General features: G+C 70.6%; 62 protein-coding genes (2 of these 62 running past the window's edge). 9 read left to right on the forward strand and 53 right to left on the reverse strand.

Annotated features, from left to right (window positions below):
- Positions 1–2182 carry the 5' portion of a type VII secretion protein EccC gene (locus tag EKG83_RS43875; RefSeq protein ID WP_033428603.1) on the reverse strand. The gene continues 1823 nt to the left of window position 1, outside the view, so 2182 of the gene's 4005 nt are visible here — the first part of the coding sequence; its start codon is at positions 2180–2182; its stop codon lies off the left edge, out of view.
- A gap of 269 nt (positions 2183–2451) precedes the next feature.
- Between EKG83_RS43875 and eccD the strand changes: the two genes are divergently transcribed.
- A complete protein-coding gene (eccD, locus tag EKG83_RS43880) occupies positions 2452–3846 on the forward strand; it encodes a type VII secretion integral membrane protein EccD (protein WP_033428602.1) in 1395 nt (464 codons plus the stop codon).
- Between the two features lie 13 nt (positions 3847–3859).
- On the forward strand, positions 3860–5290 hold the full coding sequence (gene mycP, locus EKG83_RS43885) for a type VII secretion-associated serine protease mycosin (RefSeq protein ID WP_033428601.1): 1431 nt from the start codon (positions 3860–3862) through the stop codon (positions 5288–5290).
- A gap of 59 nt (positions 5291–5349) precedes the next feature.
- On the opposite strand, the gene EKG83_RS43890 is transcribed toward mycP, so the two are convergent.
- Genes EKG83_RS43890 through eccB form a run of 3 tightly spaced genes read right to left on the reverse strand, consistent with a single transcriptional unit; the run spans position 5350 to position 8517 of the window.
- Positions 5350–6456, reverse strand: coding sequence for a WXG100 family type VII secretion target (locus tag EKG83_RS43890; RefSeq protein WP_033428600.1), 1107 nt, complete (start codon positions 6454–6456; stop codon positions 5350–5352).
- The gene (locus EKG83_RS43895; protein WP_033428599.1) at positions 6456–6821 is read right to left on the reverse strand and encodes a hypothetical protein; all 366 of its coding nucleotides are present in this window, start codon (positions 6819–6821) and stop codon (positions 6456–6458) included. Before EKG83_RS43895 ends, EKG83_RS43890 begins: the two co-directional genes overlap by 1 nt.
- A 58-nt stretch (positions 6822–6879) precedes the next feature.
- Positions 6880–8517 carry a type VII secretion protein EccB gene (gene eccB / locus EKG83_RS43900; protein ID WP_051764676.1) on the reverse strand — a complete coding sequence of 546 codons (1638 nt, stop codon included), beginning with the start codon at positions 8515–8517 and terminating at the stop codon, positions 6880–6882.
- 129 nt (positions 8518–8646) lie between these two features.
- On the opposite strand from eccB, the gene eccE reads away from it, so the two are divergent.
- The 3 genes from eccE to EKG83_RS43915 all read left to right on the forward strand — a co-directional run bounded on the left by eccE (position 8647) and on the right by EKG83_RS43915 (position 12526).
- Complete coding sequence (gene eccE, locus EKG83_RS43905) at positions 8647–10002, forward strand: type VII secretion protein EccE (RefSeq protein ID WP_084716052.1); 1356 nt, start codon at positions 8647–8649, stop codon at positions 10000–10002.
- A 14-nt stretch (positions 10003–10016) separates the two neighbouring features.
- Entirely contained in the window at positions 10017–10721 is a 705-nt protein-coding gene (locus EKG83_RS43910; protein ID WP_033428797.1) for a hypothetical protein, read from the forward strand.
- 245 nt (positions 10722–10966) lie between these two features.
- On the forward strand, positions 10967–12526 hold the full coding sequence (locus EKG83_RS43915; RefSeq protein ID WP_033428597.1) for a S8 family peptidase: 1560 nt from the start codon (positions 10967–10969) through the stop codon (positions 12524–12526).
- A gap of 276 nt (positions 12527–12802) precedes the next feature.
- On the opposite strand, the gene truA is transcribed toward EKG83_RS43915, so the two are convergent.
- The 38 genes from truA to rpsL form a co-directional block, all read right to left on the reverse strand.
- Complete coding sequence (gene truA, locus EKG83_RS43920) at positions 12803–13591, reverse strand: tRNA pseudouridine(38-40) synthase TruA (RefSeq protein WP_033428596.1); 789 nt, start codon at positions 13589–13591, stop codon at positions 12803–12805.
- 59 nt (positions 13592–13650) lie between these two features.
- Entirely contained in the window at positions 13651–14226 is a 576-nt protein-coding gene (gene rplQ, locus EKG83_RS43925) for a 50S ribosomal protein L17 (protein WP_033428595.1), read from the reverse strand.
- 59 nt (positions 14227–14285) lie between these two features.
- Positions 14286–15341 carry a DNA-directed RNA polymerase subunit alpha gene (locus EKG83_RS43930; RefSeq protein WP_033428594.1) on the reverse strand — a complete coding sequence of 352 codons (1056 nt, stop codon included), beginning with the start codon at positions 15339–15341 and terminating at the stop codon, positions 14286–14288.
- Positions 15342–15489: 148 nt separating this feature from the next.
- On the reverse strand, positions 15490–16095 hold the full coding sequence (rpsD, locus tag EKG83_RS43935; protein WP_033428593.1) for a 30S ribosomal protein S4: 606 nt from the start codon (positions 16093–16095) through the stop codon (positions 15490–15492).
- 23 nt (positions 16096–16118) lie between these two features.
- Complete coding sequence (gene rpsK / locus EKG83_RS43940; protein ID WP_033428592.1) at positions 16119–16526, reverse strand: 30S ribosomal protein S11; 408 nt, start codon at positions 16524–16526, stop codon at positions 16119–16121.
- Positions 16527–16559: 33 nt separating this feature from the next.
- Positions 16560–16940 (reverse strand): 30S ribosomal protein S13, encoded by a 381-nt coding sequence (rpsM, locus tag EKG83_RS43945; RefSeq protein WP_033428591.1) that lies wholly within the window; start codon positions 16938–16940, stop codon positions 16560–16562.
- Positions 16941–17153: 213 nt separating this feature from the next.
- On the reverse strand, positions 17154–17267 hold the full coding sequence (rpmJ, locus tag EKG83_RS43950; protein ID WP_010148647.1) for a 50S ribosomal protein L36: 114 nt from the start codon (positions 17265–17267) through the stop codon (positions 17154–17156).
- Between the two features lie 49 nt (positions 17268–17316).
- The gene (gene infA, locus EKG83_RS43955; protein ID WP_009948665.1) at positions 17317–17538 is read right to left on the reverse strand and encodes a translation initiation factor IF-1; all 222 of its coding nucleotides are present in this window, start codon (positions 17536–17538) and stop codon (positions 17317–17319) included.
- Between the two features lie 161 nt (positions 17539–17699).
- The gene (locus tag EKG83_RS48835; RefSeq protein ID WP_051764674.1) at positions 17700–18386 is read right to left on the reverse strand and encodes a DUF1707 domain-containing protein; all 687 of its coding nucleotides are present in this window, start codon (positions 18384–18386) and stop codon (positions 17700–17702) included.
- A 174-nt stretch (positions 18387–18560) separates the two neighbouring features.
- On the reverse strand, positions 18561–19334 hold the full coding sequence (gene map / locus EKG83_RS43965) for a type I methionyl aminopeptidase (protein ID WP_033428795.1): 774 nt from the start codon (positions 19332–19334) through the stop codon (positions 18561–18563).
- A 47-nt stretch (positions 19335–19381) separates the two neighbouring features.
- Positions 19382–19933 (reverse strand): adenylate kinase, encoded by a 552-nt coding sequence (locus tag EKG83_RS43970; protein WP_033428590.1) that lies wholly within the window; start codon positions 19931–19933, stop codon positions 19382–19384.
- Entirely contained in the window at positions 19933–21243 is a 1311-nt protein-coding gene (gene secY / locus EKG83_RS43975) for a preprotein translocase subunit SecY (protein ID WP_033428794.1), read from the reverse strand. Before secY ends, EKG83_RS43970 begins: the two co-directional genes overlap by 1 nt.
- Positions 21244–21596: 353 nt before the next feature.
- A complete protein-coding gene (locus tag EKG83_RS43980) occupies positions 21597–22202 on the reverse strand; it encodes a LysE family translocator (RefSeq protein WP_153278802.1) in 606 nt (201 codons plus the stop codon).
- Between the two features lie 741 nt (positions 22203–22943).
- Positions 22944–23387: a 50S ribosomal protein L15 gene (gene rplO, locus EKG83_RS43985; RefSeq protein ID WP_037330380.1), complete on the reverse strand. Its 444-nt coding sequence runs from the start codon at positions 23385–23387 to the stop codon at positions 22944–22946.
- Positions 23384–23569 (reverse strand): 50S ribosomal protein L30, encoded by a 186-nt coding sequence (gene rpmD / locus EKG83_RS43990; RefSeq protein WP_033428588.1) that lies wholly within the window; start codon positions 23567–23569, stop codon positions 23384–23386. The genes rplO and rpmD overlap by 4 nt, the downstream gene beginning before the upstream one ends.
- Position 23570: 1 nt before the next feature.
- Positions 23571–24179 (reverse strand): 30S ribosomal protein S5, encoded by a 609-nt coding sequence (gene rpsE, locus EKG83_RS43995; RefSeq protein ID WP_037330379.1) that lies wholly within the window; start codon positions 24177–24179, stop codon positions 23571–23573.
- Between the two features lie 34 nt (positions 24180–24213).
- The gene (rplR, locus tag EKG83_RS44000) at positions 24214–24612 is read right to left on the reverse strand and encodes a 50S ribosomal protein L18 (protein ID WP_037330378.1); all 399 of its coding nucleotides are present in this window, start codon (positions 24610–24612) and stop codon (positions 24214–24216) included.
- A 1-nt stretch (position 24613) separates the two neighbouring features.
- On the reverse strand, positions 24614–25153 hold the full coding sequence (rplF, locus tag EKG83_RS44005) for a 50S ribosomal protein L6 (RefSeq protein ID WP_033428587.1): 540 nt from the start codon (positions 25151–25153) through the stop codon (positions 24614–24616).
- 16 nt (positions 25154–25169) lie between these two features.
- Positions 25170–25568: a 30S ribosomal protein S8 gene (gene rpsH / locus EKG83_RS44010; protein ID WP_033428586.1), complete on the reverse strand. Its 399-nt coding sequence runs from the start codon at positions 25566–25568 to the stop codon at positions 25170–25172.
- A 124-nt stretch (positions 25569–25692) separates the two neighbouring features.
- Positions 25693–25878, reverse strand: coding sequence for a type Z 30S ribosomal protein S14 (locus EKG83_RS44015; protein WP_033428585.1), 186 nt, complete (start codon positions 25876–25878; stop codon positions 25693–25695).
- Positions 25878–26441: a 50S ribosomal protein L5 gene (gene rplE, locus EKG83_RS44020; protein WP_033428584.1), complete on the reverse strand. Its 564-nt coding sequence runs from the start codon at positions 26439–26441 to the stop codon at positions 25878–25880. The genes EKG83_RS44015 and rplE overlap by 1 nt, the downstream gene beginning before the upstream one ends.
- A 1-nt stretch (position 26442) precedes the next feature.
- The gene (rplX, locus tag EKG83_RS44025; protein ID WP_033428583.1) at positions 26443–26757 is read right to left on the reverse strand and encodes a 50S ribosomal protein L24; all 315 of its coding nucleotides are present in this window, start codon (positions 26755–26757) and stop codon (positions 26443–26445) included.
- 2 nt (positions 26758–26759) lie between these two features.
- Positions 26760–27128: a 50S ribosomal protein L14 gene (gene rplN, locus EKG83_RS44030; RefSeq protein ID WP_015805282.1), complete on the reverse strand. Its 369-nt coding sequence runs from the start codon at positions 27126–27128 to the stop codon at positions 26760–26762.
- A gap of 64 nt (positions 27129–27192) precedes the next feature.
- Complete coding sequence (gene rpsQ / locus EKG83_RS44035) at positions 27193–27477, reverse strand: 30S ribosomal protein S17 (RefSeq protein ID WP_033428582.1); 285 nt, start codon at positions 27475–27477, stop codon at positions 27193–27195.
- A complete protein-coding gene (gene rpmC / locus EKG83_RS44040) occupies positions 27474–27722 on the reverse strand; it encodes a 50S ribosomal protein L29 (RefSeq protein ID WP_033428581.1) in 249 nt (82 codons plus the stop codon). Before rpmC ends, rpsQ begins: the two co-directional genes overlap by 4 nt.
- A complete protein-coding gene (gene rplP / locus EKG83_RS44045; RefSeq protein WP_033428580.1) occupies positions 27722–28141 on the reverse strand; it encodes a 50S ribosomal protein L16 in 420 nt (139 codons plus the stop codon). Before rplP ends, rpmC begins: the two co-directional genes overlap by 1 nt.
- 3 nt (positions 28142–28144) lie before the next feature.
- Complete coding sequence (gene rpsC, locus EKG83_RS44050; RefSeq protein WP_033428579.1) at positions 28145–28987, reverse strand: 30S ribosomal protein S3; 843 nt, start codon at positions 28985–28987, stop codon at positions 28145–28147.
- Entirely contained in the window at positions 28987–29385 is a 399-nt protein-coding gene (gene rplV / locus EKG83_RS44055) for a 50S ribosomal protein L22 (protein ID WP_037330377.1), read from the reverse strand. Before rplV ends, rpsC begins: the two co-directional genes overlap by 1 nt.
- 37 nt (positions 29386–29422) lie before the next feature.
- Positions 29423–29704: a 30S ribosomal protein S19 gene (gene rpsS, locus EKG83_RS44060; RefSeq protein ID WP_015105260.1), complete on the reverse strand. Its 282-nt coding sequence runs from the start codon at positions 29702–29704 to the stop codon at positions 29423–29425.
- An 18-nt stretch (positions 29705–29722) separates the two neighbouring features.
- On the reverse strand, positions 29723–30556 hold the full coding sequence (rplB, locus tag EKG83_RS44065) for a 50S ribosomal protein L2 (protein ID WP_033428578.1): 834 nt from the start codon (positions 30554–30556) through the stop codon (positions 29723–29725).
- A gap of 22 nt (positions 30557–30578) precedes the next feature.
- Positions 30579–30878 carry a 50S ribosomal protein L23 gene (rplW, locus tag EKG83_RS44070; RefSeq protein WP_033428577.1) on the reverse strand — a complete coding sequence of 100 codons (300 nt, stop codon included), beginning with the start codon at positions 30876–30878 and terminating at the stop codon, positions 30579–30581.
- Positions 30875–31561 (reverse strand): 50S ribosomal protein L4, encoded by a 687-nt coding sequence (gene rplD / locus EKG83_RS44075; protein ID WP_033428576.1) that lies wholly within the window; start codon positions 31559–31561, stop codon positions 30875–30877. Before rplD ends, rplW begins: the two co-directional genes overlap by 4 nt.
- Positions 31562–31563: 2 nt before the next feature.
- On the reverse strand, positions 31564–32214 hold the full coding sequence (rplC, locus tag EKG83_RS44080) for a 50S ribosomal protein L3 (protein ID WP_033428575.1): 651 nt from the start codon (positions 32212–32214) through the stop codon (positions 31564–31566).
- A 52-nt stretch (positions 32215–32266) separates the two neighbouring features.
- A complete protein-coding gene (rpsJ, locus tag EKG83_RS44085; RefSeq protein ID WP_003938093.1) occupies positions 32267–32572 on the reverse strand; it encodes a 30S ribosomal protein S10 in 306 nt (101 codons plus the stop codon).
- 329 nt (positions 32573–32901) lie between these two features.
- Positions 32902–34095 (reverse strand): elongation factor Tu, encoded by a 1194-nt coding sequence (tuf, locus tag EKG83_RS44090; protein WP_033428574.1) that lies wholly within the window; start codon positions 34093–34095, stop codon positions 32902–32904.
- A 143-nt stretch (positions 34096–34238) separates the two neighbouring features.
- Positions 34239–36341 (reverse strand): elongation factor G, encoded by a 2103-nt coding sequence (gene fusA, locus EKG83_RS44095; protein WP_033428573.1) that lies wholly within the window; start codon positions 36339–36341, stop codon positions 34239–34241.
- Positions 36342–36437: 96 nt separating this feature from the next.
- A complete protein-coding gene (gene rpsG / locus EKG83_RS44100; RefSeq protein ID WP_033428572.1) occupies positions 36438–36908 on the reverse strand; it encodes a 30S ribosomal protein S7 in 471 nt (156 codons plus the stop codon).
- Complete coding sequence (gene rpsL, locus EKG83_RS44105; RefSeq protein WP_030473471.1) at positions 36908–37282, reverse strand: 30S ribosomal protein S12; 375 nt, start codon at positions 37280–37282, stop codon at positions 36908–36910. The genes rpsG and rpsL overlap by 1 nt, the downstream gene beginning before the upstream one ends.
- Before the next feature lie 437 nt (positions 37283–37719).
- Between rpsL and EKG83_RS44110 the strand changes: the two genes are divergently transcribed.
- The 4 genes from EKG83_RS44110 to EKG83_RS44125 all read left to right on the forward strand — a co-directional run bounded on the left by EKG83_RS44110 (position 37720) and on the right by EKG83_RS44125 (position 39908).
- Positions 37720–38589 (forward strand): phosphotransferase, encoded by an 870-nt coding sequence (locus tag EKG83_RS44110; RefSeq protein ID WP_033428571.1) that lies wholly within the window; start codon positions 37720–37722, stop codon positions 38587–38589.
- Positions 38590–38628: 39 nt separating this feature from the next.
- On the forward strand, positions 38629–38913 hold the full coding sequence (locus EKG83_RS44115) for a TFIIB-type zinc ribbon-containing protein (RefSeq protein WP_084716049.1): 285 nt from the start codon (positions 38629–38631) through the stop codon (positions 38911–38913).
- A 105-nt stretch (positions 38914–39018) separates the two neighbouring features.
- The gene (locus tag EKG83_RS44120; RefSeq protein ID WP_033428569.1) at positions 39019–39459 is read left to right on the forward strand and encodes a hypothetical protein; all 441 of its coding nucleotides are present in this window, start codon (positions 39019–39021) and stop codon (positions 39457–39459) included.
- Between the two features lie 20 nt (positions 39460–39479).
- The gene (locus tag EKG83_RS44125) at positions 39480–39908 is read left to right on the forward strand and encodes a hypothetical protein (protein ID WP_033428568.1); all 429 of its coding nucleotides are present in this window, start codon (positions 39480–39482) and stop codon (positions 39906–39908) included.
- A gap of 200 nt (positions 39909–40108) precedes the next feature.
- Here EKG83_RS44125 and EKG83_RS44130 read toward each other — a convergent pair whose 3' ends face one another.
- The 11 genes from EKG83_RS44130 to EKG83_RS44180 form a co-directional block, all read right to left on the reverse strand.
- Positions 40109–40840: a choice-of-anchor P family protein gene (locus tag EKG83_RS44130; RefSeq protein ID WP_153278803.1), complete on the reverse strand. Its 732-nt coding sequence runs from the start codon at positions 40838–40840 to the stop codon at positions 40109–40111.
- A 20-nt stretch (positions 40841–40860) separates the two neighbouring features.
- The gene (locus EKG83_RS44135) at positions 40861–41631 is read right to left on the reverse strand and encodes a L,D-transpeptidase (RefSeq protein ID WP_228122429.1); all 771 of its coding nucleotides are present in this window, start codon (positions 41629–41631) and stop codon (positions 40861–40863) included.
- Between the two features lie 257 nt (positions 41632–41888).
- The gene (locus EKG83_RS44140; protein ID WP_033428567.1) at positions 41889–45785 is read right to left on the reverse strand and encodes a DNA-directed RNA polymerase subunit beta'; all 3897 of its coding nucleotides are present in this window, start codon (positions 45783–45785) and stop codon (positions 41889–41891) included.
- A gap of 99 nt (positions 45786–45884) precedes the next feature.
- A complete protein-coding gene (gene rpoB / locus EKG83_RS44145) occupies positions 45885–49367 on the reverse strand; it encodes a DNA-directed RNA polymerase subunit beta (RefSeq protein WP_033428566.1) in 3483 nt (1160 codons plus the stop codon).
- A 663-nt stretch (positions 49368–50030) separates the two neighbouring features.
- Complete coding sequence (locus tag EKG83_RS44150) at positions 50031–50957, reverse strand: hypothetical protein (RefSeq protein WP_153278804.1); 927 nt, start codon at positions 50955–50957, stop codon at positions 50031–50033.
- A gap of 16 nt (positions 50958–50973) precedes the next feature.
- A complete protein-coding gene (locus EKG83_RS44155) occupies positions 50974–51486 on the reverse strand; it encodes a nuclear transport factor 2 family protein (RefSeq protein ID WP_033428565.1) in 513 nt (170 codons plus the stop codon).
- Between the two features lie 11 nt (positions 51487–51497).
- Positions 51498–52727: an MCE family protein gene (locus tag EKG83_RS44160; protein ID WP_033428564.1), complete on the reverse strand. Its 1230-nt coding sequence runs from the start codon at positions 52725–52727 to the stop codon at positions 51498–51500.
- The gene (locus tag EKG83_RS44165) at positions 52724–53875 is read right to left on the reverse strand and encodes an MCE family protein (protein ID WP_033428563.1); all 1152 of its coding nucleotides are present in this window, start codon (positions 53873–53875) and stop codon (positions 52724–52726) included. Before EKG83_RS44165 ends, EKG83_RS44160 begins: the two co-directional genes overlap by 4 nt.
- The gene (locus tag EKG83_RS44170; protein ID WP_051764668.1) at positions 53872–55041 is read right to left on the reverse strand and encodes an MCE family protein; all 1170 of its coding nucleotides are present in this window, start codon (positions 55039–55041) and stop codon (positions 53872–53874) included. The genes EKG83_RS44165 and EKG83_RS44170 overlap by 4 nt, the downstream gene beginning before the upstream one ends.
- A 1-nt stretch (position 55042) precedes the next feature.
- Positions 55043–56071 (reverse strand): MCE family protein, encoded by a 1029-nt coding sequence (locus EKG83_RS44175; protein ID WP_033428562.1) that lies wholly within the window; start codon positions 56069–56071, stop codon positions 55043–55045.
- A protein-coding gene (locus EKG83_RS44180; protein WP_033428561.1) for an MCE family protein crosses the window boundary here: on the reverse strand, positions 56068–56371 show its final stretch. Its footprint extends 725 nt past the window's final position; 304 of the gene's 1029 nt are visible here — the last part of the coding sequence; its start codon lies off the right edge, out of view — the gene reads right to left on this strand; it ends in the stop codon at positions 56068–56070. Before EKG83_RS44180 ends, EKG83_RS44175 begins: the two co-directional genes overlap by 4 nt.

A 56371-nucleotide genomic window follows, 5' to 3' on the forward strand; every position in this document is an offset into this window, starting at 1 on the left:
CGATGTAGTCCGGCACGAAGAAGCGGGGCCGCTTGTCGCTGGTCACCGGGGCGGACGGGCCGCCGACCTGGAGGCCGGCCGGGCGGTACGGGCCGGACACGTACAGCGCCTTGAACCGGGTCAGCGGCGAGCCCTGGACGGCCAGGTAGCCCGAGCCCGGGATGGGCGGCAGCTCGTAGGCGTCCGGCACGCCGATCGCGGCGCGCGACTCGGCGGCGGAGAACGTCTTCAGGCCGATCCGGTAGGACAGGAACGTGTCCAGGCCGCGCAGCTTGCCCTCCTCCAGGCGCTGCGAGGCCAGCAGCATGTGCATCTGGAGCGACCGGCCGACGCGGCCGATCTGGAGGAAGATGTCGATGAAGTCCGGCTTCGCGGTCAGCATCTCGGAGAACTCGTCGATGCAGATGAACAGCGCCGGCAGCGGGTCGAGGTCGGCGCCGTTCTCGCGCGCCTTCTCGTAGTCCCACACGTTCTTGTAGTTGCCCTTGGCCAGGACCTCCTGGCGGCGGGCCACCTCGCCGGCGATGGCGTCCTTCATGCGGTCGACCAGGGTGAGGTCGCCGGACAGGTTGGTGATGACCGCGGCGACGTGCGGCGCCTTGTCCAGGCCGAGGAACGTCGCACCGCCCTTGAAGTCGACCAGGATCATGTTGAGCGAGGTCGACGAGTGCGTGGCCAGCATGCCCAGCACGAGCGTGCGCAGGAACTCGGACTTGCCGGAACCGGTGGCGCCGATGCACAGGCCGTGCGGGCCCATGCCCTCCATCGCCGCTTCCTTGATGTCCAGCTCCACCTGCTGGCCGAACTCGCCGATGCCGAACGGCACGCGGTAGCGGTCGCGCACCGGGCGGGGCCGCCAGGCGCCCTGCACGTCGAAGGTCATCGGGTCGCCGGGGATGCCCAGGAACTCCAGCAGCGGCGGGTTGTTGCTCATCGACAGCGGGTCCTCGTCGCTGCCGCCCGCGTCCACGCCGCCGATCCGGTACGGCGACAGCCGCCGCGCCAGCGCCTCGGCCTCGACCACGCTGAGCCAGTCCGGCGAGCCGAACCACTCCACGCCGCTGGCGCTGCGCGCGCCCAGCTTGCCGTCCTCGATGACCAGCCGCAGGCCGCGGCGCGCGGTCAGGTTGCCCAGCGACTCGGACAGGTCGAGCAGGGTGACGCCGACCAGGCCCTCCTCCAGGATGATCTGCTCTTCCCGGGTCACGTCGCCGTCGTCGATGAGGATCACGACGTGCGGCTGGTCGGCGGGCGGCGGCGCGTTGCGGGTGAACCGCTGCCGGTCGCGCAGCTGCTCGTCCAGCATCTGCTCGACCTCGGTCAGCGAGCCGGCCATCATCCGCATCTGGCCGATGCCGTCGACGATCGCGGGGTGCTGCACGTGCGGCAGCCACTTCATCCACTCCCACTCGGCCTTGGTGCGGCCGGTGGTGACCACGGCGATGAGCAGGTCGTCCGGCGAGTGGAAGGTCGCCATCTGCGCGATCAGCGCGCGGGCCAGGCCGCGCTTCTCCTCGGTGCCGCCGAGCAGGCCGACCGCGGCGAACCCGCGCAGCGCGATCGAGATCGGCAGGTCGGGCACGAGCGAGTGGGCGCGCACGAAGCGGCGCAGCGCCAGCGTCGCGATGGGCTCCAGCTCCTCGACCGGGCCGGTCTGCGGCGGCACCAGCCGGGTGGCCAGGCGCTGCGAGCCGCGGCCCGCGCGCAGGTGGCAGAAGTCGGGGTCGTTCTGCCGGCGCTCCCACATGCGCCGGGTGGTGGCCAGGGACCACAGCGCCTGCGGGTCCGGGTGGACCCACTCGCGCTCGGCGCGCTGCTCGTTCGCCGCCTCGCGGGCGCGGTCGCGCATCTGGCCCAGGTACCGCAGGTAGTCCTTGCGGTCCTCGTTCATCTCGGCCTTCTTCTGGCCCTTGCCACCGCCCATGCCGCCCGCCATCATGCCGATGGTCGAGACCAGCATCATGCCCGGCATGATCATCGCGGCCGGGCTGCGGCCGCTGTAGGTGAACATCAGGACCATCATCCCGACGGAAGACACGATCATGACGACGGGCATCGCCTTCATCATGATGTTGCCGGGAATGACGCGGGGCACCTCGGGCGGCGGTTCGAGGTGGACCTCACCGCCTGGCGGGCGGGGGGCAGCGAGGCGCGCCGTGCGCTTGAACTGCAGCGTGCTCACCTGACAGGCACCTCTTCAAACTCGTTCGTAGACCCTCGACCACGTGCGGGCGCGGCCGGTCGCAACCGACACTATGGCGCATCGGGACAACCCGCGAGAGTGGGTCCGGGAAATAGGCCGTCAAGATGTGTTGCACACGTGTTGTGCGGAACGGCCCTGTCCAGACGCCCGGTGCGGCCATACTTGGGTCCGCCGGAGGGACCGCCGACCGGACCAATAAAGTCGGCTCGACCCGCAGCACACACTGATCAGGACTTGAGGGGGCGCTGGTGGCGACCGGGACCACGGTGTTCAGCCGAGTGACGGTGGTTGCGCCGCGGACGCGCATCGACGTCGCGCTGCCCGCCGACGTGGCGGTGGCCGACCTGCTGCCGATGCTGCTGGACATGGCCAAGGAGGCCACGCCGGACGGCGGCGTGCGGCACGGCGGGTGGGCGCTGGCCAAGCTCGGCGACGGCCCGCTGGACCCCAGCCGCACGCTGGCCTCGCTCGGCGTGGTCGACGGCGAGCTGCTCCAGCTGCGCAAGCGGAACGAGAACCCGCCCCCGCCGCTGTACGACGACGTGGTCGACGCGATCGCGGAGTCCGAGCCGGACAGCTTCCGGCCGTGGACCAAGGACACCGCGCGCAAGTACGGGCACCTGGCGGGCGCGCTGGCGCTGGTCGCCGCCGCGTTCGCGGTGCTGCTGGCCGGCCCGCTGGCGGGTGGCGGCAGCCTGGCGCCCGCCATCAGCGCGGGCGTGGTGGCCATCGCGGCGCTGGCCGCGGGCGCGGTCATCGCCCGCTCCTACAACGCCACCGGCACCGGCGTGCTGATCGCCGCGGCGGGCGGCCTGCCCATGGCGTACGTGGCCGGCCTCTACACCGTGCCCGGCGCGATCGGCCGGCCGAACCTGCTGCTGGCCAGCGTGCTGGTGCTGATCTTCGCCTCGGCGGCGATCCTGCTCATCGGGCGCGGCATCACGGTGTTCATCGCCGCCGCCACCGCGGGCGCGCTCAGCGGCCTGGCCTTCCTCATCGGCATCTTCGTCGACCACCCCGTCGAGGGCATCGCGGCGGCCACCGCGGCGGTCTCCCTGGCGGCGCTGTCGGTGCTGCCGCGGCTGACCATCCAGCTGGCCAAGCTGCCGCTGCCGACCGTGCCGGGCAGCGCCGAGGACCTGAAGGAGGACACCGGCTTCCCGGAGTACTCCGTCATCGAGCGGCGCACGGCCAACGCGCACGAGTACCTGACCGGCATGATCATCGGCTGCGGCGGCATCGCCGCGGTGTTCGGCGTGATCGCCGCCTCCGACGGCACCATCTGGGGCCCGCTGCTGGCGATCGCGGTGACGCTGGTGCTGCTGCTGCGCGGCCGCTCCTACGCCAACGGCGCGCAGGCCGTGGCGCTGCTGGCGAGCGGCATGGTGGCGGGCGCGGGCGTGCTCGTCGGCTGGCTGGTGCAGTCCTCGCCCGGCGACCGGCTGCTGTACGTGTTCGGCGCGCTGGTCCTGGTCGGCGCGGTGGCGCTGGTCCTCGGCGTGATCTTCCCCAACCAGAAGTTCTCGCCGGTGCTGCGCCGCACCGTGGACGTGCTGGAGGCGATCCTGATCGCCGCGGTGCTGCCGCTGGCGCTGGCCGTGATGGACCTGTACGTCACCATGCGCCAGCTCATCCCCGCGTGAGGCGTTGAAGAAGATGCGGATCCGGAAGCTCGCCGCGCTGACCGCGGTGGCCGTCACCCTGGTCACCGCGCCCGGCGCGCACGCCCAGCCGACCACGACCGCCAAGCCGAGCCGGCCGAACTCGCAGCCACCCGCGGTGGACCGGAAGTTCCTGCCCGCGTTCGCCGAGCCCAAGGAGGACGTCGACTACAAGAAGAAGGTCGAGTGCGTCACCTCGGGCACCGGTGACCGCACCATCGAGAACAAGCCGTGGGGCCAGATGCAGCTGCGCCTGGAGGAGGCGCACCGCTTCGCCACCGGCAAGGACGTGAAGCTGGCGATCATCGACACGGGCGTCAACGCCGAGCACCCGCGGCTCAAGGGCCGGGTCATCGCGGGCGGCGACTACGTCGAGACCGCCGAGAAGGGCGCCAAGGACTGCGACGGCCACGGCACCGGGGTGGCGGGCGTCGCCGCGGCCAGCCGGGACGACCGGACCGGCTTCGTCGGCGCCGCGCCCGACGCGCAGGTCATCTCGATCCGGCAGACCAGCAACCGCTACGCGTTCGAGGACAAGGCCAACCCGGCCAACAGCCGGCCCAGCGCGGGCCGGGTCGGCACCCTGGCGCAGGCCATCGTGGCCGCGGTGCGCCAGGGCGCGCAGGTCATCAACATCTCGCTGACCTCGTGCGCGCGACCGCAGGAGCCGAGCACCCAGGAGCGCGAGCTGCAGGCCGCGATCGACTGGGCGGTCAACGACGAGGACGTGGTCGTGGTCACCGCGGCCGGCAACATCGACGCGAACAGCGGCTGCGAGGCGCAGAACGACAACGAGGACACCAACAACGTCAACGTGGTCGCGTCGCCGCCGTGGTACGCCGACAACGTGCTGTCGGTGGCGTCGATCAGCCAGGTCGGCGAGGTGTCGGCGTTCTCGGTGTGGGGCCCGTGGGTCAGCGTGGCCGCGCCCGGCGAGGAGATCACCACCCTCGACCCGGCGGGCCAGGGCCTGACCAACGCCAACGTCGACACGAACGGCCGGACCACCGCGATCCAGGGCACCAGCTTCGCGTCCCCCTACGTGGCGGGCGTGGCGGCGATGGTGCGCGAGCGGTTCCCGGACCTGACCGCGCGCCAGGTGATGGACCGGATCAAGGCCACCGCCCAGCACCCGGGCAACCCGACCGGGCGGGACCGCAAGGTCGGCTTCGGCATGGTCAACCCGGTGGCCGCGCTGACCGCCGAGCTGCCGATGGAGCGGCCGGGCGCCAAGCCCGCGGCCCCCGAGCAGGTCATGACCAGCCTCGACCCGCTGAACCCGCCGGACCGGACGCCGATGGTGGTGGCGCTGTCCGGCACGGGCGCGGGCGTCGGCCTGCTGCTGCTGACGCTGTTCATCGTGCACACCGTCAACCGCAACCGGGCCCGGCGCGCGGCGGTACCGGTAAAAAGATCGGTGCTCTGACCCGCTGACGTGACAAGGGCCGCCCGGATTCCGGGCGGCCCTTCTTCCTGATCCGGTGGCTAGTCCTCGCCGAGGACCGGCGGTGCGCTCTTCTTGGGCTTGCCGAAGACCTGCTCGGTGCTGCCGGCGAGCTGGAACCTCGACTTGTGCTCCTTGTCCCCGCCCTGCTGGCCGCCCGCGCCTGCGCCGGCGCCCATGGGCATCATGCCGCCGCCCACCATGCCGGTGCCCGACGACGTGCCCGAGGGGCCCGCGGGAGCCGCCGCCGCAGCCGCCGGGCGTGCCGCGGGCTCGGTGTAGCCGGGTTCGGAGATGGTCGTCGAACCGCCCTGGCCCAACCGCTCGGGCGCGCCGGCCGGCGAGCCGCCGCCGAGCGGGCCACCACCGACACCGCCACCACCGCCGGGCAGACCACCGCCGCCACCGCCGACACCACCACCGACACCACCACCGACGCCACCACCACCGACTGCCGCCGCGGGCTTGACCTCACCCGGCCTGGGCTCCACCGGCTCGGGCTCCGCGGTCGGGCCGGACTTGACCGGCTCGCTGTAGGTCCAGTTCCGCTCGGGGTAGCGGTGCTCCACCTCGACGCCGCCGAACTCGTCCGAGCCCCCCACGCCCTCGCAGAGCCGGACGAACGCCTCCAGCACGTCACGCACCGCCTCGTACAGCTCCCTGGCCGGGTCGTGCAGCTCGTCCAGGACCTCCACCACGCGCCGGTCGCCGTCCAGCGGCAGGGCCGCCGCGCCGGACACCGCGTCGGCGGCGTCGGCGAACACCCGCGACATGTCCTCCACGATGCCGCGCACGCCCTCGGCGGTCTGGTCCAGCGCCTCGCCCATGGCGTGCATGGCGTCGGACACGTCCTGCCCGGCCAGGCCCACCTGTCGCATGTGGTCGACGAACGAGTCGGCGTCCCTGCCCTGCCACGCCGAGTCGAGCCTGCCCAGCGGCCCGGTCAGGTCGCGCGTCACGTGTTCGAGCACCACGCCGGCCCGGCGCCACCGCCGCGCCTCGTCCTGCAACGCGCTCCACTCGCCCAGCACCGGGGTGAAGTACTCCGCGACCAGGTCGCGCACGCCGAGCCTGCGGCTGATCCCGGACAGGTAGTCCAGCTCCGGCCCCACCTGCGCGGCGAGGTGCCTGCCGTCCCGCTCGCGCATCAGCCCACCCCGTCCAGCCGCCGGTCGGCGGCGCGGAGCAGCGCGATCGCCTCGTCGTCCCGGCTGCCGTAGTGCCCGGCCACCTCGTGCAGCCCGTGCGCGGCGGCGGTCAGCACCTCGCACGCCCGGTCCAGCTGCCCGTTGAGCACGCCCGCGGCCCGCCGGTACGCCTCGGAGCTGCGCAGCGCCCGCCCCACCTCGCCGAAGCCGTGCGGCGGCACGGGCGCCCGGCGCAGCTCGTCGCGCGCCCGGGACAGCTCCTCGGCCGCCTCCTCGACGCGCCGGGCGTACAGCTCGATCCACCGCGGGTCGACCTCGACCCGCCCGGCGCCCGTACCCGCGGACCCGGCCCTGAGTTCGTCCACCAGGCCACCTCCCGCACCCTGTGACGGGGACCGGCGCGCGCCGGTTCCGCCGTCCGGCTCAGCCGCCCTGCTTCTGCTGCTGCTCGGGCAGCAGGCCGATGTCCTTGGGCACCGGGATCGAGTCCCAGCTGCGGGAGGCGTCGGTCCGGTTGAGCTGCGGCCCGTTGGGCAGCAGCCGCAGGATCGACTCGGGACCGGGGGTGAACCCGTTCTGGCCCAGGCCCAGCGCGCCCGCGGTGACCGTGTCGGGGATGCCGTACTTCACCCCGCGGCCGGTGATCAGGTGGATCGGGCCGGTGGCGAAGTCCTGGGTGGACGTGGCGCTGCGCACCACGGCCGCCTTGCCCGGCGCCATCGCGAACTGGCTGACCACCTCGCCGGTCGCGCCGACCTGGTTGATGCTCACCGGCGCGACGTCGCCCGGGATGGGCAGCGACGGCGAGATGGTCACCCTGGTGTGCTGCGACTTGTTGCCCGAGTTGACGTCCTTCGCCTGCCAGCCCAGGCACACGACCCGGTTGTTCTGGTTGGCCTCCAGCACGTCCGGCACCTCGGACGGGTAGTCGGCGAAGTCCAGCACCTCGACCTTCTGCGCGTTGTTGATCCGGGCGATGTCCACCTGCCGCGGCTTCGCGCCCTGCGCGTACTTGGCGCGGATCAGGTCGCCGACCGCCCGGCTGATCTCCTGGAGCCCGTTGCCCAGCGCCACGTAGAACACCGGGTCGTCACCGGTGCGCGCCACCTCGATGACGTCGCCGACCCGCAGGTTCTCGCCGGAGACGTAGGTCACCGGCTGGTCGCGGCCCGTGATCTCGGGCGCCACCAGCGGCTTCGCCTCGGGGATCGCGTTGAGCAGGCCGGAGCTGATCGCCCGCGGCCGCCTGCCGTTGAGGTTCAGCGCGGTGACGACCTCGGCCCGGCTCAGGTCGACCTTGGCCCGCACCGTGGAGGTCGAGGTGATCTTGGAGTTCACCGGCGCCTTGTAGATCAGGTACGCCTGCTTGTCGTCGGTGCCCGCGCGCACCAGCAGGGCCTGGTTGCCGTCCAGCACCTGGTCGCCGCCGCTGTAGCCGGCGAGCACCGTGGTGGTGAACCGGCCCGGCGACGACGGGTCGTTGAGCGATTCGTCGAGGGAGAGCTCGTCGCACACCGACCAGTCCGCGCCGATCCGGTCCGCGGGCGCGGGCAGCACGTCCGGGCCGTCCGGGATGCCGGTGAGCCTGCCCTTGGGCAGCTTGGCCAGCGCCTTCTCGCTCACCAGCTTCGGCTCGCCGCCCGCGACCTGCGGCGCGCCCTGGGTGGCCGAGCCCGCCGGCGCGTCCGAGCCGCTGGCCCCGGCCTGGCTCTTGTCGGGCTGCTGCTGCGCCAGCAGGAGCAGCCGCGCGGAGGCCAGGTTCGTCATCGGGATCAGCGTGCGCGGCTCGCCCTCGCGCACCACGTAGACCTGGCCCGTCTCCTTGGAGATGGCGATCCTCGTCTCACCGTCGACCTGGGGGTCCGGGGAGAAGAACCCGAAGATCAGGAAGCCGATCATGCCGATGATGCCCAGCAGGACACCCACCGCGGTGGCGCGCGAGTGCGTGCGCATGGGGTCGTGCAGCATCACCGCGTCCCGGCGCACCAGGGCGGACTGCATCCGGCGCAGCACGAATCGGTACGCCTGGACCTGTGACTTGGTGGTGGGTGTTGATGCCATTCTCGGCTCGCTGCTCTCCCAGTCGCGGTACGGTCTGCACGATAGCCGGACGGCGGGTGGTTCGGGTGCGGGTTGGTCAGACCCGCCTGGTCCACCCGGCGCACGCCGACGGAAAGAGAACCAGACCGGATGTCCGTCACCACGCCACGACCGGGTACCGCACCACAACCGGGCCCGCCCAACCCTGCCACAGCCCGTGCCCAGGCCGCCGGAAACGCCGTGCGCGCCGCGCTGCTGCGCGCGCGCAGGCGCACCGCGGGCGCCAGCCTCGGCGCGCTGCCGGTCGCCAACCTGGTGGTGCTGGAGGTCGGCGTCGCCGTCGCGCTGGTCCTGTTCGCGATCGGCGCGACCGGGGACGGCGTCGCACCCGTGCCCCTGTACGTCGGCGGCGGTGTGGTGCTGATCGCGCTCATCCTCGCGTTCACCCGCTCCAGGGGCCGCTGGCTGACCCAGTGGCTCGTCCTGGTGGTGCGCTACAGCTTCCGCTCGCACAGCCGCACCGCCAAGCGCACCGGCCCGGTGGAGGCCAAGCCTCCGTCGGAGGAGGAGACCTCGGTCATCGGCCCGGACGACCCGCGGGTGGCGCTGCTGCGGCTGGCCGTGCCGGACCTGGTGATCGCCCGGGGCGCCGACCACGAGCGCCGCCCGCTGGGCCTGGCCTGGCACCAGGGCGCGTGGACCGCGGTGCTGCTGGTCGACCCGGCGCCGGGCCTGATCACGGCCGTGGGCAGCGCGCCGTCGCTGCCGCTGGGCGCGCTGGCGCCCACGCTGGAGGACCGCGGCGTGGTCCTGGACGCCATCTCGGTGATCTGGCACTGCTACCCCGGCAGCGCGGCGCTGCCGGCGAACTCCCCGGCGCTCAACTCCTACCTGGAGGTGCTGGGCCCGCTGCCCGCCGCGGCGCGGCGCACCACGTGGATCGCGGTGCGGCTGGACCCGCGGCGGTGCCAGGCGGCGATCCGGGAGCGCGGCGGCGGCGTCGTGGGCGCCCACCGCGCCCTGATCGGCGCGCTGTCCCGGGTGCGCAACGCGCTGGAGTCCACCGGCGTGGCGATCCGGCCGCTGGACCCCGACGAGCTGATCCGGGCGGGCATCTCCGCCGCCGAGCTGACCTCGGTGGCCGGGTCGAACACCTCGGTGTCGCTGCGGGAGAAGTGGTCCGGGGTGACCGCGGGCGGCGTCGGCCACGCCAGCTACGCGATCACCGGCTGGCCCGCCAAGGGCGTGCGCAACGACCTCAACGCGCTGACCGGCGTGCGGGCGCTGTCGTCCACGCTGTCGCTGACCATCTCGCCGAGCACCGAGCAGGGCCAGGTCGGCCTGCGCGGCATGGTGCGGGTCAGCGCGCGGACGCCGGGCGAGCTGGACCGCGCCGACGACCGGCTCAAGGCGTTGGCGGACAAGCTCGACATCACCCTGACCCCGCTCAACGGCCTCCAGGTCTCCGGCCTGTCGGCCACCCTGCCGCTGGGGGGTGTGGCGTGACCAACCCGAGGCTGATGAACTCGCGCGGCGCCGGCGTGGCACCGGAGTTCCTGGTGTCGCCGCAGATGCTGGACGTGGTGAGCCCGTCGGGCGACCGCGGCGGCATGGTGCTCGGCTCCGGCCTCCAGGGCGAGCCGCTGACCATCTCGGTGCTGCGGTCCGCGCCCACCCGCATGGTGGTCGTGGGCGGGCTGTACCTGGCGCGGCAGATCGCGCTGCGGGCCATGGCGACGGGCGCGTGGATCACCATCGCCACCGGCCGCCCGGCGGCCTGGCAGCCGGTGGTGCGCGCGGCGGGCATGGGCCCCGACGGCCGCCCCTCGCCGCTGGTGCAGCTGCGCCGGCTGAGCCCGGTGGAGCTGCCGCGCCCGTCGGAGGACAGCCCGCTGCTGGTCGTGCACGACGGCGGCCACGTGCCGCAGGAGCTGTTCCCGCCGCGGTCGCCGTGGCAGACCACCATGTACGTGTTGCCGTATTTGCACCCCCAGGCGGCCACCACCGCGAATTCCGCCGACCTGGTGCTGCTCCAGCGGCTGCCGATCGGGCAGGCGCAGCTGGCGTCCCAGATCTGGCGGTTGCCGCCGCAGATGGCGCACCAGCTGACCACCCTGAAGGACGACCAGGTGATCGCCCTCGGTACGAACCTGTGGCGGCCGTTGCGCCTGGTCACCACCCCCGGCGAGCAGCAGATCCTGGGCGCCGTCCGCCGCGGCGACTGAGCGTTGCCGGCTTGGCCGTGCCCCCGGACCCGCGGTCCGGGGGCACATTTGTCGGAACCGGTCCAGGCACTCTTGGAACCAATTCCTTCACACCTCGAAAAATCTGTTGAGGAGTCATTGGTCTCCTGTTTCGGGGAATTTCTTGCGCGGGCACGCGGGGCGAACTAGGAACGAATCACCGTGTTCGGTCGGTAGCGAGGGCAACACCGTCCGAACACATCCCCTGCGAAGAGGAGACCCTGCACATGGGAGAGGTTCGCTCGTCCTGGACCAGGAGGCTGTCCACGGCCGGCCTGGCGACCGGCACCGCGTTCGCGGTCACGGCGGCGCTGAGCACCTTCACCGCGGTGGCGGAGGGCGACATCCGCGGGCTCGGTGCGCCGAACTCGGTCAAAGACAGCTACATCGTCGTGCTCAAGGACGTGGGCACGAGCAGCGTGAGCGCGTTGAGCGACAAGTACCAGGCCAAGGTCAAGCACACCTACACGCACGCGCTGCACGGCTTCTCGGCCACCATGACCGAGGCGCAGGCCCGCAAGCTGGCCGCCGACCCGTCGGTGTCGTACGTGCAGCAGGACGGCGAGGTCACCATCTCCGGCACGCAGGCGCCGACCCCGTCGTGGGGCCTGGACCGCATCGACCAGGCCGCGCTGCCGCTGGACAACTCCTACACCTACCCGAACGAGGGTGAGGGCGTCACCGCCTACATCATCGACACGGGCATCCGGTTCACCCACTCCGACTTCGGCGGGCGCGCCACGTCCGGGCGCGACACCGTGGACAACGACAACGACGCCACCGACTGCAACGGCCACGGCACGCACGTGTCGGGCACGGTCGCGGGCACCTCGTACGGCGTGGCGAAGAAGGCCAAGCTCGTCGGCGTGCGCGTGCTGAACTGCTCGGGCTCCGGCACGTACGCGGGCGTCATCGCCGGCATCGACTGGGTGACCGCCAACGCGATCAAGCCGGCCGTGGCGAACATGTCGCTGGGCGGCGGCGCGGACGCCACGGTCGACCAGGCCGTCCGCAACTCCATCGCCGCGGGCGTCACCTACGCCATCGCCGCGGGCAACAGCAACGGCGCGGACGCCTGCAACTACTCCCCGGCGCGCACCGCGGAGGCGATCACGGTCGGCTCCACCACCAACACCGACGCCCGGTCGTCGTTCTCCAACATCGGCACCTGCGTGGACATCTTCGCGCCGGGCTCGTCGATCACCTCGGCCTGGTACACCAACGACACGGCCACCAACACCATCAGCGGCACCTCGATGGCCACCCCGCACGTGGCCGGCGCGGCGGCGGTCTACCTGGCCGCCAACCCCACCTCCACCCCGCAGCAGGTGCGCGACGCCCTGGTCAACGGCGCGACCAACGGCGTGGTCGGCAGCCCGGGCACCGGTTCGCCGAACAAGCTGCTGAAGGTGGTCGGCGGCACGAGCCAGCCGCCCACGGGCTGCGCGCCGCAGACCAACGCCACCGACGTGGCCGTGCCGGACCTGGGCACCGCGTCCAGCCCGATCACGATCTCCGGCTGCGCCGGCAAGGCGGGTGCCTCGGCCACGGTCGAGGTGCACATCAAGCACACCTACCGCGGTGACCTGGTGATCGACCTGATCACGCCGAGCAACGCGGTCAAGCAGCTGAAGGTGCAGTCCGGTTCGGACAGCGCGGACAACGTCGACGCGACCTACACGGTGAACCTGTCGGCGGAGGACGCCAACGGGACCTGGCAGCTGCGCGTGCGCGACGCGTACAGCCAGGACACCGGCTACATCGACTCCTGGACCCTCGACCTCTGAAGGTCCCGGTAACCCGCGGCCCCCTCACCACCTTCCGCCGGTGAGGGGGCCGCTTCGCGTTTCACCTGGTCAAGTTATGCGGTTGACCGCCGGGACAGCGGCAGGGTGCTGCGGCGACGACCGGCACGCACACCCCCGACGCCTGGCCGGCGGCTCCCGCCCCCGAAGGCGCCCCGCACACCGAACCGGTCTTCGGCCACCTCCGCCAGAGCCCCGCCCACCGGCTCGCCAAGGCCCCGGTCACCGCGGACCTGAACGCCCCGCGGCCGGTAACCCTCAGGCCGGCGCACCGCGCACGTTGCGCGTCACCGCGGCCCGGGCCGCCAGCTCGCCGTCGGCCGGGTAGTCCACCCGCACCAGCGACAGCCCGTGCGCCGGCGCCACCGCGACCTCGCTCGACCGCCCGCTCAGCGACAGCAGCGACGCGGGCCACCCGGCGGGCTTGCGCCCCTCCCCCACCGCCAGCAGCGCGCCCACCAGGCTGCGCACCATCGAGTGGCAGAACGCGTCCGCCGACACGAACGCCGTCAGCAGCTCCCCCTCGCGCACCCACTCCAACCGCTGGAGCTCGCGGATCGTCGTCGCGCCCTCCCGGCGCCGGCAGAACGCGCAGAAGTCGTGCTCGCCCAGCAGCAGCGCCGAGGCGTCGTTCAGCGCCGCCACGTCCAGCGGCCGGGGCCAGGCCAGGGTGTCGAGCCGCCGCAGGGGGTGGGCGCCGTGCGGCGCGTCGGTGACCCGGTACTCGTAGTGGCGCCGCAGGGCGGCGAAGCGGGCGTCGAACTCCGGCGGCACCACCCGCGCGGAGAACACGCGCACGTCCGGCGGCAGGGCCCGCGCCAGCCGCCGGGGCAGGCCGTCGACGTCCACCGACGCCGGCAGGTCGGCGTGCGCGACCTGACCCGAGGCGTGCACGCCCGCGTCGGTGCGACCGGCCACGGTCAGGGCCACGTCGGACCTGAGCACCGTGGACATGGTGTCCTCCAGGACACCGCACACCGTGCGCCTGCCGGGCTGCCGCGCCCAGCCGGAGAAGTCCGTGCCGTCGTAGGCCAGGTCCAGGCGCACGCGAACGAGCCCGTCGCCCCCGGCGGGGGTGACGGGCTCGTCGGCGAAGTGGGAGTCCGTCAGGACTCGTCCTTCTTGGCCTGCGGCTCGGCGGACTCGTCGTCGGCGCCCTCGGCGGGCTCCTCGGTCGCGTCCTTCGTGGCGGACTCGGGCGCCTCGGCGTCCTGGTCCTCCACCTCCTCCGCCTTGACCTCGTCGGTCTCGGTGGCGGCGGCCTTGGGGGCCTCGTCCTTGGCGAACCGGGTCTTGCGGGCCCGCTCCGCCTCGGAGGTGACGGTCTGCTCCGCGACCAGCTCGATCACGGCCATGGGGGCGTTGTCGCCCTTGCGCGGCAGCGTCTTGGTGATGCGGGTGTAACCGCCGGAGCGCGCGGAGAACTGCGGGCCGATCTCGGCGAGCAGCTTGTGCACGACGTCCTTGTCGCGGATCACCTTCATGATCTCGCGGCGGTTGTGCAGGTCGCCGACCTTCGCCTTGGTGATCAGCTTCTCGGCGTACGGGCGCAGCCGCTTCGCCTTCGCCTCCGTGGTCGTGATCCGACCGTGGGTGAACAGGGACGTGGCCAGGTTGGCCAGCATCAGCCGCTCGTGGGCCGGCGAGCCCCCGAGACGGGGTCCCTTAGTCGGGGTGGGCATCGAATTGCTCCTCGGATTTCTTCCTGATCCTCTGCTCCGGCCCGGCCGCTAGGCGGCCCTCAGAGCTGCTCGGTCTCCGCGTAGTCCTGGCCGTCGTCGTGGGTGTCCACGGACGTGTCCGCACCCCAGCCACCGTCGGTGGGGTAGTCGGACGCGGCAGCCGAGGGGTCGAACCCGGGGGGGCTGTCCTTCAGCGCGAGGCCGAGGCCGACGAGCTTCATCTTGACCTCGTCGATCGACTTGGCGCCGAAGTTGCGGATGTCCAGCAGGTCCGCCTCGCTGCGCGAGACCAGCTCGCCCACGGTGTGGATGCCCTCGCGCTTGAGGCAGTTGTAGGACCGCACGGTGAGGTCCAGGTCCTCGATCGGCATCGCGAACGCCGCGATGGTGTCCGCCTCGGCGGGCGAGGGGCCGATCTCGATGCCCTCGGCGTCGACGTTCAGCTCGCGCGCGAGGCCGAACAGCTCCACCAGCGTCTTGCCCGCCGAGGCGACGGCGTCGCGCGGCGTGATGGACGGCTTGGTCTCGACGTCGAGGATCAGCTTGTCGAAGTCGGTCCGCTGCTCGACACGGGTGGCCTCGACCTTGTAGGTCACCTTCATGACGGGCGAGTAGATCGAGTCGACGGGGATGCGGCCGATCTCGGCACCGGCCTGCTTGTTCTGCACGGCGGGGACATAGCCGCGACCGCGCTCGACCACGAGCTCGATCTCCAGCTTGCCCTTGCCGTTCAGGGTGGCGATGTGCAGGTCGGGGTTGTGCACGGTGACACCGGCCGGGGGCACGATGTCGCCGGCGGTCACCGCACCCGGCCCCTGCTTGCGCAGGTACATGGTCACCGGCTCGTCCTCCTCGGAGCTGACGACCAGCTCCTTGAGGTTGAGGATGATGTCGGTGACGTCCTCCTTCACACCGGGGACGGTCGTGAACTCGTGCAGCACGCCGTCGATGCGGATGCTGGTCACGGCCGCGCCGGGGATGGACGACAGCAGGGTGCGGCGGATCGAGTTGCCGAGGGTGTAGCCGAAGCCCGGCTCCAGCGGCTCGATGACGAACCGGGACCGGGTCTCGTTGACCGCTTCCTCGCTGAGCGAGGGGCGCTGGGAAATCAGCACGGGTTCTTTCCTCTTCTCCTACCCCGGCGCCCGCCATATGACGCCGTGGGATGCCAGTCGCGGAGACCGGCGAACGCGCGCGGCACACCATTCCGTGCCGCCGCGGGACCCGACCGGGGGAACGGCGGGCGCCGCTCCCCCGGGAGGATCACTTCGAGTAGAGCTCGACGATGAGCTGCTCGGTGACGGGCGTGTCGATCTGCGCCCGCTCCGGGAGCTGGTGCACCAGGACCCGCAGGTTCGACTGCACGACCTGGAGCCAGGCCGGGATCGGCCGGTCGCCGAAGGAAGCGCGCGCGGCCTCGAAGGGCAGCGTGGGCAGCGACTTCGGCTTCACGTCGATGATGTCGAACTTCGACACCCGGTAGCTCGGGATGTTGACCTTCTGGCCGTTCACGATGAAGTGCCCGTGGCTGACCAGCTGGCGCGCCTGGCGGCGGGTGCGCGCGAGGCCCGCGCGGTACACCACGTTGTCCAGGCGGGACTCCAGGATCTGCAGCAGGTTCTCGCCCGTCTTGCCGGGGCGGCGGACCGCTTCCTCGTAGTAGCGGCGGAACTGCTTCTCCAGCACGCCGTACGTGTAGCGGGCCTTCTGCTTCTCCTGGAGCTGGAGCAGGTACTCCGACTCCTTGATGCGACCGCGGCCGTGCTGGCCGGGCGGGTAGGGGCGGCGCTCGAACGCCTGGTCCCCACCGACGAGGTCGACCTTCAGGCGACGCGAGATGCGCGTGGCCGGTCCGGTGTAGCGAGCCATGTGTGCTTACTCCTCCCCGTGCCTCAGACCCGGCGCCGCTTGGGCGGGCGGCAGCCGTTGTGGGGCTGCGGGGTCACGTCCTGGATCGTGCCGACCTCCAGGCCGGCGGCCTGCAGCGAACGGATCGCGGTCTCCCGGCCGGAACCGGGGCCCTTCACGAACACGTCCACCTTGCGCATGCCGTGCTCGGCGGCCTTGCGGGCGGCGTTCTCGGCGGCCATCTGCGCGGCGAACGGCGTGGACTTGCGGGAGCCCTTGAAGCCGACGTGGCCGGCGGAGGCCCAGCTGATCACGTTGCCCATCGGGTCCGTGATGGACACGATGGTGTTGTTGAACGTGCTCTTGATGTGGGCCTGGCCGTGCGAGACGTTCTTCTTCTCCTTGCGCCGGACCTTCTTGACCCCGGCGCCCTGGCGGGACTTGGGTGGCATGTCTGGGTGATCTCCTGGATTAGACGCGCGAGGTTACTTCTTGCCGGCCTTCTTCTTGCCCGCCACGGTCTTCTTCGGACCCTTGCGGGTGCGCGCGTTCGTCTTGGTGCGCTGCCCGCGGACGGGCAGGTTGCGACGGTGGCGCAGGCCCTGGTAGGTGCCGATCTCCATCTTGCGGCGGATGTCGGCCTGAACCTCGCGGCGGAGGTCACCCTCGACCTTGAAGTTGTTCTCGATGTAGTCCCGCAGCTTCGCGAGGTCATCGTCGCCGAGCTCCCGCACCCGGAGGTCCGGGGAGAGCTCGGTCGCCTTCAGCACTTCCTTCGAGCGCGTGCGCCCGATGCCGAAGATGTAGGTGAGCGCGATCTCCAACCGCTTCTCGCGGGGGAGGTCGACGCCAGCGAGTCGTGCCATGCGGCGCTTGCTCCTGTCGGTTCGTCTCCAGGTCTGCTCCCCGCCCGGTCCCGGGACTGACTCGCTGCGTCATCCGGTCGCTCTCACGACCGGTGTCCCGGCCCCGGCCTGGAGTCCGGGGGTGTGCCGCACCGGGTTGGTGGTGCGGCAGGTGCGAAGAGGCTTGCTTACATGTCGCGTCCGTCGAAGACTCGACCCGTGCGGTGGTGCTGGTCAGCCCTGGCGCTGCTTGTGGCGCAGGTTCTCGCAGATCACCATGACCCGGCCGTGGCGGCGGATCACCTTGCACTTGTCGCAGATCTTCTTGACGCTCGGCTGGACCTTCACGCCTGAGCTCTCCTGCGTCAGCCGGCGCCCCGCTTGAGCGCGCCGGAGGTCACTTGTAGCGGTAGACGATGCGCCCGCGGGACAGGTCGTAGGGCGAGAGCTCCACGACAACCCGGTCCTCGGGGAGGATGCGGATGTAGTGCTGACGCATCTTGCCGCTGATGTGTGCCAAGACCTTGTGGCCGTTCTCCAACTCGACGCGGAACATCGCGTTGGGGAGCGGCTCGATCACGCGGCCCTCGACCTCAATGGCCCCGTCCTTCTTGCCCATGTCCTCCGCGTTTCGTGACGGTGGGTACTTCTTCGGAGTGCGGGCACGCGGCACCCCGACTCCGGACAAGGCCCTTGCGAACCCCTGTCACCCACCGGCTGAGGACCCGGGGCATGACGGAACCGGCGCGACGTGTGCGCCACCCGTCCATAGTACGCGTGTTAACGCTTGAGCCCAAATCGGACGAGGTGGGCGGTGACGACCACGACGCCGAGGGGCCCCGCCACCCACAGCCACCAGGGGTAGACCGAGGTCTCGGAGGTGCCGTTGACGATCGCCCAGATGAGCAGGTTGATGGCGCTGGCGAACAGCCAGAGCACGGTCAGGACGACCAGGAAGACGGTGGTCTTGCTCCGCTTGGCCGGCACCGGGGGCGGTTCGCGCCTCGGCGGCAGCGGCGGGAGGTCGGCGCCGATGTGGGCGGACGGGCGCTGGTGGCCGGCGCCGGGCCGGGGCGCGTCCTGCCAGACCGGCTCGGGCCGGGCGGCGGCCCGCGGCGGGGCGTCCTGCCGGACGGGCTCCGGGCGCGCGGTGCCCGGCGGTGGCGCGTCCTGCCGGGTCGGCCCCTGGTGGGCGTCCTGCCAGGTTGGGCGCTGGTCGTCAGCCGGCGGGGTGGGCTTGGCGGCCATGCTCGACGCGTCCTGCCACACCGGGGCGGGCCGGGTGGGGTCGTCGGGCAGGTCCGCGGTGAGCCGGTGCAGCTCCGAGTAGGTGCGGGCCTCACCGATGGCCCGGTGCCGCGCGTCGTACTCGGCCCGGGTCAGCCTGCCCTCGGCGAGGGCCCTGGCCAGGCGCTCCGCCACGACCGACCGGTCGTCGTCCGCGGCCTTGAAGTGGGGCTCGGTCATGGCTGCGCACTTCCTCCGGGACGACGAGACCGGCCCTGTGGTGGGTTCCTGCCGGTACGCGGTCAGGTTACGCGGGTACCCAACCGGAGTAGGGCTCGTCCTCCACCCGGGACGACGGGTTCACGAAGCTGTTCTCGGCGCGTCGCCCCGACGAGCGGTCGTGACCCCGCCGGTTCACTCCTCCGGAGCAGTGAGCACCCACGGACCGTCGTCGGTGATGGCCACCGAGTGCTCCCAGTGGGCGGCGCGCGAGCCGTCGGCGGTGACCACGGTCCAGCCGTCGTCCAGCTCGACCGTGCGCTCGCTGCCCAGCGTCAGCATCGGCTCGATGGCGATCGCCATGCCGACCTTCAGCCGCGGCCCCTTGCCGGGCTTGCCGTAGTTCGGCAGGAACGGGTCCATGTGCATCCTGGTGCCGATGCCGTGGCCGCCGTAGCCGTCGACGATGCCGTACTCCACGCCGTGCTCGTCGCCCGCCTGGATGGTGGCGGACTCGATGGCGAAGGAGATGTCGCTGAGCTTGTTGCCCGGCACGGCCGCCTCGATGCCCGCGAGCATCGAGCGGCGCGTGGCCTCGGACAGCTTCAGCTCCGCCTCGGTCACCGCGCCCACCGGCAGGGTGATGGCCGAGTCGCCGTGCCAGCCGTCCAGGATGGCGCCGCAGTCGATCGAGATCAGGTCGCCCTCGGCCAGGACCTGGGTGCGGCTCGGGATGCCGTGGACGACCTGCTCGTTCACCGACGCGCAGATCGAGGCCGGGAAGCCGTGGTAGCCCTTGAACGACGGGATCGCCCCGGCGTCGCGGATCGACTGCTCGGCCAGCTCGTCCAGCTCGGCCGTGCTGACCCCGGCCTTGGTGTGCGCGGCCAGCAGCGACAGGGTGCGCGCCACGACCAGCCCGGCGGCCCTCATGGCCTGGAGCTGGTCGCGGCTCTTGATCTCGATCATGCGGTGCCGGCCGGGGACCACGCGCCGTAGTGCATCGACGACACCGTTCACTTCACGTCGCGCAGCGCGCGCAGCGCGCGCTCGCTGACTTCCTCGACCTCGCCGACGGCGTCGATGGACACGACGATGTCGGCGTAGTGGTCGAGCAGCGGCGCGGTCTCCGTGCGGTACACCTGCTGGCGGTGCCGGATGACGTCTTCCTTGTCGTCGGTGCGCCCGCGGGCGAGCAGCCGCTCGACCACGACGTCCTCGTCGACCCGGAACTCCAGCACGGCGTCCAGCGAGTGGCCCGCCGCGGACAGCATCGCGGTGAGCACCTCGGCCTGGGCGACGTTGCGCGGGAAGCCGTCGAGCAGGAACCCGCCCTCGGCGTCGGCCTGCGCGAGCCGGCCCCGGACCATCTCGTTGGTCACCTCGTCCGGCACGAGCTCGCCGGAGTCCAGGTACTCCTGGACCTCCTTGCCGAGGTCGGTCTGCTGGCTGATGTGAGCGCGGAAGAGATCTCCGGTGGAGATGTGCGGCACGCCGAGCTTGCTGCTGAGGACCTGGGCCTGGGTGCCCTTGCCCGCTCCGGGCGGGCCGACGAGAACGAGTCGCACTAGCGGAGGAACCCTTCGTAGTTGCGCTGCATGAGCTGGCTCTCGATCTGCTTCACGGTGTCGAGGCCGACACCGACCATGATCAGCACCGCCGTGCCGCCGAACGGGAAGTTCTGGTTCTGGCCCTGACCGGTGAGGTCGAGGAACAGGTTCGGCAGGATGGCGACGATGCCCAGGTAGAGGGAGCCGGGCAGCGTGATCCGCCCCAGGACGAAGCGGAGGTACTCGGCGGTGGGTCGACCCGGTCGGATACCCGGGATGAACCCACCGAACTTCTTCATCTCGTCGGCGCGCTCGTCCGGGTTGAACGTGATGCCGACGTAGAAGTAGGTGAAGAAGACGATCAGCAGGAAGTAGATCGAGATGTGCACCGGGCTCGACTGGCTCACCAGGTGCGTCTGCACGAAGGTCTCCCACCAGCTCGGCGCGGACCCGTCGTTGGAGGCCAGCAGGCGCGAGATGAGGTCGGGGAGGTACAGCAGCGACGAGGCGAAGATGACCGGGATGACGCCGGCCTGGTTCACCTTCAGCGGCAGGTAGGTCGAGGTGCCGCCGTACATCCGGCGGCCGATCATGCGCTTGGCGTACTGGACCGGGATGCGGCGCTGCGCCTGCTCGACGTAGATGACGCTGGCGATGATCACCAGGGCCGCCACGCAGACCAGGAAGAAGGTCAGGCCGCCGCGGTCCCAGATGACCTTGCCCTCGATCGGGATGCGGGCCGCGATGCCGCAGAAGATCAGCAGCGACATGCCGTTGCCGATCCCCTTCTCGGTGATGATCTCACCGAGCCACATGATGACGCTGGTGCCCGCGGTCATCACGGTGACCAGGACGACGAGGTTGAAGATGCTCTCGTCCGGGATGACCGGGACCGCGCAGTTCTGGAAGAGCTGGTCGCGCACCGCCAGGGCGATGATGCCCGTCGACTGCAGGACCGCGAGCGCGATGGTCAGGTAGCGGGTGTACTGGGTCAGCTTGCCCTGACCCGCCTGCCCTTCCTTCTTGAGCTGCTCGAACCGCGGGATGACCACGGTGAGCAGCTGGATGATGATGCTCGCGGTGATGTAGGGCATGATGCCCAGCGCGAAGATCGACAGGTTGAGCAGCGCGCCGCCGCTGAAGAGGTTGATCAGCGAGTAGACGCCCTGCTGGTCGACCTCTTCGATGCACTGTTTGACGTTCTTGAAGGAGACGCCCGGCGCGGGCATGGTCGCACCCAACCGGAACACCACGACGATCCCCAGGGTGAAGAGGATCTTCTTGCGTAGGTCCGGCGTCGCGAGAGCCGAGCGGAATGCGCCGAGCACGCGAACCTCCATCAGCGTTGCCGGCCCGCCTGGGTCGGCATCCTGCGGTACCGGCTGTGTTGCCGGCACAGTCTTGCGGTCGTGCCGCCGGCACACGCGCGCCGGCGGTGGCGGAAGCGACGGGTAGCCGCGACCGACCCGGAGGACATCCGGGTTCAGCCCGCGACTTTAACAGCCGCCGGGCGGATCGCCGTAGCCAGTCGTCCTGCACACTTGGTACCCGATCGACTACTCACGTTCGCAAGCCCCCGAACGGATCAAGTTCTCGGGGTTGCGCAACCGGTTCCGCGGGGCGTTTTGAGGGGTTGGTCGGGTATTGGGCGGGTGTGGGCCGGGGGCCGGTGGGGGTTGGGTCACGGCTTGGACACGGCGAGGGCGCCGGCCATGCCGAGGAGGACGGCGCCGGTGGCCTTGTCGAGGCGGGCCCTCGCCCGCCGGGTCAGGCCGGCCTTGCGGATGCCCGCTCCCACGGCCACGTAGGCGGTGCCGGCCAGCAGTTCGGCGGCCAGGTAGACGGCGCCCAGGACGGCCAGTTGGAGGGGGACGGGGGCCCTGGCGGGGTCCACGAACTGGGGGACGAAGGCGGTGAAGATCAGGATCGCCTTGGGGTTGGAGATCGCCACCAGGAACTCCTTGCGGCGCGGGTTGGCGCTGTGAGCTGGGGTTTTGGTGGTGGCTTCGGTCGTTCTGGCGGTGAGGACGCGGAGGGCCAGGTAGGCGAGGTAGGCGACGCCCGCCCACTTGATGATCGTCAGGGCGAGGTGGCTGGCGGCCAGGACCGGGCCGAGTCCGGCGACTACCGCGACGACCATGATGGCGAAGGCGGCCAGGCGGCCCAGGAGGGCCGTGGCGGCTTTGAGCGGGCCGTGGTGGACGGCGTGGTGCATGCCCAGGAGGTTGTTCGCCCCCGGGGTCAGGGCCACCAGGACCGAGGCCCCGAAGAAGACGGCTAGCCACATGCCTGGGACGCTAGTTGGGGCCGGTTGGGGGGTGAAGCGGATTTACGCCCTCCGCGAACGGGTCTCGTTTCGGGCCGGCCGGTAATAGTTAACGCTCTCGGGGGTTCACGGGATCTCTCGGTTGACGCTCTCGGGGGGTTCACGGGCTTCCGGTTGGCCGCATCGGGGTTCACGGGCGGGCGCTCGCCGCTGGGCAGGCCGCCGGGGGGAAAAGCGGGCTCGTGCCCTCCCGCATGGCCTGCCGGAGGCAACCACCCTTGTCAAGGGCCCCGCGAAAAGCGTGCGGGACCCTTGACAAGCGCGGTAGGGCTGCGCCCAGGCCATACGGGAGACCACGAGCAACCCCCCAGTGAACGAACACGCCACTTCCTCGCGTGGTCACGCTCCCACCGGCGAGTCATGCATCGAGGTCGCGCGAGTCATGCGTTGGGTCCGGGCGAGTCATGCGTTGGGGCCGGGCGAGTCATGCGTTGGGCACCGGCGTGTCATGCGTTGAAGCCGGGCGTGTCATGCGCTCAGAGCGCGCGAGTCGAACGTTCGGACCCGTCGTGTCGAACGTTCCGGGCCCCCGAGTTCTACGTTCAGCACCGGCGTGTCCTCCACTCAGGCACCGCGTGTCCTCCACTCAGGCACCGCGTGTCCTCCGGTCCGGCACCGCGAGTCCTCCGCTCCGGCACGTCCCGAACGCGAAACGGCCCCCGGAGCGGGCTCCGGGGGCCGTTCGGTGGTGCTACCGCCGTGTCAGAGCTCGGCGGTGGTGCCGCCGGCGGCGGCGATCTTCTCGACCGCGCTGCCGGAGAACTTGTTGGCCACGACGTCGAGCTTGACGCCGTTCAGGTCGCCGTTGCCGAGGACCTTGACCGGCTGGTTCTTGCGCACCAGGCCGGCGTTCACCAGGGCGTCCACGTCCACCCGGCCACCTTCGGGGAAGAGGCGGGCGAGGTCGCCCACGTTCACCACCTGGTACTCGGTGCGGAACGGGTTGCGGAAGCCCTTCAGCTTCGGCAGGCGCATGTGCAGCGGCATCTGGCCGCCCTCGAAGCGCGGGGAGACGTTCTTCCGCGCGCCCGTGCCCTTCGTGCCTCGGCCGGCCGTCTTGCCCTTGGAGCCCTCACCGCGACCCACGCGGGTCTTCGCGGTCTTGGCGCCCGGGGCCGGACGAAGGTCGTGGATCTTGATGGTCACGACTGGACCTCCTCGACGACCACCAGGTGGCGCACGGCGTGGATCAGGCCGCGCACCTGCGGCGTGTCCTCACGGACCACCGACTGGCGGATCTTGCGCAACCCCAGGGTCCGGAGGGACTCGCGGTGGTTGTGCTTGGTACCGATGCTGCTCTTGACCTGGGTCACCTTGAGCTGAGCCACGTCACACCCCCGCACCCGCGCGAGCGCGGAGCATGCCGGCGGGCGCCACGTCCTCCAGGGGCAGACCGCGGCGGGCGGCCACCTCCTCCGGACGCTGGAGGCCCTTCAGGGCCGCCACGGTGGCGTGCACGATGTTGATGGCGTTGTCCGAGCCCAGCGACTTGCTCAGCACGTCGTGGACACCGGCGCACTCCAGCACCGCGCGGACCGCGCCACCGGCGATGACACCGGTACCGGCCGAGGCCGGGCGCAGCAGCACGACGCCGGCCGCCTTCTCGCCCTGCACCGGGTGAGGGATCGTGCCCGCGATGCGGGGGACGCGGAAGAAGTTCTTCTTCGCCTCCTCCACACCCTTGGCGATCGCCGCCGGCACTTCCTTGGCCTTGCCGTAGCCGACACCGACCATGCCGTCGCCGTCGCCGACCACGACCAGGGCGGTGAAGCTGAACCGACGACCACCCTTCACGACCTTGGAGACGCGGTTGATCGCAACCACGCGCTCCAGGTGCGGGGTCTTCTCCTGGGCCGCGCCGCCGCGGCCGCCGTCACGGCGGTCGCGACGCTCACCGCGCTCGCCCCCGCCGCCTTCGCGACGCGTGCGTCCTGGCATCAGGCGTCCCTCTCAATTCCGAAGATGTGCATTGTCAGAACTCCAGCCCCGCCTCGCGAGCGGCGTCGGCCAGAGCGGCGATCCGGCCGTGGTAGCGGTTGCCACCGCGGTCGAACACGACCTTCGTGACGCCGGCCTCCTTGGCGCGGGCCGCGAGCAGCTCGCCCACCTTGGTGGCCTTGGCCTTCTTGTCGCCCTCCACCGCGCGGACGTCCGCCTCCACCGAGGAGGCGGCGGCCAGGGTGTGGCCCGCCAGGTCGTCGATCAGCTGGACGCTGATGTGCTTCGACGACCGGTGCACGGCCAGGCGCGGGCGCTCCGCCGTGCCGCTGACCTTCTTGCGGAGGCGGAAGTGACGGCGGGTCTTGGCGATGCGGCGAGTGGTCGAGATGTCCTTGCCCACCGGCTTGCGCTTCGTTGCAGTCTCGCTCATGTCACTTACCCGTCTTTCCGACCTTGCGGCGGATCTTCTCGCCCGCGTAGCGCACGCCCTTGCCCTTGTACGGGTCGGGCTTGCGCAGCTTGCGGATGTTGGCGGCGACCTCGCCCACGAGCTGCTTGTCGATGCCGGCCACGGAGAACCGGGTCGGGGTCTCCACCGCGAAGGTGATGCCCGCGGGGGCCTCCACCTTCACCGGGTGGCTGTAACCCAGCGCGAACTCCAGGTCGGAGCCCTTGAGCGCCACGCGGTAACCGACCCCGTGGATCTCCATCTTCTTCTCGTAGCCCTGGGTCACGCCGATGACCATGTTCTGCACCAGCGTGCGCGAGAGGCCGTGCAGCGAACGGCTGCGGCGCTCGTCGTTCGGGCGCTTGACCTCGAGGGTGCCGTCCTCGGCCTTCTCGATGATGATCGGCTCGGCGATGGTCAGCGACAGGGTGCCCTTGGGCCCCTTCACGCTGACCTCCCGGCCCGCGATGTTCACGTCGACCCCGGAGGGGACGGTGATCGGCAGCTTTCCGATGCGCGACATGCCTGGTCCCCCTCTCCTACCAGACGTAGGCGAGGACTTCGCCGCCCACGCCGGACTTGTTGGCCTGGCGGTCGGTCATGAGACCGCCAGAGGTCGAGATGATCGCGACGCCAAGACCGCCCAGGACCTTCGGCAGGTTCGTCGACTTCGCGTAGACGCGCAGACCGGGCTTGCTCACGCGGCGGAGGCCGGCGATGCTGCGCTCCCGGTTCGGGCCGTACTTCAGCTCGATGACCAGGTTCTTGGCCACGTCGCCCTGCTCGTCGCGGTAGCTCGCGATGTAACCCTCGCGCTTGAGGATCTCGGCGATGTTGGCCTTCAACTTGGAGTGCGGCATCACGACCTTGTCGTGGTAAGCCGAGTTCGCGTTCCGCAGACGCGTCAGCATGTCTGCGATGGGGTCGGTCATCGTCATGGTGACCTGGTCAACCTTTCTCGCTGCGGTTCCCCAGTCAGGGTCCGCGACTCGCGTGCGAGCCGGGTCGTGAGCGGGCCTACAGCGAAGTGGAGTGGAAAAAACCTGCCGCCGTGCCGGCTGGCTACCAGCTGGACTTGCTCACACCGGGCAGCTCGCCCCGGTGCGCCATCTCGCGGAGGCAGATCCGGCACAGGCCGAACTTGCGGAACACCGAGTGCGGGCGCCCGCAGCGCTGGCACCGGGTGTAGGCCCGCACCTTGAACTTCGGCTTGGCCGCGGCCTTGTTGACTAGCGCCTTCTTGGCCATCAGTTCTCCCGGAAGGGGAAGCCCAGGAGCTTGAGCAGCGCCCGACCTTCCTCGTCGTTGGTGGCGGTGGTGACGACCGTGATGTCCATGCCGCGGGGGCGGTCGATGGCGTCGGGGTCGATCTCGTGGAACATCGACTGCTCGTTGAGGCCGAACGTGTAGTTCCCGTTGCCGTCGAACTGCTTGCCCGAGAGACCGCGGAAGTCCCTGATGCGCGGGAGCGCGATGGTCAGCAGCCGGTCCAGGAACTCCCACATGCGGTCGCCGCGCAGGGTCACGCGGGCACCGATGGGCATGCCCTCGCGCAGCTTGAACTGCGCGATGGACTTGCGGGCCCGGCGGACCTCGGGGCGCTGGCCGGTGATGATCGCCAGGTCGCGCACGGCGCCCTCGATCAGCTTGCCGTCGCGGGCGGCGTCGCCGACGCCCATGTTCACGACGACCTTCACCACGCCGGGGATCTGCATGACGTTGGCGTACTCGAACTGCTTGCGCAGCTCGGCCACGATCTCCTCGCGGTAGCGGGTCTTCAGCCGCGGCACGATCTTCTCTGCGGTGGTCATGTCAGACGTCCTTCCCGTTGCGACGGGAAATGCGCACCCGCTTGCCCTCGTCGTTCGTCCGGTAACCAACGCGGGTCGGCTTGCCGTCCGAGTCGACCACCATCACGTTGGACACGTGGATGGGGGCCTCCTGGGTCACGATGCCGCCCGACTGCGCGCCGCGCTGGGTCTGCGTGATCCGGGTGTGCTTCTTGATCCGGTTGACGCCCTCGACCAGGACGCGGTTCTGCGCCGGGTAAGCCTGGATGACCTTGCCCCGGGCACCCTTGTCCTTGCCGGCGATGACCACGACGGTGTCGCCCTTCTTCACCTTCATGGCTAGAGCACCTCCGGCGCCAACGAGATGATCTTCATGAACTTCTTGTCGCGCAGCTCGCGGCCGACCGGGCCGAAGATGCGGGTGCCGCGCGGCTCGTTGTCGTTCTTGATCAGCACCGCGGCGTTCTCGTCGAACCGGATGTAAGAGCCGTCGGGACGGCGCTTCTCCTTGACGGTGCGGACGACGACGGCCTTGACCACGTCACCCTTCTTCACGCCGGCGCCGGGGATGGCCTGCTTCACCGTGGCGACGATGATGTCCCCGATGCCCGCGTAGCGGCGGCCGGAACCGCCGAGAACACGGATGCAGAGGATCTCCTTCGCACCGGTGTTGTCGGCGACGCGCAGCCGCGACTCCTGCTGGATCACTTACCTTCTCCTGACCATTCCTGGCCCGCCAGATTTCCGACCTGACGGGCTCGGTCTGATTGGCTTACTTGGCCTTCTCGAGGATCTCGACCAGGCGCCAGCGCTTGGTCGCCGAGAGCGGCCGGGTCTCCATCAGCAGGACGCGGTCGCCGATGCCGGCGCTGTTCTGCTCGTCGTGCGCCTTCACCTTGGTGGTGGAGCGCATGACCTTGGAGTAGCGGCGGTGCTTCTTGCGGTCCTCGACCGCCACCACGATCGTCTTGTCCATCTTGTCGGACACGACGTAGCCCTCGCGGACCTTGCGGTAGTTGCGGCCCTCGGTCTCGGTCACTTCGTTGTTCTCGCTCATGCCGCACCCTCACCAGTGGAAACCGCGTCGGGGGAGGCCGAGAGGCCCAGCTCCCGCTCCCGCATCACGGTGTAGATCCGGGCGATCTCGTGCCGGACCGTGCGCAGGCGGCGGTTGTTGTCGAGCTGCCCGGTGGCCATCTGGAAGCGGAGGTTGAACAGCTCCTCCTTCGCCTCCCTCAGGCGCAGCACGAGCTCTTCCTCGGTGAGCTCACGCAGCTCGGAAGCGGTGGTACCCGCTGCCATCAGAACTCACCACCCTCACGCGTGACGATGCGGCACTTCATCGGGAGCTTGTGGATCGCGCGGCGGAGCGCCTCGCGGGCCACGGCCTCGTTCGGGAAGCTCATCTCGAAGAGCACCCGACCCGGCTTGATGTTGGCCACCCACCACTCCGGGGAGCCCTTGCCGGAACCCATGCGGGTCTCGGCGGGCTTCTTGGTCAGCGGGCGGTCCGGGAAGATGTTGATCCAGACCTTGCCACCGCGGCGGATGTGCCGGGTGATGGCGATACGAGCCGACTCGATCTGCCGGTTGGTCACGTAGGCGGGCTCCAGGGCCTGGATGCCGTACTCGCCGAAGGTGACCCTCGTGCCGCCCTTGGCAGCACCGGACCGGCCGGGGTGGTGCTGCTTGCGGTGCTTGAGCCTGCGTGGGATGAGCACTACTCAGCCCTCCGTCTTCGCGACGTCCGGGGCGTTGGCCGCGGCCACGTCGCCGGTCGTCTGGTCACTGGCCTGCGCGGCGCGCCCCGCCTCGGTGCTCGTCGCCGTGGTGCCGCTGGCACCCGAGCGACGGGCCCGGTTCGGGCGGTCACCGCGGTCGCGGCGCGGCGCGCGCTCCGCCGACGGCGCGGCGTCGCGCTCGCGCTTGGCGGAGATGCCGCCGACCACGTCGCCCTTGTAGATCCACACCTTCACGCCGATCCGGCCGAACGTGGTGCGGGCCTCGAAGAAGCCGTAGTCGATGTCGGCGCGCAGCGTGTGCAGCGGCACGCGGCCGTCGCGGTAGTGCTCCGAGCGGGACATCTCGGCGCCGCCGAGGCGGCCGCCGCACTGCACCCGGATGCCCTTGACCTGCGGCGAGCGCATGGCCGACTGGATGGCCTTGCGCATCGCGCGGCGGAAGGCCACGCGGTTCGACAGCTGCTCGGCCACGCCCTGCGCGACGAGCTGCGCGTCGGACTCGGGGCTCTTCACCTCGAGGATGTTGAGCTGCACCTGCTTCTTGGTGAGCTTCTCCAGCTCACCGCGGATGCGGTCGGCCTCGGCACCGCGGCGGCCGATGACGATGCCCGGCCGGGCGGTGTGGATGTCGACGCGGACCCGGTCACGGGTGCGCTCGATCTCCACCTTGGAAATACCGGCACGCTCCATGCCGCGCGAGAGCAGCTTGCGGATCTTGACGTCCTCGGCCACGTACTCGGCGTACTGCTTGTCGGCGTACCAGCGGGACTTCCAGTCGGTGGTGATCCCCAGCCGGAAGCCGTGCGGGTTGATCTTCTGGCCCACTACCGGTTCCCCTTCGCGCTGGTCTTCTTGGGACGGCTCTCCACCTCGACGGTGATGTGGCTCGTCCGCTTGCGGATCCGGTAGGCGCGGCCCTGGGCGCGCGGGCGGAACCGCTTGAGGGTCGGACCCTCGTCCACGTAGACCTTGGACACCCACAGGGTGTCGGGGTCGAGGGACAGGTTGTTCTCGGCGTTGGCCACGGCGCTCGCGAGCACCTTGCGGACCGGCTCAGATGCAGCCTGCGGCGCGAACTGGAGCACGGCCAGGGCCTCGCTGGCGCTACGACCCCTGATGAGCTCGACGACGCGGCGCACCTTCATGGGCGTGTCGCGGACGTAGCGAGCCCGAGCCACGGCGCGCGGGTACTCCGGCGCTTCGGCTTCGTTGCGGGCGTTCATCGCTGCTTCCCCTTGCTCTGTTTCCTAGTTCGTCGCCTTAGCGGCGGCGCGACTTCCGGTCGTCCTTGATGTGGCCCTTGAACGTGCGGGTCGGCGCGAACTCGCCGAGCTTGTGCCCGACCATCGCCTCCGTCACGAACACCGGGACGTGCTTGCGGCCGTCGTGGACCGCGATCGTGTGGCCCAGCATGTCGGGGATGATCGTCGACCGGCGGGACCAGGTCTTGATCACGGTCTTCTTGCCCGACTCGTTGAGGACGTCCACCTTCTTGAGCAGGTGGTCGTCCACGAAGGGGCCCTTCTTCAGGCTACGCGGCATCCTTCACTCCCTCCCTGCTCAGCGCTTCTTACCGGTGCGACGACGCCGGACGATGAGCTTGTCGCTTGCCTTGCGGCGGCGGGTGCGGCCTTCGGGCTTGCCCGCGGGGTTCACCGGGTGGCGACCACCGGAGGTCTTGCCCTCACCACCACCGTGGGGGTGGTCGACCGGGTTCATGGCGACACCGCGGACGGTGGGCTTCTTGCCCTTCCACCGCATGCGGCCGGCCTTGCCCCAGTTGATGTTCTGGTGCTCGGCGTTGCCGACCTCGCCGACCGTGGCGCGGCAGCGGACGTCCACGTTGCGGATCTCGCCCGAGGGCATCCGCAGCTGGGCGTACGGGCCGTCCTTGGCGACGAGCTGCACGCTGGCACCGGCCGAGCGGGCGATCTTGGCGCCGCCGCCGGGGCGGAGCTCGATCGCGTGGACAACGGTGCCGACGGGGATGTTGCGCAGCGGCAGGTTGTTGCCCGGCTTGATGTCGGCCTTGGGGCCGTTCTCCACGACGTCGCCCTGCTGGAGCTTCGACGGGGCGATGATGTAGCGCTTCTCGCCGTCGACGTAGTGCAGCAGCGCGATGCGCGCGGTGCGGTTCGGGTCGTACTCGATGTGCGCGACCTTGGCCGGCACGCCGTCCTTGTCGGTGCGGCGGAAGTCGATCAGGCGGTAGGCCCGCTTGTGGCCGCCGCCCTTGTGGCGCGTGGTGATCTTGCCCGACGCGTTGCGGCCACCGCGGCCGTGCAGCGGGACGATCAGCGACTTCTCCGGCGTCGACCGAGTGATCTCGGCGAAGTCGGAGACGCTCGCACCGCGACGACCGGGGGTCGTCGGCTTGTACTTGCGAATGCCCATCTCTACGCAGTCCTCGTCGTCATCAGGCGGCCGGGCCGCCGAAGATCTCGATCGGCTTGCTCTCGGCGGACAACGTCACGATGGCGCGCTTGGTGTCCTTGCGCTTGCCGAAACCCGTCCGGGTGCGCTTGCGCTTGCCCTGGCGGTTGATCGTGTTGACGCTGACGACCTTGACGCCGAAGACCTTCTCCACGGCAATCTTGATCTGGGTCTTGTTCGCGCCGGGCGCCACCAGGAAGGTGTACTTGTTGTCCTCCAGGAGCCCGTAGGACTTCTCGGAGATGACCGGCGCGAGCAGGATGTCCCTGTGGTCGGGGATCACTTCGCGGCCTCCTCGTCCACCGCGGTCGCGGTCGCCTCGGCGGAGCCGGTGCCCTGCTGGGCCTTGCTCGCCAGGAAGACGTCGAGCGCGTCCTTGGTGAACACCACGTCGTCGTTGACCAGCACGTCGTAGGTGTTCAGCTGGTCGGGGGCGATGATGTGCACGTGCGGCAGGTTCCGCAGGCTGACCCACGAGACGTCGTCGCTGCGCAGCAGCACGACCAGCACGCGGCGGGCCTGGGTCACCGACTCCAGCACCTTGCGGGCGCCCTTGGTCGACGGGGCGTCGCCCGAGACGAAGCCGCTGACCACGTGCACCTGGCCGGCGCGGGCCCGGTCGGAGAGGGCACCGCGCAGGGCGGCGGCCTTCATCTTCTTCGGGGTCCGCTGGCTGTAGTCGCGCGGCTGCGGGCCGTGGACGGTGCCACCGCCGGCGAACTGCGGCGCGCGGGTCGAGCCCTGGCGGGCGCGGCCGGTGCCCTTCTGCCGGTACGGCTTCTTGCCGCCACCGGAGACGTCGCCGCGGGTCTTGGTGGCGTGCGTGCCCTGGCGGGCCGCGGCCAGCTGGGCCACGACGACCTGGTGCAGCAGGGCCACGTTCGCCTGCGCGTCGAAGATCGCGGAGGGCAGCTCGACGGAGCCGTCGGCCTTGCCGTCCGGGGTGCGGATCTCAACGGAAGTCATGATCAGGCACCACCCTTCGCAGCGGTCTTGATGAACACGGTGCCGCCCTTGGGACCGGGGACCGCGCCCTTGATGAGCAGCAGGCCGGACTCGGCGTCGACCTTGTGCACCTTGAGGTTCTGCGTGGTCACGCGCACGTTGCCCATGCGGCCCGCCATGCGCAGGCCCTTGAACACGCGGCCGGGCGTGGCGCACCCGCCGATGGAACCGGGCGAGCGGTGCTTGCGCTGGGTGCCGTGGCTGGCGCCGAGGCCGCGGAAGCCGTGGCGCTTCATGACACCCGCGGTGCCCTTGCCCTTGCTGGTGCCGACCACGTCGACCACCGCGCCGGCCTCGAACACCTCTGCGGTGATCTCCTGGCCGACCGTGTACTCGGACGCGTCCGTGGTGCGCAGCTCCGCCAGCTGGCGGCGAGGCGTCACACCGGCCTTGGCGTAGTGGCCCGCGACGGGCTTGTTCACCTTGCGCGGGTCGATCGCGCCGAAGGCCAGCTGCACGGCCGAGTAGCCGTCGTTCTCCTGGGTCCGAACCTGGGTGACCACGTTCGGCTCGGCCTTGACGACGGTCACCGGGACGACCCGGTTGTTCTCGTCGAAGACCTGAGTCATGCCGAGCTTGGTGCCCAGGAGGCCCTTAACCTGCCTGTCAGACATGAGTCTCTTTGCTCTCCGCCCCAAAAGGGATCAACACTGCCGCGTCCAACGCTTACTGGATGTTGACGTCGACGCTCGCCGGCAGGTCGATGCGCATGAGCGCGTCCACCGTCTTCGGCGTCGGGTCGAGGATGTCGATCAGACGCTTGTGCGTGCGCATCTCGAAGTGCTCGCGCGAGTCCTTGTACTTGTGCGGCGAGCGGATGACGCAGTAAACGTTCTTCTCAGTGGGCAGCGGCACAGGCCCGACGACCCGAGCGCCGGTGCGCGTCACGGTCTCGACGATCTTGCGCGCGGACGCGTCGATCGCCTCGTGGTCGTAGGCCTTGAGCCGGATGCGGATCTTCTGTCCCGCCATGATGGCTTGCCGTTCCTCTGCTTCTAGTACCGCCGCGGTGCGGGCACCTTTCGCGAGGTCGCGGGACCTCCGGCGCGCTCCGCCCCCTATTCAGGACTGACACCGAGCGGTGTCACGGTGCCCGGTCCACGCGGTCGGGCGTGTCGCCCGTCCGGCCAGGGACCGGTCCCACTGATGCAACCTGTGGGATTTTGTCTTGCCCGATCAAACCCCGCTCGTGACGGGGCGGCCGAGTCCAGAACTCGAACCGGCCGCCCCGACGAGCAACCCGTCAATAGTTGCACACCGGGGTGCGCAAGCCAAATCCGGGGGTGAGTTGTAGAGCTAGATCACTTGATGATCTTGGTGACCGAGCCCGCGCCGACGGTCCGGCCACCCTCGCGGATGGCGAACCGCAGACCCTCGTCCATGGCGATCGGCTGGATCAGCTTCACGGACATGGAGGTGGTGTCGCCCGGCATGACCATCTCGGTGCCCTCGGGGAGGGTCACGACGCCGGTCACGTCGGTGGTGCGGAAGTAGAACTGCGGGCGGTAGTTGTTGAAGAACGGCGTGTGGCGGCCGCCCTCGTCCTTGGACAGGATGTAGACCTGCGCCTCGAACTCGGTGTGCGGGGTGGTGGTGCCCGGCTTCACGATCACCATGCCGCGCTCCACCTCCTCGCGCTTGATGCCGCGCAGCAGGAGGGCGGCGTTGTCGCCGGCCTGGCCCTGGTCGAGGAACTTCTTGAACATCTCGATCGAGGTCACAGTCGTCTTGCGCGACTGCTCCTTGATGCCGACGATCTCGACTTCCTCGTTCACGTTGATCACACCGCGCTCGATGCGACCGGTGACCACGGTGCCGCGGCCGGTGATGGTGAACACGTCCTCGACCGGCATCAGGAACGGCCGGTCGACCTCGCGCTCCGGCTCCGGGATGTTCTCGTCGACCGCGTCCATCAGGCCGATGAGCTTCTCGCCCCACTCGGCGTCGCCCTCCAGCGCCTTCAGCGCGGAGACGCGGACCACCGGCAGGTCGTCACCCGGGAACTCGTACTCGGAGAGCAGCTCGCGGACCTCGAGCTCGACGAGCTCCAGGATCTCCTCGTCGTCCACCATGTCGGCCTTGTTCAGGGCCACCACGATGTAGGGCACACCGACCTGGCGGGCCAGCAGGACGTGCTCCTTGGTCTGCGGCATCGGGCCGTCGGTCGCCGCGACCACCAGGATGGCGCCGTCCATCTGCGCCGCACCGGTGATCATGTTCTTGATGTAGTCGGCGTGACCCGGGCAGTCGACGTGCGCGTAGTGGCGCTTGTCGGTCTGGTACTCGATGTGCGCGATCGAGATGGTGATGCCGCGCTGCTTCTCCTCCGGCGCCTTGTCGATCTGGTCGAACGGCGTGAAGGGGTTGAGGTCCGGGTACTTGTCGTGCAGGACCTTGGAGATCGCCGCGGTCAGCGTCGTCTTGCCGTGGTCGATGTGACCGATGGTGCCGATGTTGACGTGCGGCTTCGTCCGCTCGAACTTCGCCTTCGCCACTGGATTGTCCTCCTGGACTTCTGTTGCTGTGCCCGGCGGGTGGATGTGGTGTCCACCCGCCGGGCGTCACGTCAGGGTTGTGCGGACCCCAGGGACTAGCACCCCCGGAGAGCCCGCGTGGTGCTGCGGTGCTCCGGTTGGGGTTACTCGCCCGTCGCCTTCGCGATGATCTCCTTCGAGACGTTCGCGGGAACCTCTGCGTAGGAGTCGAACGTCATCGAGTAGTTCGCGCGACCCTGGGTCTTGGACCGCAGGTCGCCGACGTACCCGAACATCTCCGACAGCGGGACCAGCGCCTTGACGACGCGGGTGCCGCTGCGCTCCTCCATGGCCTGGATCTGGCCGCGGCGGGAGTTCAAGTCGCCGATCACGTCGCCCATGTAGTCCTCGGGCGTGGTGACCTCGACGGCCATCAGCGGCTCCAGCAGGACCGGGCTGGCCTGGCGGGCGGCCTCCTTGAGCGCCATCGAGCCGGCGATCTTGAAGGCCATTTCCGAGGAGTCGACCTCGTGGTACGCGCCGTCGACGAGCGTCAGCTTGATGCCGACCAGCGGGTAGCCGGCGAGGACGCCGTACTGCATCGCGTCCTGGGCACCCGCGTCCACGGACGGGATGTACTCGCGCGGGATGCGACCACCGGTGACGGCGTTGACGAACTCGTAGAGCGCGCCGTCCTCCTGCTTCTCCAGCGGCTCCAGGTCGATGAGGACCTTCGCGAACTGGCCGGAGCCACCGGTCTGCTTCTTGTGGGTGTAGGAGTACTTCTCCACCTTGCGGCGGATGGTCTCCCGGTACGCCACCTGCGGCTTGCCGATGTTGGCCTCGACCTTGAACTCGCGGCGCATGCGGTCCACCAGGATGTCCAGGTGGAGCTCGCCCATGCCGGCGATGATGGTCTGGCCCGTCTCCTGGTCCAGGTTGACCCGGAAGGTCGGGTCCTCCTCGGCCAGCTTCTGGATCGCGGTGCCCAGCTTCTCCTGGTCGGCCTTCGTCTTGGGCTCGATCGCCACCTGGATGACCGGCTCGGGGAAGGTCATGGACTCCAGCACGATGGGCGCCTGCGGGTCGCTCAGCGTCTCACCGGTGGTGGTGTCCTTGAGACCGATCACCGCGTAGATGTGGCCCGCGATGGCCTCGTCGACCGGGTTCTCCTTGTTGGCGTGCATCTGGAAGATCTTCCCGATGCGCTCCTTGCGGTCCTTGGTCGAGTTGATGACCTGGGTGCCGGAGGAGACCTTGCCGGAGTAGACCCGGATGTAGGTCAGCTTGCCGAAGAACGGGTGCACGGCGATCTTGAACGCCAGCGCCGAGAACGGCTCGTCCGAGGACGCGCGGCGGGTGGCCGGCGTCTCGCCGTCCTGCAGCGTGCCCTCGACCGGCGGGAGGTCCAGCGGCGACGGCAGGTAGTCGATCACGGCGTCGAGCATGGGCTGCACGCCCTTGTTCTTGAACGCCGAGCCGCACAGCACCGGGTAGGCGGAGCCGTCGTTGACGATCTTGCGGATGCCCGCCTTGATCTGCTCGACGGTCAGCTCCTCGCCACCGAGGTAGGACTCCATCAGGGCGTCGTCGGTCTCGGCGACGGCCTCGATGAGCTGCTCGCGGTACTCGTTGGCCCGGTCGAGCAGGTCGGCCGGGATCTCCTCGACCGCGTAGTCCTCGCCCTTCTGGACCTCGCCGCGCCAGGTCAGCGCGCGCATCTCGATCAGGTCGACGACGCCGATGAAGTCGCTCTCCGCGCCGATCGGGATCTGCAGCGGCAGCGGCTTGGCGCCCAGGCGCTCGGAGATGGTGCGGATGGTGAAGTAGAAGTCCGCGCCGAGCTTGTCCATCTTGTTGACGAAGCAGATGCGCGGGACGTCGTACTTGGTCGCCTGGCGCCAGACCTGCTCGGACTGGGGCTCGACGCCCTCCTTGCCGTCGAACACGGCAACGGCGCCGTCGAGGACGCGGAGGTTGCGCTCCACCTCGACGGTGAAGTCGACGTGGCCCGGCGTGTCGATCAGGTTGATCTGGTGGTTCTTCCAGAAGCAGGTCGTCGCGGCGGACGTGATGGTGATGCCGCGCTCCTGCTCCTGCTCCATCCAGTCCATCACCGCGGCGCCGTCGTGGACCTCGCCGATCTTGTAGCTGATCCCCGTGTAGAAGAGGATCCGCTCGGTCGTCGTGGTCTTGCCCGCGTCGATGTGGGCCATGATCCCGATGTTGCGGACCTTGGCCAGGTCGGTGAGCACATCCTGTGCCACGGGTGTTTCCCCTGTCTTGAGCTCGCTGGTGGCAGGCTCACTAGGGCCGGGAGGCGCCAGGCGGGGTTCCTCGGGGTCCCCCCGCCTGGCGGCACGTCACCAGCGGTAGTGGGCGAAGGCCTTGTTGGACTCGGCCATCTTGTGGGTGTCCTCGCGGCGCTTGACGCTCGCGCCCAGGCCGTTGCTCGCGTCGAGCAGCTCGTTCATCAGGCGCTCGACCATGGTCTTCTCGCGGCGCTGCCGGGAGAAGCTGATCAGCCAGCGCAGCGCCAGCGTGGTCGCGCGGCCCGGCTTGACCTCGACGGGCACCTGGTAGGTGGCGCCACCGACGCGGCGGGACTTGACCTCCAGCGCGGGCTTGACGTTGTCCAGGGCGCGCTTGAGCGTCACGACGGGGTCGGTGCCGGTCTTGTCGCGGGCACCTTCGAGGGCGCCGTACACGATCCGCTCGGCCACGGAGCGCTTGCCGTCGACCAGCACCTTGTTGATGAGCTGGGTCACCAGCGGAGAGCTGTAGACCGGGTCGGAGATCAGCGGCCGCTTCGGGGCCGGTCCCTTGCGGGGCATCAGCTCTTCTCCTTCTTCGCGCCGTAGCGGCTGCGAGCCTGCTTGCGGTTCTTCACGCCCTGCGTGTCCAGGGACCCGCGGATGATCTTGTAACGGACGCCGGGGAGGTCCTTAACGCGGCCACCGCGGACGAGCACCATCGAGTGCTCCTGGAGGTTGTGCCCCTCGCCCGGGATGTAGGCCGTGACCTCGATGCCGCTCGTCAGCTTCACGCGAGCGACCTTGCGCAGCGCCGAGTTCGGCTTCTTGGGCGTGGTGGTGTAGACGCGGGTGCACACACCGCGCCGCTGCGGGCTGCCCTTGAGCGCCGCGGTCTTCTGCTTGGCGACCTTGTCCTGCCGGCCCTTCCGGACCAGCTGCTGGATCGTTGGCATACGCCGGCTGCTTCTTCCGTTCGCGTGCTCGTCGCGTGGACGGCGAGCTCTGTTTACTTGGTCCCTCTCTGCACCCGAGGTCGGGCGTGTCGCCGCCTTCGGCCGGGGCCGGGGCACGTCACGCGACTCCTCAGGTCCGCAGGCGACATCCCAGGATGCCCCTACGCGTGGAGGTCACCGCGGCCGGCTTTCCAGCACCACTGGCGCGTAGGCACGCGGAGCGGCCCGACATGGGTCGGGCACGAGTAACAAAGATACCCCGCTCGGTTCCCAAGGGTCAAAACGGATGCCGGTTCCCCTTGACACCCACGACCCGTTCAACGCCACCCCCCGCCCGCGGGTTCCCGACCGGGCGGTGACGCGGCGCACCCGCCGCAGGTCAGCGGGGTTGCCGTGATCGACCAGGCGCACCGGGTGGACCGGGCACACTGGAACGGGTGAACTCCGATCTCGTCGCGGGCATGGCGGCGCTGGTGGACCCGGCCGCGGCACCCGAGGTGCTGGCGGTGCGCGGGGACGTCGTGGTGGTCCGCGTCGGCGACGTGGTGCTCAAGGCGCACGAGCGCGGCACGGACCTCCCCGCGCTGACCGGGCGCCTCCGGCTGGCGGCCGACCCGCGCCTGGCCGGCCTGCTGCTGGCACCCCGGTCCGCGCCCGCGGTGGTGCTGGGCCGGGTGGTGACGGCGTGGCCGCTGGGCTCCCCGGTGCCGCAGGGCGAGCCGGAGGACCTGCCGATGGAGGCCGCCGGGCGGATGCTGGCGGAGCTGCACCGGTTCACCGCCGCCGACTTCGCGCCGCCCGTGCCGGCGGCCGGCGCGTGGCCCCGGATGCGGCGGGCGGTGCGGGACCTGACCCTCGGCACGCCGGCGGCCGCGCTGGTGCGGCGGGCGTTCGCGACGCTGCCGGAGGTGCCCGCCGGGTCGGTGCTGATCCACGGCGACTGGCACCTGGGCCAGCTCGTCCGGCGCGACGGCGGGTACCGGCTGATCGACGTGGACGACCTGGGCGCGGGCGACCCGGCCTGGGACCTGGCGCGCCCGGCCGCGCTGCACCTGGCGGGCGTGCTCGACCCGGTGGCGTGGGGCCGGCTGCTCGGGGCCTACCACGAGGCCGGCGGGACGGGCGTGCCGCGGGACGACCCGTGGTCGGCGCTGGAGGTGCCGGCGCGGGCGCTGGTCGTCCAGATGGCGGCGCGTGCCCTCGTCGCTGCGGAGCGCGACGGCGTCGGGCTGAACGGCGCCCAGGAAGCTCTATTGGACGCGTGTGCCCGGATCGTGTCCACGCACGCACCCATGCGACGTGGCTAATATCGGGCACATCGCGCAAGGAGCAGGAGGGCTCACACGATGCAGTGCCCCAAGTGTCACGGGAATATGCGCACGTTCGACCGGATGGGCGTGCACATCGAGCAGTGCGACGGCTGCCGCGGGGTCTTCCTCGACTACGGCGAGTTGGAGGCCATCACCCGCCTGGAGCAGCAGATGGCGCCCCCGCCCCCGCCTCCGCCGGTGGCCCCCGCGCCGCAGGTGCACTACGTGCAGCAGCCGCCCCCGCCGGCCTGGGGCTACGGCGGCGGCCACTACGGGCACCGCAAGCACCGCGGCCTCGGCGGCCTGTTCTTCTCGTCCTGACCCGCGCGGGGGCGGCGGTTCCCGGTTGTCCCGGAACCGCCGCCCCCGGCGGTTGTCACTACCGAAAAACCGGGCAATAATCGGTAGTGACTGAGGAGGGTCGTGATGACCGTCGCCACCGAGGCAGCCCGCATCCGGGACCTGTTCGAGCAGGTCGCCGAGATCGAAGAGGTCGCGTCGAGCCTGTCCGAGGACGACGAGCGGCGCCGCAAGCTCAACGGCGTGGTGGCCAAGGCCCTGCGCGGCGCGCCCCCGGTGCGCCCCGTGGTCGCGGGCGAACTGCTCGCCCTGACCGAGAAGACGGTGAAGGCGTGGGCGCGCGAGGGCGTGCTCGCCATCCACAGCCAGGAGCCCCGGATGCTCCTGGACCCCACCCGGCTGCACGAGGTGCTGCACGTGGTGTCGGAGCTGCGCCGGGCGGGCCGGACCCGCGGCCTGCTCGACGAGGTGCACCGCAGGCTGAGCGACGCGGCCCTGCTGGAGCGCGCCGACCTGGCCACCAGCCTCGGGCAGATGAGCCGCGGTGAAGGGCGCGTGGTGCGCTGATCGAGGTCGTCGAAACCCCGGTGGCCGGCCACCAGGCCGCCGGCCTGCGCGGTGCCGCCCGCGTCGCCTACGACCGCTTCCTGGACGAGCTGTCGCACAGCGGCTGCGCGGCCCTCGGCTACCGGGTGACGGGCCCGGAGCCCCTGCCCCGGCTGTGCGTCAAGCACCTGCGCGGCACCGACCGCGTGGTCGTCGCCTTCCCCTCCCCGCGCACCGCGTGGATCCTCCTGGTCGGCCCGCACGACGACGACCCGGGCCGCGACCTCTACGAAGCCCTCTACGAACTGGCCGGCGTCCGCCCGCGCCTGGACGAGCGGCGCACCAAACCCCCCTGCTGCCGCGCCGCCTCCCCGTTCCCCGCCACTCCCCCGCTGGCCGACAGCGACCTGGTCGACGACCTGGTCGCCCGCGCCCGCTCCCTGGCCAAATCCCGCCGCCGCCTCCCCTGACCCCCGCGTGTCCTCCACTCGGACACCGCGTGTCCTCCACTCAGGCCGGGCGTGTCATGCCTTCAGCACCCGCGAGTCGAACCTCCAGCACCCTCGTGTCGAACGTTCAGACCCCCCGAGTTCGACGTTCGCGGCGAACGCGCAGCGACCCGGGCACCCGGTCCGGGGCACCAGCAGCACCCCGGACCGGGCCACCCCCGTCAGCCGGTGACCGCGAGGTGCCCGTCGACGGGCACCGGCCGCGGCGCCTTGCCGGGCGCGGGCGCCGCGGCGGGCGGGGTCGTCGTGCTCGTCGGCCGGGCGGCCGGCGGCTCCTGCGGCGCGCTCGGCACGGGCTCGGTCACGGCCGCGGCCTTCGCGCACGTGGCGGACGCGATCTCGATCCGCTGGAGCCCCGGCACCTCGATCGCCACCGCGACCACGGTGAGCGACCCGTCGGCGCCGCGCCGCTGCTCGTTCAGCGTCACGGACGCCACCCCGGGCACCCGCACCCCGGTGTTGGCACCGGGGTTCAGCTCCAGGGAGGTGTCGCCGAGCTTCGCGCCCGCGAGCGTGACGCCGCCCTCCCCGTTCTCGCACGACGCGCTGATCACCCGCGCGGACAGGTCCACGGGCAGCCGCACGACGCCGAGCCGGGCGCTGAGGTCGGCCACGCCCGCCCTCGCCCGCCCCGCGTCGACCTCGGCGTTGAGGGCACCGGCGGTCAGCACGGGCACGGGCCCCTCGGGCAGCGAGACCCGGGCCACCGAGGTCTGCCGGAACCCCTCGGCACCGCCCAGCGAGGCCAGCGGCCCGACGGTGAGGACCCCGGACGCGGACAGCGCGGTGGCCGACCCGCCCGGGGCCTTCGCCGCCGCCGAGGCGACCGGCGCCGCGGGGACGCCGACGAGGAACGCGCACAACACCGCCGCGGCGGTCTTCCGACAGGACACGGTCTTCCCTCTCTGGGGCGTCACTTGACGATCACCACGGTGCCGAGCGGCAGGGTGAGGAGGAGGTCCAGCGCGTCGTCCGGCACCCGGACGCACCCGTCGCTGGTGGCGGTGCCGAACGGCGTGTCGTCCGGCCAGCCGTGCAGCGCCACGGTGCCGGGGCCGCCGCCGAACGTCTCGTGCGTGTCGGAGTGGGCGCCCAGGGGCAGCACGTAGGGGCTGAACGTGGTCACGGTCTCCTTGATGGAGGCCATGATGTAGGTGCGCCCGGTCGGCGTGGGGTGCTCGGCGGAGCCGGTGCCGACCGTCCACTGCCCGATCGACCGCCCCCGCTCCACCACCTCCATCCGGAACGCGGCCAGGTCGACGGTGACCAGGTAGTCGTTCTCGGCGCGCTCGAAGTCGTCACCGCCGGTGTGCACCCAGCCCGTGGAGCGGTTGGGGCGGGACGGCAGCAGCACCTGCGACCACCCGTCCTCGCGGGTGATCTCCGGGACCCACGTGGGCGAGCCGAGCTGGGTGGCGGGGAGCCTGGCGACGGCCCGGCCGCCGGGCGCCTCGTAGACCACGACGTCGTCCTCGGGCCGCAGCACCTGCCCCGCGGTCGGCGCGGTCTCGTGGTCCTGCGGCAGGGAGTCGATCTTCGCGAAGGTGGTCGCCTCGGGCAGCGCCGCGAACGACTGCCCGTCCACGGCGACGGGTCTGGCCCGGGGTTCGACGGTGGTGCCGCCGCACGCGGCGAGGGTTGCGGTGATCGCCGCGCACAGGGCGACCACGAAGGCACGGGACATGGGGGTTGTTCGATCCTTCTGCCGGGAGAAGCGGGCGAAGGCGCGGCGGTGCCCTCCGGACAGCGGTGCGCGGGTTCGCCGGTTCTCGGCGCCGCGACCAGCGGAAACCTATCTACCCCCCGGTAGCGTCGGCAAGAGGAGTAGCGGTTCTTCACCTGGATACCGCAGCGCGCGTTACTCCTGGCAGCGGAGCGTGACCGGACAAGCGAGAAGGCCCCCGGAGCGAGGAGCTCCGGGGGCCTTCCCAGCTACTGGCTTCAGCGGTAGTCGCGGCCGAAGTCGTAGTCGTCCAGCGGGACCGCGGCACCGGTGCCCGTGCCGAAGACGTCCGGCGTGTAGTAGCCGTCGTCGTAGCTCGGGATCGCGTACGCCGCCGCACGCGCCTCCTCGGTCGGCTGCACCTGGATGTTCCGGTACCGGTTGATGCCGGTGCCGGCCGGGATCAGCTTGCCGATGATCACGTTCTCCTTCAGGCCGATCAGCTTGTCCGACCGGCCGTTGATGGCGGCGTCGGTCAGCACGCGCGTCGTCTCCTGGAAGGAGGCCGCGGACAGCCACGAGTCGGTCGCGAGCGACGCCTTCGTGATGCCCATCAGCACCGGGCGGCCGGCCGCGGGCTCGCCGCCCTCGGCCACCACGGCCCGGTTGCCCGACTCGAACTCCGCGCGCTCGACCAGCGAGCCCGGCAGGAACTCGGTCGCACCCGAGTCGATGATCGTCACCCGGCGCAGCATCTGCCGGACGATGACCTCGATGTGCTTGTCGTGGATCGCCACGCCCTGGGCCCGGTAGACCTTCTGGACCTCCTGCACCAGGTGCAGCTGGGCCTCGCGCGGACCCATGACGCGCAGCACCTCGTGCGGGTCGGGCGTGCCCTCCAGCAGCTGCTGGCCGACGTGCACGTGGTCGCCGTCCTGCAGCGGGCCGGTCGGGGTGTTGGCCAGGCGCTGGCGCTTCGACAGCTTGTCGAAGACGATCTCCTCGGACCCGTCGTCCGGGATGAGGGTGATCTTCCAGAACCGGTCGCCGTCCTCGATGCGCACCCGGCCGTCGACGTCCGCGATGGGCGCCTTGCCCTTGGGCACGCGGGCCTCGAACAGCTCCTGGACACGGGGCAGACCGGTGGTGATGTCGTCACCGGCCACACCGCCCTGGTGGAAGGTGCGCATGGTCAGCTGCGTGCCGGGCTCACCGATCGACTGGGCGGCCACGATGCCCACGGCCTCGCCGACGTCGACCAGCTTGCCGGTCGCCATCGAGCGGCCGTAGCAGGACGCGCACACGCCGACCGCCGACTCGCAGGTCAGCACCGAGCGCACCTTCACCCGGACCACGCCCGCCTCGACGAGCGTCGCCAGGGCCGGGTCGCCCAGGTCGTCGCCGCGGTTGAGCACCACGTTGCCGTTGGCGTCGGTGATGTCCTCGGCGATGGTCCGCGCGTAGACCGAGGTCTGCGCGAACTCGTGCAGGACCACCTTGTCGCCCAGGCGCTCGCCCACGGTCATGTTCACGCCGCGGGTGGTGCCGCAGTCGATCTCGCGGATGATCACGTCCTGCGAGACGTCCACCAGACGACGGGTCAGGTAACCCGAGTCGGCGGTGCGCAGCGCGGTGTCGGCCAGGCCCTTGCGGGCACCGTGCGTGGCGATGAAGTACTCCAGCACCGACAGGCCCTCGCGGAACGAGTTCTTGATCGGCCGCGGGATGTACTCGCCCTTCGGGTTGGTCACCAGGCCGCGCATGCCGGCCAGCGACCGCACCTGGGTCATGTTGCCCGCCGCCCCGGACTTCACGATCATGCGGATCGAGTTGTCCTCGGGGAAGTTGGCCTCCATGACCTCGGCGACCTCTTCGGTGGCCTTGGTCCACACCTTGACCAGCTCGTTGTTGCGCTCCGCGTAGGAGAGCTGACCGCGCTGGTAGCGCTTCTCGACCGCGTCCGCCAGCTTCTCGTACTCGTCGAGGATGCCCTGCTTGGCCTCCGGCACGAGCACGTCGGAGATCGCGACGGTCACGCCCGACCGGGTGGCCCAGTAGAAGCCGGCGTCCTTCAGCTTGTCCAGCGTCCGGGCGACGGTGACCATCGGGTACCGCTCGGCGAGGTCGTTGATGATCGTGGCCTGCCGCTTCTTCGGCATGACCTCGTTGATGAACGGGTAGTCCGCGGGCAGGATCTCGTTGAACAGCACCCGGCCCAGGGTGGTCTCGGCCAGCCACGGCTGACCGGGCTCCCAGCCCTCCGGCTCCTGGCCCTTCGGCGGGTTCTTGTCCGTGATGCGGATCTTGCACATCGCCTGCAGGCCCAGGGCCTTGCGGTCGAAGGCCATCTGCGCCTCGGCCGGCGACGAGAACGCGTGGCCCTCGCCGAGGTCGTTCTCCTTGTGCCGGGTCAGGTGGTACAGGCCGGTCACCATGTCCAGTCGCGGCATGGCCAGCGGCTTGCCCGACGCGGGCGAGAGGATGTTGTTCGACGACAGCATCAGCACGCGCGCCTCGGCCTGCGCCTCGGCGGACAGCGGCAGGTGGACCGCCATCTGGTCACCGTCGAAGTCCGCGTTGAACGCCTCGCAGACCAGCGGGTGCAGCTGGATGGCCTTGCCCTCGACCAGCTGCGGCTCGAACGCCTGGATGCCGAGGCGGTGCAGCGTGGGCGCGCGGTTGAGCAGCACCGGGTGCTCGGTGATGACCTCTTCCAGCACGTCCCACACGGCCGGGCGGGCGCGCTCGACCATGCGCTTGGCCGACTTGATGTTCTGCGCGTGGTTGAGGTCGACCAGCCGCTTCATCACGAACGGCTTGAACAGCTCCAGCGCCATCTGCTTGGGCAGGCCGCACTGGTGCAGCTTCAGCTGCGGGCCGACCACGATGACCGAGCGGCCGGAGTAGTCGACGCGCTTGCCGAGCAGGTTCTGGCGGAACCGGCCCTGCTTGCCCTTGAGCAGGTCGGACAGCGACTTCAGCGGCCGGTTGCCCGGGCCCGTCACCGGCCGGCCGCGGCGGCCGTTGTCGAACAGCGCGTCGACGGCCTCCTGCAGCATCCGCTTCTCGTTGTTGACGATGATCTCGGGCGCGCCGAGGTCGATCAGCCTCTTGAGGCGGTTGTTGCGGTTGATGACGCGGCGGTACAGGTCGTTCAGGTCGGAGGTCGCGAAGCGGCCACCGTCGAGCTGCACCATCGGGCGCAGGTCCGGCGGGATGACCGGGACGCAGTCCAGCACCATGCCCTGCGGGTTGTTGCGGGTCGCCTGGAAGGCGGCCACGACCTTCAGCCGCTTGAGGGCGCGCAGCTTCTTCTGGCCCTTGCCGGTGCGGATGGTCTCGCGCAGCACCTCGGCCTCGGCGTCCACGTCGTAGTCACCCAGCAGCTTCTGGATGGCCTCGGCGCCCATGGCACCGGTGAAGTAGTCGCCGTAGCGGTCGTACAGCTCGCGGTAGAGCAGCTCGTCCGCGATGAGCTGGGCCTTCTCCAGCTTGGTGAAGGTGGACCAGATCTCGTCGAGCCGGTCCAGCTCGCGCTGGGCGCGGTCGCGGAGCTGGCGCATCTCGCGCTCGCCGCCCTCCTTGACCTTGCGGCGGACGTCGGACTTGGCGCCCTCGGCCTCCAGCTCGGCCAGGTCGGCTTCCAGCTTCTGCGCGCGCGCCTCGACGTCGGCGTCGCGCCGGTTCTCCACGCGCTTGCGCTCGACCTGCATCTCGTTCTCGAGGGTCGGCAGGTCGTTGTGGCGCAGCTCGGTGTTCACGCCCACGATGACGTAGGCGGCGAAGTAGATGATCTTCTCGAGGTCCTTGGGGGCCAGGTCGAGCAGGTAGCCCAGCCGGCTCGGGACGCCCTTGAAGTACCAGATGTGCGTGACGGGGGCGGCCAGTTCGATGTGGCCCATCCGCTCGCGGCGCACCTTGGCGCGGGTCACCTCGACGCCGCAGCGCTCGCAGATGATGCCCTTGAAGCGGACGCGCTTGTACTTGCCGCAGTAGCACTCCCAGTCCCGGGTGGGACCGAAGATCTTCTCGCAGAACAAGCCGTCCTTCTCCGGCTTGAGCGTGCGGTAGTTGATGGTCTCGGGCTTCTTGACCTCGCCGTAGGACCACTGGCGGATGTCGTCCGCGGTCGCGAGACCGATGCGGAGCTCATCGAAGAAGTTGACGTCGAGCACGTCTACTCTCTTCCCCTTTTTGTTTCGGTGCTGCTGCTTGGGTGCTGGTGGCGGGGTCACCGGGGGGCGCGGGAGGTGCCCCCCGGTGACCGGCGAGGACTAGTTGACGACGTCGTCCACGGACGGCGACTCGGACCTCGACAGGTTGATGCCGAGGTTCGCGGCCGCGCGCTCCAGGTCTTCGTCGTCGCCGTCGCGCATCTCGATCGCGGCGCCGTCCGAGGACAGCACCTCGACGTTGAGGCACAGCGACTGCAGCTCCTTGAGCAGCACCTTGAAGGACTCCGGGATACCCGGCTCCGGGATGTTCTCGCCCTTGACGATGGCCTCGTAGACCTTCACGCGGCCGAGCACGTCGTCGGACTTGATGGTCAGCAGCTCCTGCAGGGTGTAGGCGGCGCCGTACGCCTGCATCGCCCAGCACTCCATCTCGCCGAAGCGCTGGCCGCCGAACTGCGCCTTACCACCCAGCGGCTGCTGCGTGATCATCGAGTACGGGCCGGTCGAGCGGGCGTGGATCTTGTCGTCGACCAGGTGCAGCAGCTTCAGGATGTACATGTAGCCGACCGACACCGGGAAGGGGTACGGCTCGCCGCTGCGCCCGTCGAAGAGCTGCGCCTTGCCGTTCTCCTTGACCATCCGCTCGCCGTCGCGGTTCGGGATCGTCGAGCCGAGCAGGCCCGTGATCTCGTCCTCGCGCGCGCCGTCGAAGACCGGGGTCGCGGTCTTCGTGTTCGGCTCGACGTCGTACAGCTCCTCGGGCAGGTTCTGCGCCCACTCCGGCAGGCCGTCGATCTTCCAGCCCTGCTTGGCGATCCACCCGAGGTGGGTCTCCAGGACCTGGCCGATGTTCATACGACGGGGGACGCCGTGCGTGTTCAGCACGATGTCGACCGGCGTGCCGTCCTCCAGGAACGGCATGTCCTCGACCGGGAGGATCTTGCCGATGACGCCCTTGTTGCCGTGGCGGCCGGCGAGCTTGTCGCCGTCCTGGATCTTGCGCTTCTGGGCCACGTAGACGCGGACCAGCTCGTTCACGCCGGGGGGCAGCTCGTCGTCGTCCTCGCGGCTGAACACGCGGATGCCGATGACCTTGCCGTACTCGCCGTGCGGCACCTTCAGCGAGGTGTCGCGCACCTCGCGGGCCTTCTCGCCGAAGATCGCGCGGAGCAGGCGCTCCTCCGGGGTCAGCTCGGTCTCGCCCTTCGGGGTGACCTTGCCGACCAGGATGTCGCCGGGCTGGACCTCGGCGCCGATGCGGATGATGCCGCGCTCGTCGAGGTCGGCCAGGACCTCCTCGGAGACGTTCGGGATGTCCCGGGTGATCTCCTCGGCGCCCAGCTTGGTGTCCCGCGCGTCGATCTCGTGCTCCTCGATGTGGATCGAGGTCAGGACGTCGTCCTGCACGAGGCGCTGCGACAGGATGATCGCGTCCTCGTAGTTGTGGCCCTCCCACGGCATGATCGCGACGAGCAGGTTCTTGCCCAGCGCCATCTCGCCGTTCTCGGTGCACGGTCCGTCGGCCAGGACCTGGCCCTCCTGCACCCGGTCGCCCTCGTTGACGATGGGCTTCTGGTTGATGCAGGTGCCCTGGTTCGAGCGGCGGAACTTGTGCAGGCCGTAGGTCTGCCGCGAGCCGTCGTCGGCCATGACCGTGACGTAGTCGGCGGAGATCTCCTCGACCACACCGGTCTTCTTGGCCACCACGACGTCACCGGCGTCGACCGCGGCGCGCAGCTCCATGCCCGTGCCGACCAGCGGCGACTCGCTGCGCAGCAGCGGCACCGCCTGGCGCTGCATGTTCGCGCCCATCAGCGCGCGGTTGGCGTCGTCGTGCTCCAGGAAGGGGATCATGGCGGTCGCGGCGGAGACCATCTGCCGCGGCGAGACGTCCATGTAGTCGACGTCGCGCGGGTCGATCATCTCGACCTCGCCGCCCTTCTTGCGGACCAGGACGCGGTCCTCCAGGAAGTTGCCCTCGTCGTCGATGCGGGCGTTCGCCTGCGCCTTGACGTACCGGTCCTCCTCGTCCGCGGTCAGGTAGTCGACCTGGTCGGTGACCCGGCCGTCGACGACCTTGCGGTACGGCGTCTCGATGAAGCCGAACGGGTTGACCCGCCCGTAGGAGGACAGCGAGCCGATCAGGCCGATGTTCGGGCCTTCCGGCGTCTCGATCGGGCACATGCGGCCGTAGTGCGACGGGTGGACGTCGCGGACCTCCATGCCGGCCCGCTCGCGGGACAGGCCGCCGGGGCCCAGCGCCGACAGGCGGCGCTTGTGGGTCAGGCCGGCCAGCGGGTTCGTCTGGTCCATGAACTGCGAGAGCTGGGAGGTGCCGAAGAACTCCTTGATCGCCGCCACCACGGGGCGGATGTTGATCAGGGTCTGCGGCGTGATCGCCTCGACGTCCTGGGTCGTCATGCGCTCGCGCACGACGCGCTCCATGCGGGACAGGCCGACCCGGATCTGGTTCTGGATCAGCTCGCCGACGGTGCGCAGGCGGCGGTTGCCGAAGTGGTCGATGTCGTCGACCTCGACGGGCACCTCGGTCTCGCCCGGCTGCATCGTCGTCTCACCGGCGTGCAGGCGGACCAGGTACTCGATCGTGGTGACGATGTCGTCCTCGGTCAGCACACCCGTGGTGATCGGGATGTCCAGGCCCAGCTTCTTGTTGACCTTGTACCGGCCGACCTTGGCGAGGTCGTAGCGCTTGTCCTTGAAGAACAGGTTCTCCAGCAGGGCCTGCGCGGACTCCTTCGTCGGCGGCTCGCCCGGGCGCAGCTTGCGGTAGATGTCCAGCAGCGCCTCGTCGGTGCCCGCCGTGTGGTCCTTCTCCAGGGTGGTCAGCAGCGTCTCGGAGAACGCGAAGCGCTCGCGGATCTGCTCGGTGCTCCACCCCAGCGCCTTCAGCAGCACGGTCACCGGCTGGCGGCGCTTGCGGTCGATGCGGACACCGACGGTGTCGCGCTTGTCGACGTCGAACTCCAGCCACGCGCCGCGGGACGGGATGATCTTGACGCTGAAGACGTCCTTGTCGGTCGTCTTGTCGATCGCCGTGTCGAAGTAGACACCCGGCGACCGGACGAGCTGGGACACCACGACCCGCTCGGTGCCGTTGATGATGAACGTGCCCTTGTCCGTCATCATCGGGAAGTCACCCATGAACACCGTCTGGCTCTTGATCTCGCCGGTGGTGTGGTTGGTGAACTCCGCCGTGACGAACAGCGGGGCCGCGTACGTCATGTCCTTGTCCTTGCACTCCTCGGTCGAGGCCTTGACCTCGTCGAAGCGCGGGTCGGAGAAGGAGAGCGACATCGAGCCGGAGAAGTCCTCGATCGGGGAGATCTCGTTCAGGACCTCCTCGAGGCCGCCGGTCGGGGCCTCGTCACCCTCGTCGACGCGGCGCTGGAACCACGCCTCGTCGCCGGTGAGCCATTCGAAGGACTGGATCTGCAGGTCGAGCAGGTTGGGCGTCTGAAGCGGTTCGTGGATCTTCGCGAAGGAGACTCGCTTCGGCGCTCCGGGGATCCCCGACGTGGAGTTGGTCGCAGCAGTGGCCTTGGTCGCGCGAGAGATCGCCAAGATGCGTCCTTCCAGGGACAGGTAGCTGGCTAGCAGCGGACTAGCACGGCTGTCAAGGGTGCGGCGATGCCCGGCAATCCAGCTCTCGGCGAAGGGCAAACGGAAAGAGGGCAGCGCAAAGGAGCAGTCTAGCCACGCGCGCGGCAACTGTCGAGAGGCACCTGGAAGGACCTTTCTCGTGCTCACCGACAGAGTGACCCCGCCGACGCCCGCAGTCAAGATGCCACGCGGCGATCACTCCAGTGGCGCAAACGGCGATAACGCGGCGTTACGGTCTTGACGTGCGGAAATACATGGACGTGAGCATCGGTGAACCTTTGGCGGGCACGGTCGCCCCCTCGGGAGTCCGTGGCGATTCCGTTCGGTCACTGAGCCGAAAGTGTGACGCACATCACGCTAAAAGGGCTTGGCCGGGGGTGTCGGGGTCCTGAGTGGACGACACGCGGTGCCGGACCGGAGGACACGCGGTGCCCGAGCGGGGGACACGCGCGACTCCGGGGGTTCGGGCCGGGGGTGGCGGGGTAAGGAGGGGGCGGCGAAGGGCCGGGCGGAGGACCGGCGGGCGGGTGCGGTCGGTCAGGCTGGTGCGGGTGGGCCGGTGCGGTGCGGTCGGTCAGGCCGGTGCGGTCAGGCCGGTGCGGTGCGGTCAGGCTGGTGGGCGGGTCAGCACTTGGCCACCTCGGCGGCCTGGTCGCCGGTCTGGCCGAACATCTCCATGTTGTCGACCTTCCACCGGCCGTCGACGCGCTGGGCGCTCGCCCGCATCATCGCGATGCCGCCGCCGCTCTGGTTGTCGGTGGTGCGGGTGGTGACCTGGTCGAGGAAGAGCAGGACCGTGGCGCGGTCGCCGTCGAGCGAGGTCACGCCGCTGGAGACGGCCTTCACCGTGACCACCAGCTTCTGCTCGGGCGCCAGGGTGCGGACCGGGCCGAAGATCGCGTTGTACTGGCACTGGGCCTTGCCGATCAGCAGCTCGTTGGCGGCCTTCTCGGTGGCGGCGACGTCGGCGAAGTTGTACGAGAACGCCTTCTCCACGGCCTCGCGGGTCTGGCCGGCCACCTCGGTGGTGCCGGCGCTGTCGACCAGGGCCCGGTTGTAGCGCACGTTCCCCGCCTGCTGCTGGAACCACGCGCCGAGGCCGACCAGCAGCGCGGCCAGCACGACCAGGGCGACGGGCAGGACCAGGCCGTCCCGGCCGCGCTTCGCGGTCCCGCGCTCGCCGTGCCGGACGTCGGTCGCGTCGGCCGCGTTGGCCGCCGGGTCGTCGAGCACGCTCGCGGGCACCGCCTCGCCGGTGCGCTTGCGCCTGCCCCGGGGTGCGGGGGTGGGCGTGCCGGACTCGTCCTCGGGGCGGTCCTCGGCGGGCTCGATCAGGCCCAGCTCCCCTGGCGACCGGGGCGAGGCGGCCTCGGTGACCTCGGGGGATTCGACGACCTCGGTGACCTCGGCGGGCTCGGTGACCCCGGCGGCCCCGGTCTCGGGGGCGTCGACCTCCGGGTCGGTGGGCTTGGCGGGGCGTTTGCGCAGGCCGGCGACCTTGGGGCGGACCCCGGGCGGGGTCGGGACGGGGCGGCGGCGGGACGGGGGCACGGTCATCTCCTCGCGTTCACGCGCCGCCGGCCAGGACCGGGCCCAGCGCGCTGAGCTTCCACCCGGCGTCGGTGCGGGTCAGGTCGGTCTGGTAGCGGTTGACCTTCTTGACCGGCTGCCCGCCCTCCGGCGTCACGGTGCTCTCCACCACGGCGATCAGGTGCGCCTTCCCGGCCCGCGCGTCCAGCTCGGTCACGGCGGCGTCGAGCACCCGGCTCGTGGTCGACGTCCTGGCGTCCTGGATCTGCTTCTTCCGGTTCTCCCGCCCGTTCTCGACCTCCGACCGCAGGTCACCGGTCGACGAGTCCAGCCACCGGTCCAGGCCCTCGTCGACCTTCGCGTAGTCCAGCGTGGTGAAGTTGACGATGCCGACCTGCCCGACCCGCAGCACCTCGTCCCGCTCCCGGGAGAAGGCCACCGACTCGCTGGACGACGCGCTCCACCACGACACCCCGGCCCACACCGCGTAACCGGCGGCCAGCACCGCGAGCACCGCCGCGACCGGCGGGAACCAACGCCGAAGTCCCATCACGTCCCTCCTCAGCCCGGCAGGCCGAGCAGCTGCCCGAGGCTGGTCAGCAGCGGCGCGCCGGCCGCCTGACCCGCCGTCGGCTCCAGGCCCGGCTGGGTGGTCTCGGTACCGGTCGGCGTGCTCGGGGTGCCACCGTAAGGCGCGTTCTGCGCACCCCGCACGCTGGTGGCGCTGCCCCTGGCCAGCGCGCAGTACGCCTGCGTGTTCAGCGGTGCCCCGCTGGTGTCGGTGCCCTGCCGGATCGTGGTGCCCTCGTAACCGACCGTGCACGACGGCGGGTCGAACACGTTCAGCGCGAGGCCGAAGTGCGCGCCCGTCCCGTCGCCCTTCGCGACCGAGAAGCCGCCGCCGACCACGATCGGGTAGGTCACCGCGATCTGCTCCAGCCCGTCGAGCCTGGTCACCAGGATGTTGCCGGTGGTCAGCAGGTTGGCGAGCACGACGCCGAGGTTCGGCCCGCTCTCCCGCAGCAGCGCCGACACCTGCTCGGCGGCCTGCGGCGACACGCCGATCAGCCGCCTGAGGTCGCCGTCGGAGTCCTTGAGCTGCCCGGCCAGCGCCCGCAGGTCCGCCGAGAACGACCGGATGGCGCCGCCCTGCTCGGCCTGGGTGCCCAGCACCACCAGGCCGTCGGTCAGCAGCGCCTTGGTCTGCGGCAGGTGGTCGGTGGCGGCCTGGGTGAACGCCCGGGTGTTGTCCAGCAGCACCTGGAGGTCGCCGCCGGTGCCGTCGAACGCCCGGTCCAGCTCGTCGACCACGGTCCGCAGCGAGTCGGTCGGCACCGACCTGGCGAACGCGTCGAGGTTGGTCAGCAGGGTGTCCACGGGCGGCGGCGTGCTCGTGGCCGACCTGGGGATGACCGAGCCGTCGCCGAGGTAGGGCCCGTCCTCGCGGCGCGGCCGCAGGTCCACGTACTGCTCGCCCACCGCGGACCGGTTGGCGACCACGGCCTCCAGGTCGTCCGGGATGGGCGGCGCGCCGGGGTCGATGCCCAGGTCGACGTCGAGCCCGTCGGCGGTCAGCCGCATCTGCCCGACCCGGCCGACGCCGACGCCGCGGTAGGTGACCTCGGCGTTGGTGAACACGCCGCCGGAGTCGGCCAGCTGCACGGTCACCACGTACCCGGTGGCGCCGAACAGCCGGCCCAGGCCCGCGTAGCGGGCACCGACGTAGCTGACGCCGACCAGCGCGATGACCACGAACGCGCCGATCTGGAGCCTGGTCCTGCGGGGGATCACCGGCCGACACCTCCGAGCAGCGCGCCGAGCAGGTCGCCGAGCCCGGACTGGACGGGCACCGACGGCAGCGGCAGGTTGGGCAGCGGTAGCGGCAGGGACGGCGCGGTGCCGGTGATGCCCGGCAGCTCCGGCACCACCGACTGCCGCGACCGGCCCAGGTTGTCCACGATCGTGCCCAGGTTCAGGTCGATGTCGGCGTACAGGTTGGTGTAGTCGCCCTTCACGCCCGCCACCGCCGAGTCCGGGAACGGGTAGGTCGCCAGCAGCTCCAGCCCGTGGGGCAGGTTGGCGCCCGCCTCGGCGAGCTTCTGCAACGTCGGCGTCAGCGCCTTCAGGTCGGCCACGATGTCGTCCTTGGACCTGTTCACCGTGTCCACGGCCACGTCGGCCAGCGCGTCGAGCGACTGGAGCAGGGTCACCAGCTGGGTGCGCTGCTCGCTGATCACCCGCAGACCGGGCTCCAGGCCGTCGAGCACGCCGGCGATCCGGTCGCGCTGGGCGTTGAGCGCCCCGCCGAGCCGGTTGAGGCCGTCGAGCGCGCGGGTGATCTCGCCCTTGTGCGCGTCCAGCTCCCCGACCAGCGTGTTCAGCCGGTCCAGCAGCGACCGCAGCTGCGGCTCGTTGCCCTCCATGGCGGCGTTCAGCTCGCGCGAGATGTCCTGGAGCTGGGCCACGCCACCGCCGTTGAGCAGCATGGACAGCGCGCCGAAGACCTCCTCGACCTCGGGGTTGCGGTTGGTCCGCTCCACCGGGATGACCGAGCCGTCGCCGAGCCGCCCCTCCTCGGCGCCCTCGGCCGGGCGGTCCAGCTCCACGTACTTCTCACCGAGCAGCGCGGACTGGCGCAGCCGGGCGACCGCGTTGCCCGGCAGCCGCACGTCGCCGTTGACCAGCACGGTCACCTCGGCGGTCCAGCCGTCGGCGGCGAGGTCGATGCGGTCGACCCGGCCGACCGGCACGTCGGCGACCTTCACGCCGGCCTGCGGCACGAGGTCCAGCACGTCCTTGAACCGCACCTTCACCGCGTACGGCCGGTCGCCGAGGTCGGCGCCGCCGGGCAGGGGCATGTTGTAGACGCCGTCGAAGCCGCCCGAGCCGCAGCCGGTGAGCAGCAGCGCGGAGGTCACCAGGACCGCGAGTCGCCTCATCGGGGCACCCCTCCCAGCGGCAGCGGCAGCGGCACCTTGCCCTGGGTCAGGTCGGCGACCACCTGGGCGGGCGTGTTGAGCGCCACCTGCCCGGACAGGATCGGTTCCAGCTGTTGGCAGGCTTGCGACAGCACGCCCGGCACGCGGCCGGGCTCGATGCCCTGCACGAGCTTGCAGACCAGCACGATCGGCGGCTGGCTGAGCTCGTTGAGGTTGGCGCGGGTGTCGAGGGTGCCGGAGGCCGCGTTGTAGGAGTTCTGGAGGTTGCCCAGGGCCAGCGGCGCCACGTCCAGCGTCTCGGCCAGCGCGGCCCGCTGGTCGACCAGGACCTGGGTGATGCCGGTCAGCTTGTCGACGTTCGACTTGAGCACCGCCCGGTTGTCCCGGATGAAGCCCTGCACCTGCCCCAGGGCCGTGGCCAGCTCGGCCAGCGCGGCGCCCAGGTTCTCCCGCTCGTCGGCGAGGAACCCGGCGACCTCGGCCAGCTGCCGGTTGACGTCGCGCACCTGGCTGTCGTTGGCGGCGAGCATGCCGGTGAACGACTGGAGCTGGTCCACGGTGGTGAACAGGTCGTCCTTGGAGCCGGACAGGGTGCGGGTGGCGTCGCCGAGCCGCTCGATGGTGTCGCCGAGGGCCTGGCCGTTGCCCGCCAGGCCGGCCGCGGCGCTGTCGAGCAGCTCGGACAGCGCGCCGTCGCGGTTGGCGCCGTTCGGGCCGAGCGCGGTGGTCAGCTCGTCCAGGCTCGCGTACAGCTCGTCCAGCTCGACCGGGGTGGCGGTGCGCTCGCGCGGGATGGTCACGCCGTCGGCCAGGGTCGGCCCGCCGGTGTAGGCGGGGGCGAGCTGCACGTAGCGGTCGCTGACCACGCTGGGCGCGACCACGACCGCCTGCGCGTCCGCGGGCACCTCCACCGACCGGTCCAGCGACATGGTGACCCGGACGGTCGTGCCCCGGGGCTCCACCTCGTCGATCGAGCCGATCCGCACGCCGAGCACGCGCACGTCCGAGCCGGGGTAGACGCCGACGGCCGCGCCGAAGATCGCGGTCACCCGCCTGCTGTCGCCGCCCGCGAACACCCACCACAGCGCGGCGGCCGCGACGAGCGCGAGCACGCACGCCACCGCCACCGCGCGGGACAGGTCGCGTCCTGCCTTCGTGGTCGCCACGTCAGTTCCCACCCCCGGTCGCGGGCGAGCGCTGCACGCCCGGCGGGAGGCAGCCCTCTTCGTTGAAGCCGACCACGCCCAGGTTCACCGAGGGCGGCAGCAGGCCGCAGATGTAGACGTCGAACCAGCGGCCGTTGCCCAGGGTGTTGGCGAACACCCGGTAGAACGGCGCCATCAGGGCCAGGCTGCGCTCCAGGGTGTCCTGGTTGCGCTGGAGCACCTCGGTCACCCGGTCGAGCTGCTCCAGGGCGGGCCGCAGCTGCTCCTGGTTGTCGGTGACCAGCCCGGACAGCTCCCGGGACAGCGCGCGGGTGCCGCCCAGCAGCGCCACGATCGCGTCCCGGCGCTTGCGCAGCTCCTCCAGCAGCGAGTTGCCGTCCGCGAGCAGCCGCTCGAACTGCTCGTTGCGGTCGGCGAGGGTCTTGGTGATCTGCCGGGTGTTGGCCAGCAGCTCGGCCAGCTCCTCGTCGCGGGAGGAGATCGTCTTCGACAGCGCCGACAGGCCGTCCAGGGCGCCGCGGACGCTCTCCGCCGAGCCCTGGAAGGTCTCCGAGAGCACCTGGAAGCTGTCCGCGAGCTGCCGAGTGTCGATCTGCCCGACCGTGGACGCCAGCCCGTTGAACGCCTCCTGCACGTCGTACGGGGACAGCGTGCGCTCGCGCGGGATGGGCGTGCCGGGGTCCAGCGCCTGGCCGCCCTGCGGGTCCAGGGCCAGGAACTTCTGGCCGAGCAGCGTCTTGATCCGGATGGTGGCGGTGGTGCGGTCGCCCACCCAGGCGTCCTTGACCCGGAACGAGACCCGGACCTTGTCGCCGTCGAGCTCGACCGCGGTGACCTCGCCGACCTTCACGCCCGCCACGCGCACCTCGTTCGACTCGACCAGGCCCGCGGCCTCGGTGAACTCGGCCGAGTACGTGGTGCCGCCGCCGATGATCGGCAGGTCGTCGGAGTTGAACGCGGCGAGCAGCAGCAGCGCGATCACGGTCAGGGAGACCACGCCGACCGTGACGGGGTTGCGTTCGGGCTTCACGGGCGGCACCTCGGCTGCGTGACCGGCAGGACGTTGATCGGGATCGGGTCGTTGACCACCGGTGGCACGGCCACCTGCCCGGTGCCCTCGCACAGGAAGAAGTTGAACCAGGAGCCGTAGGAGGCGGTCCTGGCCAGCGACTCCAGCTTGCCGGGCAGGTTCCGGATCACGCCCTCGACCACCTCCTCGTTGTCCGCGAGGTTCCGTGACACCAGGCCGAGGTTGGCGATGTCGTCCTTGAGCGGCTGCCGGGACTCCGCCAGCAGGCCGGCGGTGGTGGTGCCCAGCTCGCCCAGGGCG

Origin of the sequence: Saccharothrix syringae (genome assembly GCF_009498035.1) — a bacterium.
Lineage (GTDB): Bacteria > Actinomycetota > Actinomycetes > Mycobacteriales > Pseudonocardiaceae > Actinosynnema > Actinosynnema syringae.

Coding starts and splice junctions, on each gene's coding strand:
- rpsH (WP_033428586.1), bottom strand. CDS start 25,568: ATGACGATGACCGACCCCATCGCAGACATGCTGACGCGTCTGCGGAAC.
- rpsG (WP_033428572.1), bottom strand. CDS start 36,908: ATGCCCCGCAAGGGACCGGCCCCGAAGCGGCCGCTGATCTCCGACCCG.
- rplV (WP_037330377.1), bottom strand. CDS start 29,385: ATGAACGCCCGCAACGAAGCCGAAGCGCCGGAGTACCCGCGCGCCGTG.
- EKG83_RS44155 (WP_033428565.1), bottom strand. CDS start 51,486: ATGGGACTTCGGCGTTGGTTCCCGCCGGTCGCGGCGGTGCTCGCGGTG.
- eccB (WP_051764676.1), bottom strand. CDS start 8,517: ATGGCATCAACACCCACCACCAAGTCACAGGTCCAGGCGTACCGATTC.
- EKG83_RS44120 (WP_033428569.1), top strand. CDS start 39,019: ATGACCGTCGCCACCGAGGCAGCCCGCATCCGGGACCTGTTCGAGCAG.
- rpsK (WP_033428592.1), bottom strand. CDS start 16,526: ATGCCACCCAAGTCCCGCCAGGGCGCCGGGGTCAAGAAGGTCCGGCGC.
- rpsS (WP_015105260.1), bottom strand. CDS start 29,704: ATGCCGCGTAGCCTGAAGAAGGGCCCCTTCGTGGACGACCACCTGCTC.
- EKG83_RS44015 (WP_033428585.1), bottom strand. CDS start 25,878: ATGGCCAAGAAGGCGCTAGTCAACAAGGCCGCGGCCAAGCCGAAGTTC.
- mycP (WP_033428601.1), top strand. CDS start 3,860: ATGCGGATCCGGAAGCTCGCCGCGCTGACCGCGGTGGCCGTCACCCTG.
- EKG83_RS43910 (WP_033428797.1), top strand. CDS start 10,017: ATGAACTCGCGCGGCGCCGGCGTGGCACCGGAGTTCCTGGTGTCGCCG.
- eccE (WP_084716052.1), top strand. CDS start 8,647: ATGTCCGTCACCACGCCACGACCGGGTACCGCACCACAACCGGGCCCG.
- rpsQ (WP_033428582.1), bottom strand. CDS start 27,477: ATGAGCGAGAACAACGAAGTGACCGAGACCGAGGGCCGCAACTACCGC.
- EKG83_RS44135 (WP_228122429.1), bottom strand. CDS start 41,631: ATGTCCCGTGCCTTCGTGGTCGCCCTGTGCGCGGCGATCACCGCAACC.
- EKG83_RS44115 (WP_084716049.1), top strand. CDS start 38,629: ATGCAGTGCCCCAAGTGTCACGGGAATATGCGCACGTTCGACCGGATG.
- map (WP_033428795.1), bottom strand. CDS start 19,334: ATGATCGAGATCAAGAGCCGCGACCAGCTCCAGGCCATGAGGGCCGCC.
- rpsM (WP_033428591.1), bottom strand. CDS start 16,940: ATGGCACGACTCGCTGGCGTCGACCTCCCCCGCGAGAAGCGGTTGGAG.
- rpsL (WP_030473471.1), bottom strand. CDS start 37,282: ATGCCAACGATCCAGCAGCTGGTCCGGAAGGGCCGGCAGGACAAGGTC.
- rplB (WP_033428578.1), bottom strand. CDS start 30,556: ATGGGCATTCGCAAGTACAAGCCGACGACCCCCGGTCGTCGCGGTGCG.
- rplR (WP_037330378.1), bottom strand. CDS start 24,612: ATGAGCGAGACTGCAACGAAGCGCAAGCCGGTGGGCAAGGACATCTCG.
- rplE (WP_033428584.1), bottom strand. CDS start 26,441: ATGACCACCGCAGAGAAGATCGTGCCGCGGCTGAAGACCCGCTACCGC.
- rplC (WP_033428575.1), bottom strand. CDS start 32,214: ATGTCTGACAGGCAGGTTAAGGGCCTCCTGGGCACCAAGCTCGGCATG.
- EKG83_RS43915 (WP_033428597.1), top strand. CDS start 10,967: ATGGGAGAGGTTCGCTCGTCCTGGACCAGGAGGCTGTCCACGGCCGGC.
- rplX (WP_033428583.1), bottom strand. CDS start 26,757: ATGAAGGTGAAGAAGGGCGACACCGTCGTGGTCATCGCCGGCAAGGAC.
- rplQ (WP_033428595.1), bottom strand. CDS start 14,226: ATGCCCACCCCGACTAAGGGACCCCGTCTCGGGGGCTCGCCGGCCCAC.
- rpsJ (WP_003938093.1), bottom strand. CDS start 32,572: ATGGCGGGACAGAAGATCCGCATCCGGCTCAAGGCCTACGACCACGAG.
- rplD (WP_033428576.1), bottom strand. CDS start 31,561: ATGACTTCCGTTGAGATCCGCACCCCGGACGGCAAGGCCGACGGCTCC.
- EKG83_RS44165 (WP_033428563.1), bottom strand. CDS start 53,875: ATGAGGCGACTCGCGGTCCTGGTGACCTCCGCGCTGCTGCTCACCGGC.
- rplF (WP_033428587.1), bottom strand. CDS start 25,153: ATGTCGCGCATCGGAAAGCTGCCGATCACCGTCCCCTCCGGGGTCGAC.
- rpsE (WP_037330379.1), bottom strand. CDS start 24,179: ATGCCAGGACGCACGCGTCGCGAAGGCGGCGGGGGCGAGCGCGGTGAG.
- EKG83_RS43890 (WP_033428600.1), bottom strand. CDS start 6,456: ATGCGCGAGCGGGACGGCAGGCACCTCGCCGCGCAGGTGGGGCCGGAG.
- EKG83_RS43980 (WP_153278802.1), bottom strand. CDS start 22,202: ATGTGGCTAGCCGTCTTCTTCGGGGCCTCGGTCCTGGTGGCCCTGACC.
- rpsD (WP_033428593.1), bottom strand. CDS start 16,095: ATGGCTCGCTACACCGGACCGGCCACGCGCATCTCGCGTCGCCTGAAG.
- rpmC (WP_033428581.1), bottom strand. CDS start 27,722: ATGGCAGCGGGTACCACCGCTTCCGAGCTGCGTGAGCTCACCGAGGAA.
- EKG83_RS48835 (WP_051764674.1), bottom strand. CDS start 18,386: ATGACCGAGCCCCACTTCAAGGCCGCGGACGACGACCGGTCGGTCGTG.
- infA (WP_009948665.1), bottom strand. CDS start 17,538: ATGGGCAAGAAGGACGGGGCCATTGAGGTCGAGGGCCGCGTGATCGAG.